We start from the raw sequence: 55,735 nt of genomic DNA, 5'->3' as shown, positions 1-55,735 counted from the left end.
GAATGTCATCCGTCGACCGTTACAGGTGCTCGGCCCTTGAAACGGATCGGCGCTGGAACGCACTTGTGAGCGAATTTGCCCATTGTTAGATTGCCGCCTCCCCGTGTGGGGCGAGCCGAACGACAACAAGGATGCGGTGTATGAAGCCAGTGGTGCGCGTGTCGATTCTGCGGTGTGCTCCGGAGCACTTCGCCGAGCTCCGGCAAATGGCGGCGGAGGCCGATTCCGTCCTGCGTCCCGGCATAGAGGCCATGGACGGATTGCTGTCCTTCTATTTCGGGGCGGATGAGGCGACATCTTCGTTGACGAATGTCAGCCTTTGGACCAGCCTCGAAGCCGCCAAGCAGCTGGACACGTTCCAGCCGATGCTTGATCTGGGGAAACCCTTCATCGCAAAGGGGGCGACGTTCGAGCGCCCCATCATGAACTATGCGACGTTGTGGCAGCTGAAGGGCTCCGCCTCGTCCGGCGAAGCGGCGGCGTAACGATTCGTCACCATCGGGTTTACCGGGAGTCTCAGCGCTCAACCCGAACGGTCGAATCAGACGTCGCCGATCAGAATCCAGGCGGCCGCTCCCCGGCCACAGCCACCTTCGCCTCCAGCGCACGGCCGACTCGGCCCAGTGTGCCTTCCTCGAACAGCCGGCCGATCAGGGTGATGCCGTAGAGCACGCGGTGCGGCTTGGCCAGCTTGGGATGTGGGTGTTGCGGGTCGGGCGCCCAGTCGCTGCGCACCTGGCCCACTTCCACGAAGCCGGTGCGCAGGTGAGCGAGGGCTGGCCGGTCAAGTTGGGGAAAGGAGTCTGCGGAAATGGCTGGTGTTGTCGCCGCCCAGGCTATGACGATTTGCGTCATATGACGGATGGCGTTATGGTTTGCCCGTGATCAGGAACTTTGCCGACAAGGAAGCGGAAAAGATCTGGGACGGAACGCCCTCTCGGCGCCTGCCTGCCGATATTCAGTCCGTGGCGCGCCGCAAGCTGCGCATGTTGTCAAACGCTTCGGTGCTGGATGATCTGCGCATTCCTCCGGCCAATCGACTGGAAGCCTTGAAGGGCCAACGCAAAGGCCAGCACAGCATCCGCATCAACGATCAATGGCGCATCTGTTTCCGATGGATCGACGGCGATGCCCACGACGTGGAAATCGTCGACTATCACTGACGCTAACGAGTCGATCATGAATAGCCTGCCCAACATCCATCCCGGCGAAGTACTGCTCGAGGAGTTCCTGACGCCCATGGGCATCAGCCAGAACGCCTTGGCACGCGCTGCCGGCGTGCCGCCGCGCCGCATCAACGAGATCGTGCTTGGCAAGCGCGGTGTCACGGCAGATACCGCCGTGCGTCTGGCTGCTGCCCTGGGGACCAGCGAGCGTTTCTGGCTGGGACTTCAGGCGGACTACGATCTGGAAGAGGCTCACCGAACACTCGGCAAGGCTGTCGACCAGATTGAGCGGATTGCTGCGTAAGGACTCAGTCCCCGGACGTTTCGAACCGAACCCGCGGGACGGAGTGAGCTTTTGCTAAACCGGTGTCTCAAAGCTATGTGCGGCTGACGCTCTCGGTGCAACTGCAATCACAGAAACAGTTGGCGTCTACGACTCGGCGTGCTCAAGGGAAATTAGGCGTACTTCCGGATGGAAAGTGGGTCACTGTGTCCGTGTCCGCCGCAATAGCGCAGTGGGGCTTCATCTAAAAAAGTGCGCCGGGGCGATCCGGCGCGCTTTTGCTCCCATCGACCGCATCAGGCGTCGCCGATCAGAATCCAGGTGGCCGCTCCCCGGCCACAGCCACTTTCGCCTCCAGCGCACGGCCGACGCGGCCCAGCGTGCCTTCCTCGAACAGCCGGCCGATCAGGGTGATGCCGTAGGGCACGCGGTGCGGCTTTGCCAGCTTCGGCAGCGGATGGCTCGGGTCGGGCGCCCAGTCGCTGCGCACCTGGTCCACTTCGACGAAGCCGGTGCGCAGGGTGAGCGAGGGCTGGCCGGTCATGTTGGAGATCACCATCATCTCGTCGCGCAGCGAAGGCACCAGCAGCAGGTCCACTTCGCCCATCACGCGTTCCATCTCCTTCGCCACCTTGCGGCGCAGGCGGTCGGCTTGCACGAAGTCTACGGCGGAGAGGAAGCGCGATTCGCGGAACAGGTTGGGCCAGCCGTCCGGGGTCTGCACGCGCATCTGGTCGGCGGCGCCGGAGAGCGTGAGTTCTTCGAAGGCGGCGGCGGCCTCGGCGAACAGCAGCACGTTGAGGTCGTCGTAGGGCCAGTCGGGCAGGGACACTTCGGTGGGCACCAGGCCAAGCGCGCGCAGTTGATCGAGTGCGGCGCGGTCCAGGTCGGTGGCCGGCGCTTCCTTCATCCAGCCAGGGAAGTAACCGACCTTGAGGCCCTTGATCGGGGTGGCCGCGTCGTAGTCCAGGTGTGCTGGCACGCTGGCGCTGTCGCCTGGGTCGGTGCCGCGGATGGCGTTGAGCACCAGCAGGGTGTCTTCCACCGAGCGGGCGATGGGGCCAAGCTTGTCCATCGTCCAGCACAGCGTCATGGCGCCGGTGCGCGGCACGCGGCCGTAGGTGGGGCGCAGGCCGGTGGTGCCGCAGCGCATGCACGGGCTGATGATGCTGCCCTGGGTTTCGCTGCCGATGGCGAACGCCACCAGTCCGGCCGCTGTGGCCGAGGCAGGGCCGGCGCTGGAGCCGGAGGCGCCTTCCTTGAGCAGCCACGGGTTCATGGTCTGGCCGCCGAACCAGATGTCGTTGAGCGCCAGCGCGCCCAGGCTGAGTTTGGCCACCAGCACTGCGCCTGCCTCGTTGAGCTTGCGGGTGACCGCGCCGTCGTCTTTCGGCACGCGGTGGCGGAACGGCTCCGCGCCGTAGGTGGTGGCGATGCCGGCGGTGTCGAGCAGGTCCTTTGCACCCCACGGGATGCCGTGCAGCGGGCCGCGGTAGTGGCCGGCGGCGATCTCCTTGTCCGCCTGCGCGGCCTGCGCCAGCGCGTGGTCCTCGCACAGGGTGATGACGCAGCGCAGTTGCGGGGCGAAATGCTTCAGGCGTGCGAGATAGATCTTGGTCAGCCGGGTGGAAGTGAGCTTGCGCGTGTGGATCCACGCGCCGAGCTGGGCGACGGAGGCGAAGGCGATGTCCTCGTCCTTCGCCGGCAGCGCCGAGGTCGCCACGGTGGACGGCGCGAAGCGGTCGTGCGCAGGTCCGACATGCGCACGGCCCATCGCAGGGAACCAGGTAGTGGCGGGGGCCAGCCCTTCTTCCAGCGCCACCTTGCGCGGGCCGGTGCGGCGCTCCAGCAGCGCGGCCATGGAAGTGGGCCAGTTGGCCACGGCCATTGCACGCTGCGCTTCGGTCATGCTCACCTGCGCCAGCTTTTCCGCCTCGACGAAGGTAGCCGTGGTGAGCTTCGGCCCCGCCGGCGGCGCGGTGTTGAAGGCGCCGGGCGAGCCGGGCGGCGGCGTGGTTGGTGCGGGGTTCTCGCCGGTCTGCGCCAACGCGCCGCCAGCCACCATGGCACCCAGCAGGCCCAGCGGTGCCTGGGTGAGGAAATCGCGACGAGTTTTCATGGTTCTCCCCGATGCGCCACCAGCGGAAGCGCGTTGCAGTCGAATCCGGCGAGGATGCAGCTTGGAAAAGGTGTCGGAGCCTCTTACTTCGCCGCCGGAAGAGGCTCTGGACCGTCTTGATCCTTTATGTCGCGGCCGGAGGCGTCGATGCCGACGTCGTCGCGGCCGGCGACGACGTGGTGGTCGCACCTGCGGGTTGCGTGGGCTGTGCGGCCCCAGCTTCGAATTGCCCGACCTGCAGGGCGAACGGCGCCCGTTGTCCAGCCGGCATCGCCGCCGGATCGGCATACACCTCAATCATGTAGGTCGTCGCCGTCGTCTTCGCCACCGAGTCGGACCAGGTATTCGTCGCGGTCGTGCTGGTGTCGGCCAGCTTTTGGTGGGTCTGGTCCTCCACCTTGAAATGCACCTGGGGATTGCTCGAGACGAGGTTGACGGCGACTGTCATGCCTGCCGCGATGGAAACGGTGAAGTCGTGTGCGGTAGCGCCAGAAGCCAGGCTGCCGTCTTCTTCCGCCCAGGGCTTGTTGGGCTGGAACGTCACGGCGGTCGTCGGGGGGCGCAGGTCTTCGGCACCGTATTGCCCGATCTGCAAGGCGTATTTCGCGGTTTCGTCGCGGTCTACCGCGGCAGGGTCCATGTAGACCTGGATCGTGTACGTGGTGGCCGTCGCGTTTGGAGTCGACCAGGTGGAGACGCCCGTTTTATGGGAGTCGAGCACTTGTTGGTCGCGGCCCTGGTCGTTCACCTTGAAATACACGTTCGCATTGCTGCTGATGAGGTTGACCTGCAAGGTCTTGCCTGCCGCGACCGCTACCGTGTAGTCCTGCGAGCCGTCGGCATGGTCGAGATGGCCGATTTCCTGCGCCCATACACTGTTTGCCTCGAAGGTCACCGTGACCGGCGTGGCGGCAAAGGCGGGCAGCGCCATGCAGGCAGCGGCCACGCCGAGGCTCACTCCCATGGCGGTGCTGCGGAGAAAATGGAAACGTGGCATGTATGGAATCCTCGCGTTGTTTGGAATTCGGTTGTCAAAGAGGGGAGAAGGTATCAGGGACACTCCGACGATGGTTGCAGATTTGGGGCGAGGCTGCCTTGAGTCCTTGCCGATGGCCGGAAAGGGACGCTGCCACGCATGGTCCGACTTCAGCGTTTCGAATGTTCCGACATTTAGGGTTCCCCGGCATTTTTTGCTCTGCTCTGGTGCTTGGAGTTTCACCGGGCCTTCTAGGGGCGAATGTAGAGCACTTCCGGGGAATGCCAGGGAGGGTGGCTACGACGAACGACACTCACGCTCTCTGCGATTACGCCGATGCCGATGCCGATGCCGATGCCGATGCCGATGGAGCCGACGCTGGCCGTCCAGGCGGCATTACCCAGAAGTCGCTTGATGCTGAGCACTCTTCCATGTGCATAGCCATGTCTTCCCCCATGTCGATGCTGGATCGGCCAGCGCGACGAAATCAGTTATTCCAGACAGGCCGTCCCTTGGCGAGCCACGGCATGCCGTGATAGGTGTCGGCGACCAGCCAGACGCCGGCGGTGATCAGGAAGGAAATGATGAGGGCGCTGGTTGCCGTGCGACCGGTGTAAAGATCGGGCCCCCAATAGGTGACGGTAATGATGCCCAGCATGGCGGCTTCCGCCGTTGCCGCGAGCCGCGGCCAGACACCGAACAGCAAAGCCAGGCAGGTCGCGATGCTGCCGACACCGGTCAGGCAGGCCCAGGCCATGGGCCAGGGCAACCATTGCAGCCAGGGTTGCATGACGTGGTCGCCGAATTTCACCGCATCCACGATGACCTCCACGCCGATCATGGGGAGTGCGACGACCAGCAGCCAGCGCGCCGCGCGAAGGCCACGGGGCCCGACAGCGAATCCAAAACGCCGCGCGTTGCCGACGCCGGCCTGCTCGACGAACAGGCACCACGCACCTGCCGTGATGATGGCGATCTCGCCGAAACTGCCCCAATTGCCGACTTCCTGCGGCGCCTGCACCACGCCGGGAATTTCCAGCAGCGCCAGCCACAGCATCATGTATGGAAACAGCGCTCTGCAGGTTGGCAGCAGCGTGCGTTTCAGCAAGAGACCGATGCCTAGCGCCAGTTCGACAAAGGCGCAGGCATAGGCGACGGCGGTGCGCGTCGGCGGGTGATGGATGGGAACCTGTTGCCACGCAAGGGCGAAGTCACCGTTGACGAGGCCCGTCACACCCAAGGCGATCATGGCGGCGGCGAACAATAGACGACTGTGTTGCAGCGTCGTGTTCATGTGGTCATCTTCCAGTCGATGGCTCGCGGCTGCGTGGCTAGCAGCCGCGATTCGGTACGGTATTGGCGTTCCCCCGGCAACTCCGGAATAGACGGAGCCACAACAGCATACGCTTCGGATCGGGGCCGGCGGGAATCAAATCTTTCCCGGCTGAATGTCGGATTGCGTCATGGCCCATCGCGCCAGCGCCATTGGCAGCGCCACAAAAAGCGACCCCGTTGTCCGACACACTTTCGATTGCGCCGATCGGATCAAACCGCACGAATCAGGACACCGCCGGACGCTCATCGGCTGCCGCTTCTTAGCCTTCCATGCTTGGCCGGCACGGCTCGACGTGCCTTCCTGGAACGGCCGGCCGAGCGGTCGCTGCGTACCGGGGTACTCCCACGAATCCGTTGCGCACGACCGGCGGTGATGCAGCACGAACCACGTTCGCAGCGTTCGCGTCGCGACGTGCAGCTTCACGCATCATCAGCTTCCGATTCACCGGGAGAGTTCCGCTAGCCAGATAGGTGGGGCCGAAGACGGCGCGGCCAACTTGGGAACGATCTCGATTCAAATCGTCCTGGCGCCTGTTGCACGCTACGGCGCCGGTATGGCGTGTTGTTGCCGGCTGTCGAACACGACGGATGTTTCCACGCGCAGCACGACGTCGTGACGATTGAAATGCTCGGAGATGATCGCTTTCAAATGCTGCATGTCGCGTACGGCAACGGCGACAATCAGATCGGAGCGACCCGACACCAGGAATACGCTGCGCACCTCTGGAAGGGTGGCGGTGGTACTGACGAAGTCGTCGACCACGCCGATTTCCAGTTTGCCGAGCTGCACGAACAGCACGGCCTCCAATGCGAGCCCGATCGCCTCGAGATTTACCTCGGCGTGAGCGCCCAGCAAGACTCCGCGCGCCCTGAGGGATTTGATCCGCTCATGGCAGCTTGACGCTGCCAGGCCTACCGATGCCGCGATCTGCTTGTTGGATAGCCAGGCGTCCTTCGCCAAAAGGTGCAGGATGGCGAAATCTGTTCGGTCGAGGTCAGTCGCGGCGGCCATGGTTACGAAATCAATTCGATTGACGGTTTATTGATCCTAATGACATTCTGAATTTATGACAAATATCCGAATATCTTTTGCCTTTGTGGCCATCATCTGCCTGCCATGGGCCGTCCACGCCACTCCGCTGGCCGTGTGCAGTGCTGCCTCCAACCCTCTTCCTGCCGCCGCAGCGACGAACGACGCCGTTGCCCAGCGCTTGATTGCGGAAGAACGGGCCAGCTGGAACTTGGCGATCCAGCGCAACGCCAGTGCTTACCAGGCCTTTCATGCCCCGGACTTCATCACGCTTACCGAGAGTGGCGTGGTGGGAAGGGGCGCCAGCGAGGAATCTGCCATGGATGCGCAGGTGCGCTTCGATCAATGTGCGCTCTCGGGATTCGAGGTTCGCTTCGTCGCGCAGAATGCTGCGCTCGTCACCTATCGCGTGGTGGCGGCGGGCCTCGATCACGGGAAAGCCTTCCGGCTCGACAGCTACGCCTCGTCTTTGTGGATGAAGCGGAAGGGTGCCTGGTCGAATGTGTTTTATCAGGCGACACCCGCGTCAAAGCCGTAAGCGCGCAATGCAATACGTACCATCCTGCGGTTCTGCAAGCCGACCTCACCACGTGCTTCTCGATGCTCGGGGTGCCCGTAGCGACACTCAGAATGGATGCTGCCGGTAAAACTGCTCGAGTTGCCGATAGACGTCCGGCAGCTGCTGACGCAAGACTGCCGGGCTCTCGAAAAACTGCTCGCTAGCTACCGCAAAGAATTCGGCCGGGCTCTCCAGGGCATACGGGTCGAGCGGCAACTCGGTGCCGTTGCGTTGCTGCTCCTGCAGGTGATCCCACGCGCTGGAGAAAACCCGTGTCCACACGCGGCGGTCCATGCGACGGTGCAGGGGCGGGAAGCCGTTGGCGTCCCCGTTGAGCAGATCGAGCTTGTGCGCCATTTCGTGGATCACCACGTTGTGCCCCGGCTTCTTCCCGGCATTCAGCACATCTGCCCACGACAGGATCACCGGCCCGCGCCCCCAGGCCTCGCCGGCCAGCGCGGTGGCGGTCTGGTGAACCACGCCTGCGGCATCGGTTTTTGTACGGTGTGGTACGAAGGCATCCGGGTAGACGATGACGCTGTGCCAACCGTCGTACCAGTCCAGGCCCAGTTTCAGTATGGGTACGCAGGCGTGCGCCGCGAGCAGGACACGGTCGGCGTCGTCGAGCTGCAAGCCCTTGGTCGGTTCCAGCGACTTGCTGTCCAGGAACAGCGTTGCCAGCACACGCAGCGCGGCCTGGTCGGAAGCCCCCAGCGCACGCGCCACGGCGCATCGTCGGAGCGCGTCCTGCCATAGCGGTTCGGCGATCGGGTGCCGGGCGACGAGGCGGCGTACGCGCCAGTTTCTGATTTTGTCGAGCATGGCCACGTGGACAGGGCAGATGGCCAAGAGCATCAGGGCGGAGTGCGTTTTCTCAAGGAAGAGGCAGGGCGGGACGCGCTTCCTTCGGCACAGATCCGGGTTCGCAAGATTTTGCATGCCGATCATTCCTGGTCGGTCCGTTGGTACGACGGGCCAGCTGCATCGGGCCGGCATAGCCAGGGCGATCGAAGAAAATGCGGCTCGGAGGGGCACGTTTGGCCGGCACGCGACTGGGAATGGGCCTGGCCTCGTTGGCCCGCTTCCGGGCCTGCATGATGCCGCGGCATGGTGCGGCATGAACCCGGGCGACCACGCTCCGCCACTCGGCGGCAGTTCTGGTATGTTGCCGCGATAGCCAGGCTTGCATGGCTACTGTTGCGGTGCGGCTTCGTCGCGTATCGCTGCCGGACTGTCCACGATCGCGCACGCGCGCGTTCGCGCCCGGTCCAACGAGGGGGAGCCATGGGCCACGAGAAGTCACGCTCTAGCGTTTCAATCGGCGCGGTCGACTGGAGCGATCCGCTTCTGAGTTCGCTGCTGGAGAAAGCCGACAGCTGGCGGCTGGAGAATCGCAGCAACCTGCCGCCGCAGGAAGTGCGGATCCACATCAACACGGACTGGGTGAAGGCCAGCACGATCAGCAAGCCAGCGCTGATGGTCGCTCGGAACGAGACCACCATGGTGCTGGTGACGCGCTTCCCCGTCCCGCTGGGAGAGCGCCTGAGGGTCGACAGCCAGCAGGACGATGGCGCCGCCCATATGGGTTGGGGACAGGTGGTCGAAGTGCGCGAGGGGTATCGGGCTGAAGACCATGAGCATGGCCTGTTCCTGAACTGGTTGCGCATCGATTGAAGTGTTGATGCGCGGCGTGGCCGTCATGGTGCGGCGTGCTCGCGGCGCCATCGCCCGCTGAGAGTTTGCCGCTACTTTGTCTGACTTGGAAAAGCGGACTGGGATCCACTTGCCGTAAGGACTCCGTCGGCATGACCGGTGCGACACGGCGGTCAGAGCGCGCTTTTGGCGGCAGACGAGTCGGAACCCATCAATCTGAAAGGAAGGTGCCGGATGTGCAGGAGGCTCTTTGTCGCCGCGTTCCTTATGTTCAGCGGTGTGCTTTACGCCGCCGATTCCAGCAGTGGCAGCAACGCAAACGAACTCATGCCGCCGCATTGGCTGAGCATCGAGTATGGCGGCGATTACTACGCAAGCAAGCTGGGCGATTTTCCGTTTTCCGTGCAGGCTCCTTATCTGGACGAACCGGCAGCAGGTGTGCAACCCGATGATCTGCCGGACCACGGTGCGAAGTTGCGCAGCATCCGCCAGGCGTTCGCCGACGGTTTTCGCGAAGGTCTGGCGAAGGAGCAGGGAAGCACCGCATGCGGGAGGAACGGTCACTCGCGCCTGTTCTACTGGGTGTTGTTCAAAGACGGCACGTACATACAGGGAATAGCGAAAGACGTAGTCACCCTGAAACACGTTCCCGCCGCGTGGCACTGGGCGCCGACTTTCCCTGAAACGGGCACCACGGCCTACAACGTGGCAAACATGCGGATCGCCGGGCTGGTTCTCGGTTCGATGTATCGCCAACCTTGCGCCGACGATGGACAATTTCTCGCCATGGGGCATGGCCAGTTGTATCTGGCGCATCACTCGCTCACAGGCGAGCCGCCGGCTCCACCCGCGCCGCCGCCACCGCCGCCATCGATGGTTCGTTAAGGGAAAAGGTGTCGGGACAATGCCTGGCGGGTGTCGGCCGGCGCGTACGACGTGCGGGTGCGGCGTGCTGTGACATCGAACAGTTGGAGGGCGATGCCATGGGGCATCGCCCTCGTTGTCCTTGTCGCTTTTTGTCGGATTGGCGTGGGCGATACGTGCGCGCTTCGATCTACGATTTTCGCCCTGTGACCCTGGCCTGCTTCTCGTAGGCCTGCAGCACTTCCGCTGCCAGCATCGGGGGCATGCACCCCTGGAGATTGGTCAGCACGATGGCCGTGAGATGGCTCCCGGGGATCGTGGTGATCCACACGGCTGCGCCACCGCCCGAGGACACGCTGGACTCTCCCGTCGCAGGCAGCGGATAGGGCATCAACTCCAAGCCGAAATCGCCCGCAGACCCGTCGTGGAGTTTGTAGGGCGTGCCCATCATGGCCAGGGTTTCCGGCTTGATGACCTTTCCGCTCCAGAGCGCGGATTCCCATTTCGCTATCGCGCCGATGTTCGCGTTGAGCCCCGCTGCGGGCGACAGGAACTCGGGAATGCCTTTCGATCCGAAGGCGTGGATGCCGGACGTGGACTCCACGGGCCGGCCCTTGGCATCCAGTTGCAGCTTCGAGCGATCGGGCGTCGGCTCCAGCGTGGTGTAGAGCGACGCGCGTCCCGGGATCACCTCCCAGGAATCGCCCCAGTGCATATCGGTGATGCCGAGAGGCTTGAGGAGACGATCATCGATGTAAGTCCTGAAGGGCTTGCCAGTGACGCGCTCGATCACTTCCGCCAACAGCATGTATTCGGTCTGGTTGTAGACCGTTTTTGCACCGGGTTCGCCCACCGGGCGGGTGACCAGCAGCTTCATCAACTCGGCCTGCGTGCCCGCCAGCGGCGTGACGTTGACGTCGTCGGCGGCAACCGCATCGGGCAGGCCTGATGTGTGCGAGAGGCAATGCCGCAGGGTCACCGCACCCCAGCTGGCCGGAAGCTCCGGCAAGTAGCTGCGGACGGGTTTGTCCAGCGACAGTTTGCCCTCTTGCACCAGGGTCATGATCGCGACCGCGGTGAACTCCTTGGTGGTGGAAGCGAGTGTGTACTGCGTGTCGTTGGTTACCGGCACGCCAAGCTCGACGCTGGCCAGGCCGTAGTTGGACTCCTTCACCACCTTGCCGTCTTCGATGATGGCAACGGAGGCGCCGGGGATCTTGTGAGCCTGCATGTACTGCTTGACGGCCTGATCGACTTCATCGCCGGACGTCATCGGAGTGGCGACAGCCGCATTTGCGTGGAGCGCCGCGATGGAGAGAACAATCGCCACAGCCAATGTGACTTTAGACATGGACTCAATTCCTTTGGGTTGGCCGAGCGCAGAGTCGCCGGCGGTGCCCATGGAAGTTCATCGGGGCGCGGGCGCACATGTGCCAGAAGGAGCCGTGCCAAAAGTCGTGTGCACTTGACTAGAGGGTCGTTCTTTTTCGTTCGAATCGTTTGGACGTCCATTTCAAGCGAAGAAGCTTGCGCAGCGGAAAGGCGCTGGAAGATCGTGTTTCTGCGTCCAGGGGCGAGGGCGAGTGTCGGGATTCGACCGGGTGTGCATGGGGCGAAGTGGGGGCGAGTGGGTTCGCCGCGGCGCCCGCATGGTCCTCGCGATCTTTTGCCCGACGCCGCGGAAATCGGGAAGGTTTGCAGCCGGTGCCGCAGATACATGGTTGCTGCCCGCACACCCGATCTGTGGCTGCCCGGCTGCAAGCCTTCCCGATCTCACGCCACGGTCTATGACTGTCGTCGCGTGCGGTGGTTCCCGGAAGGAAAGCGCCGGGATTCGCGCATCAGTGCAAGCCTGTGCTCGCGGAAGCCGCCGGCGTGGACGACTCGGCGGCAGCGCGCCTGGCCGTATCGGCCGGGCACCAGGTCTTGAGGCGCTTGCCTGCACGGAACAGATCGATGCACTCCCGCATCTCGGCCTTGAAGGCCAGGTCGGGCGTGTTTATCGGACAGCCGTCCGACAGCGGCTTGGTGTCGTTGTACTCGGCGATGCAGGTGGACAACGGCGGAAGCTTGGCTGGATGCGGATCGGCGGCCAGCGGTGGCGGCGGCAGATTGAGGCGCTCGTCGCCATCCTTGGGCGAGGGTGGCGGGGGCGACACGCCGCAAAGCAGGTTGGAAGCGGTGCTGCGCTTGCTGGGGTCGCACACGCTTTTGGCGATCGCCTGGATGGCATCGCCGATATGGCGACCTACCGCACCGCCGGCCGTCTCGTTAGGCGGCGGGAAGTATTTTTCGAAACGGGTTGCCTTGTAGTGCATGTGGTTGCTGTCGTGCTGCATGATCCGGCGATCGTCCGCCGGTTTGGCCGGCTTGGTCTCGGCGCTTGCTGCGGTCGAGGTGTCCGTCAGCGAGGACGGCAGCCGTATCGATCCGTCCTTGGCGAACAGGCTGCTGGTGTCCGGCGTAGCTGCGGAGGCCGCCGGCACAGGGGCCGCTGAATGATCCTGCACGACCATCGCGTCACGACGCGATTTCTCGTGCGACACGGGGTGAGCGGGTGGGGCTGCAATCTGTTGTTGGGGCACTGGCTTTGGCAGCGCGAGTGGCGCAGGCGGCGACACGGCGCGTGGCGTGCTGGAACGGTCCAGCACGCGCACGATCAGCACTTGATCGCCATCGGCAGACACTGCCGCCGGATGTTGCGGCGCGAGCTGCATCGCGTACCACATCATCCATGCGAACACTGCGTGCAGTGCCAATACCGAGGCCAGCACGAGCACCCGCGTCTGACGCGTCAGCCCTGGTTGTCGCCAGCGCCGCTGACTCAAGTTCGCACGCGTTTCGCCGTCGAGCCAGGCCAGGCCGCGCGTACGATCCCCCTCGCGTTGATGTAGGCCCTGCCCGGAACGTTCGATGACAAAGCCTCATTCAAGCCGATTGCCCGCGCAAACTTACGCATGTCGTCAGCGCGTGTCGCGACCGACACCGGTAGACAGATTTTTTCACCAAGGGTTCCGTGCGGATTGGCGTGGTGCCTCGTTGGCGCTTTGTACATCTACGTGCCGGTCACCATGCTAGCCTTCTGGCCACCTCACCCACTGTACCGGTGACGCGCCATGCTGACCGTCCACCACCTCAACAACTCGCGCTCCCAGCGCGTGCTCTGGCTGTTGGAGGAACTGGACGTCCCCTACGAGATCCGCAAGTACCAGCGCGATCCGAAGACGATGCTGGCGCCGTCGGAGCTGCGGGCGGTCCATCCGCTGGGCAAGTCACCGTTGATCGAGGATGGCGGCCAAGTGATCGCGGAGTCGGGAGCGATCGTCGACTACCTCGTCGACCGCTACGACACGGGCCGCCTGGCACCGCCGCGCGGCACGCCGGAAAGGCTGCGCTTCAACTATTGGCTGCATTACGCCGAGGGTTCGGCCATGCCGCCGCTGCTGCTCAAGCTGGTGGCGATGCGCATCGCCACGGCGCCCATGTCGTTCTTCGCCAGGCCGATCGCGCAGCGGATCGCCGGCAAGTTGCAGTCGGCCTTCGTCGATCCGCAACTGGCGTTGCACCTGGATTACGTCAACAACGAGCTGGCGCAGACTGGCTGGTTCGTGGGTGACGAATTCAGTGCGGCCGACATCCAGATGAGCTTTCCGATGGAAGTGGCCATGGCGCGCAGCGGATTGGGCGGCAGGCTGCCGCATGTCGCCGCTTTCGTGAGCCGCGTGCAGCAACGGCCGGCCTATCGCCGCGCGCTGGAGCGCGGCGGCCCTTACGCGCTGAGCTGACTGCGTCGACCCGGATGTAATCGGACAGAGCCCTCTTGGGTTGCCGGGCGTACGTGTGCCGCGATCGAGCAGGGCTCGGTGCCCGGTATGTCGATTTCCTGCTTCCTCGTTCGTCATAGGCGAGGATCGCCCGCTGGTGCCAGCAGCCGTGGATGCCAGCGGGAAGCGATCCGGATCGAGCCAGTTCCGAATCCACCACACCTACGCGATCAGACGGGAGAACTGCAATGAAGCAAGTTACCGGCCGCTGGAAGATCGGCAAGACACTTGGCGTGTTCCTGGCCATGGTCGTGGCCGCTGCACAAGGTTCGCCAGCCCAGAATCCGCCGCATGCCTATCCGGTCATGGCACCGCTGTCGCAATACCTGATGGCAGATCGCGATGCGGAAATCGCCCTGGCACGCAGCGCGGCGCCCAAGTCCATTACCGGGGACGCAACGGTCCTGGTGCTCGGGCCCCACGGTTACGTCACGGCGGTCAAGGGCAAGAACGGCTTTGTGTGCCTGGTCGACCGAGCCTGGACGGCGCAGTTCGATTTTCCGGAATTCTGGAATCCCAGATTGCGCGGACCGATGTGCCTGAATCCGCCGGCGGCGCGATCGATCCTGCCGATGACCTTCAAGCGGACGGAGCTGGCGCTCGCTGGACGATCCAAGGACCAGATCATGGGCGACATCAAGGCTGCGCTGGCGAGCAAGGCGTTCCCGCCGCTGGAACCCGGCGCGATGTGCTACATGATGTCGAAGCAGGGCTATCTGAACGACGAGGCGGGACACTGGGTCCCGCACCTGATGTTCTATACCCCGCTTGGCACGAATTGGGGCGCCGACTTGCCGGGTTCGCCGGTGATGCTGAACCCGCAGTTTCACGGTCTCCCCGAACCGATCGACGAGTTCATGATACCGACCGACAAATGGTCGGACGGAACGCCTGCGCCGTCGATGTAGGAGCGGTGAGGGCACGGCGTTGCCTGGCGATGATGCGCAGCGCTTTCCGGCTGCGCTTGCCGGTCGATGCGCGGTGACCGATGCTTCGTCTCGACGTCGGCGCCACGCACCGACGTCTTTCCATTCACTGACGGAGTTCTCCCGCATGATCCACCGCATCGACGCCGGCCCGCGCATGTCCGAGGCCACGGTCCACAACGGCATCGCCTATCTCGCCGGCCAGGTCGCCGAGGACGACAGCGCGGATGTCGCGGGGCAGACGCGTCAGGTCTTGGCGGCCATCGATGCGCTGCTGGCGCAGGCGAGCAGCGACAAGACACGCATCCTCCGCGCACAGATCTTCCTTGCCGACATCGCCGACTTCGCCGACATGAACCGGGTGTGGGACGAATGGGTGGTGCCTGGCCAAGGGCCGGCGCGTGCCACGGTGGAGGCGAGGCTGGCCAGGCCGGAGTGGAAGGTGGAAATCGTGGTAACCGCGGCGATCTGAAGTCCAGGGGCGTGATCCGTCACTGCACGCCCCTTTCCGCCGCCGCCCTGGCTTGCGCGCGAAGGGCGCGGATCAGGCGATCAGCGGCGGAGGCATGGCGATCGCCGTGTCGCCACCGCACACGTCGCGCCACAAGTGGTACATGACCCCGAACATTGCGCTGAACATAAACAACAGCAGCCCGACATACAGCGGGATCAGCACCACGAACGTCAGCCAGGGGCTGATCAGCCTCGCGACCAAGGCAAGCACCATCGCCACGATGACAAAGACGACGACCGCGGCGAGCCAGAGAAGAACGGAAACCAAGGCAAACACGAAGAGCGGCAATGCGTTCTTGAATGCGCCGATGGCGCCGTCGCCGATGGCGCCGAACACGCTGCGCTTGTTCAGGGCCACCTGGCCGAGGCTGATTGCGTAGTAGCCCATCATCCAGAGGCCAAACACCATGAACAAGGCGATGGCGCTCCAGAAGCCATCGGGGAGCGCCGGCGGCAACTGGTGGGCGGCCTGTCCCGCCAACACCTGCATGTACCAGCGGGCGATGCCGCCTCCGGTGGCCAGAACGATGATCGCGACCCCGGCGATGTAGACCACGAAATTCGCCACGCCGAGCCCGATCAACCGCCACGCCTCGCCTTGCCGGTAGGGATTGAAAATGCCGGATACGCGTGCTTCCCGCTCCCGTTCGGCTGCATCCACCAGCTGCAGGTAGCCCGCGTAGAGCGGAATGATCAGTAGCCCGAACAGCGCGGAGAGCGCCATGAGCATGAACGAAAGGGTTGCGCTCGGCGGCCGGCCGGCGCTCATTTCGTGGAATTGCACCGGCAGCGTGATCAGCGATGGCAGCAGGCACACCCCCACCAGTACCGCGGCGCCTCCGAACAATGGCTTCGGGTGACTGAAACCCACACGGATGCCGTCGGACAGCCAGCGAAAGCCGACCCCCGCTCCCATCGATCGCGTCGCCATGGCGCCCCTCTCCCCTGATGATCGGCGCCCCAGCGCCGTATCGGTGGAGCATAGCGTTTGGTGGTCGAAGTCATCCAGGATGCGCGGATTCCGCGGGTGGGCCCTCAACGGGCCGGGGAACCTGTTCAGGAACTCCAGGAACGTGGCTCCAGGCACGAAAATCTTGATCGGGCTCCTACGACGGGAGCGGGGAATACCGGCACAATGGCGCCGTGATTTTCCCTTGCGGCTGCAGCCGTAAGGAGTGGTGAAGCGACGCTTTCGCGATGAGGGGGGGCTGCTGTGAGCATTTCGATTTCTGAAACAGGCGTCGCCCCCGATTCGATCGACAAGATCGCCGAATCGCTGGCGCATGCCGGCACGCTGGAAGAACTGGTGCGACCCTTGCTGGAATTGCTGGAGAAGGTGACCGGGCTGGAGTCCACCTACCTCACCAGCATCGACATCGAAGCGGGTCTGCAGCATGTGCTGTATGCACGCAATACGCGACGCCTGCAGATTGCCGAAGGCCTCGTCGTGCCGTGGGGCGACACGCTGTGCCGCCGTGCGCTGGACGAGCGGCAACCGTATGCCGACGACGTGGGCACGCGCTGGGGCGATTCCGGAGCGGCGCGCGAACTGGGCATCGCCACCTATGTGAGCACGCCGGTGCACACCGACGACGGCAAGTTGTACGGCACGTTGTGTGCGGCCAGCGACGAGCGCAAGCCGCAGGTCGCGGGCGCGTCACAGGTGCTGGAAATGTTTTCCCGGTTGATTGCGCAGCAGATCGATCGCGAGCGCACGATTCGTTCGCTGCGCCAGGCCAACGATGCGTTGGCGGTGACCGCACACACCGATGCCACCACGCGGCTGCCCAATCGTCGAGCACTGCTGGACGAGATGCGCCGTCGACTCCTGGTCGTGCCGGACAACGAGGTGCTGCTGGTGGCTTTCATCGATCTCGACGGCTTCAAGGCGATCAACGACAACCATGGACACGATGCCGGCGACCGTTTCCTGATCGCCATCGGCAAGCGCTTGCACGCTGCCCTGCGCGATGGCGATTTCGTCGCGCGGGTAGGCGGCGACGAGTTCGTCGTGCTGTCCGCGGCGCGTCGCGACGTGGCTGCGGAGGTGTCCGACGCGGTCGGCGTGCGGCTGCGGGAAGCGACCAGCGGCCACTATGTGCTGGACGACGGCCTGGAGTTCGACTACGGCGGTCCCAGCATCGGCGTGGTGACGGCGGAGCGGCACGAATCCGACATCGACGCCGTGCTGGCTCGCGCCGACGTGGCGATGTACGCCGTGAAGCGCCAGCGCAAGGGCAGGCCCGGGCGCTGATCCATGCGTCCCTTCTGAGCACGAAGCGCTTAAGCCTTGGCGGGCGCTCCGATCGATGATGCCCCGGTTCCTTTCCGACGGCGGAGCACCTCGGAGCCTGGCCCACAGGAACGTCCTTTTTCTTCCGCCTTAGCCATCGGTAATGCCAAGAGTCTGTTCCCGATCCGCGCAGCCCTCGTCGAGGCGAATTGGAAACCCGTCGGTTCCCGGATGCGGCGCGATGCGGGCTCGCCGCCCATCACCTAGGCGAGCAATGCCTCGAACGCGGCCAGCGGCAGTGGCCGCGAGATCAGGAAGCCCTGGAACGCATCGCAACCCTGGGCCAGCAGGAACTGTCGCTGCGCATCCGTTTCCACGCCCTCGGCGATCACTTCCATGCCCAGTCCGTGGCCCATTGCGATGATGGTCTGCGCCACCATTGCATCGTTGGGGTCGGCCGGCAGGCGCGCCACGAAGGACTGGTCGATCTTGAGCTGGTCCAGCGGCAGGCGCGACAGATAGGCCAGCGAGGAATAGCCGGTGCCGAAGTCGTCCAGCGCGGCATGGATTCCCAGCGCGCGCAACTGCGCAAGCTTGGCGGCGGAGTCGTCGAGGTCGTCCAGGATCGCCGTCTCGGTGACTTCCAGCTTGAGCCGCGTGGGGTCGGCGCCGGTGATGGCCAGCGCGGTGCGCACGTCGTCCACGAAATCGGCCTGGGCGAACTGGCGTGCGCTCACGTTGACGGCGAGCGACAGCCCGCCGCGGCGCGTATCGCCCGCCCAGGCGACCAGTTGCGCGCAGGCTTGCCGCAGCACCCAGCTTCCCAGGGGCAGGATCAGCCCGTTTTCCTCGGCGATGGGAATGAACACGGCGGGCGCGATGCGGGTGCCGTCGGGGCGCGTCCATCTCAGCAGCGCCTCGGCGCCCATGATGTCGCCGAGCCGGTTCACCTGCGGCTGGTAATGCAGCTCCAGCGCGCCGACGGCGACGGCCTGGCGCAGGTCCACGACCAGCGCCTCGTATTGCGCCAGTTCATCCTGCATTGCCGGTTCGTAGCAGCACACCTGGTCGCGGCCGGCTGCCTTGGCGTGGTACATCGCCAGCTCGGCCTCTTTCAGTACCGATTCGGAGGTGCCTTGATGCGGCACCAGCACGGTCCAGCCGATGCTGAGGGTGACCACTACCGGCGTGCCGTCGAGCAGGAACGGCTCATGCAGGGCCTGGCGCAGGTTCTCGGCGCATTCGGCGGCCCGCGCCGGCGACATCGCCTCGCCGTCCGCGCAGGTTTCCAGCAGCGCGAAGGTGCCGCCACTGAAACGGCTGAGTGCGCGGTGTTCGTCCAGTCCATGGCGCAGGCGCTGCGCAATCATGATTAGCAGGCGGTCGCCGGCGGCATGGCCGCGCAGATCGTTGATCCGCTTGAAATGGTCGAGGTCGGCCAGCAAAAGCACACCGCCGTTGCCGGCGGACTCCAGCAGGTGCTGCAGGCGGGCATGCAGGAAGTAGCGGTTGGGCAGGTCGGTCAGCGGATCGAAGTACGTCATGTGGTCGACGCTGGCGTACGCCTCGCGCTCGCGCGTCAGGTCGACGATGGAGCAGACGTAATGGCTGACGTTGCCGTCGGTATCGATCACATGCGACACCGTCATGCGCGCGGCCTTGGGCTCGCCCTGCGCGGCTTGCAGCCACAGCTCGCCGTGCCAGGCGCCGCTATGCCCCACCTGCGCCCACAACTGGTCGTAGAACGCGGCGTCGTGATAGCGCGAGCGCAGCAGGTTCACCGGTCGGCCGATCAGCGCTTCGGGGGCATGGCCGGTGAGCGCGGTAAATGCGCGGTTGATGCGCTGGATGATGTGGTCGACGTCCATCACCAGCAACGCGTCCTGGGACTCGAAGGCCACCGCGGCGAGCCGCAACTCGGCCTCCGCGCGTTTGCGTTCGGTGACGTCGCGTGCCACGCCAAGCGTGGCGTAGGCGGTGCCGTCGGCGTCGCACAACGGGACGTTGATGACCTCGAGCTGCAGCCGCTCGCCATCGCCGCCCTCGGTGGACAGCACGTAGGTGTCCTGAGTGCCGCGACGTATCGCGCGGGCGTCCATCTCGCGCACTTCGGCGGCCTTGGCCGGCGGGAACAGCCCGACATCGGTGTGGCCGACCAGTTCCTTGCGTTCCATGTGCAGCAGCTCGAACACGCGGTCGTTGCACACGCGGTAGACGCCTTGCAGGTCCTTCATCCACATCGCGTCGGGATTGGCGTCGAACAGCGCGCGCAGCTTGGCTTCGCCCGCCTGCAGTTCGCGCGTGCGCGTGGCCACGCTGCGCCGCAATGCCCAGATCCACGCCAGCATCAACATGCCGAGAGTAAGCGCCACAGCCAACGCAACGGCCGCAATGCGCCCGTAGGGCGACAGCGGCGGCGACTTCTGCAGCCAGCGCTCGTCCAGTGCGCTGTTCTCTGCAGGCGTGATGCTGGCCATGCCGCGTTCGATCACTTGCAGCATCGCGGTATTGCCCTTGCGCACCGCCACGTGGAAATGGCCGGTATCGAGCACGAATGCACGATTGAAGAGCCTTTGCGCTCCAACCTTGCTGAGGTAGTAGTAGGCGCGGTATTCGTCCATGCAGAAGATGTGCGGTTCCGTGCGGATGGCCGCCGTCACCGCGTCCTGGTATTCATCGAACTGCCGCAGGTCGGCGAAGCCGAGTCCGGCCAGCGTCTTTGCGCAGGCGCTGCCGCGGCCCACGTTCACCGTGAGGCCGCGCAGCGAAGCCGTGTCATGCAGAGTGGTATCGGACGAGCCTACGTAGATGCCCAGCGGCAGGGTGACGTAGGGTGCGGAAAAGTCGAACTGGGCCTCGCGCGCGTCGGTGTGGTAGATCATGTCGATCGCGTCGGCGCTTCCGGTCAGCACGTCCTGCTTGGCGGCGTTCCAGTCGATCAGGTCGAGTTCGACGTGGATGCCGGTGTGCTTCTCGAACAGCCGCCAGCGATCCGCCACGTAGCCGCTCACCTGGCCGTCGGTGTTGCGGAACAGGTAGGGCGAGTAGCTTCCCGGGGCGACCACGCGGATGCGCGTGGGTGAGACGGGCATGGGCGCAGCCGCGAGCGGCGCCACGAGCGCAACGCAGCACAGCCACGCGAAGCACACGAATCGACCTTTCACGGTTACCCCGGTATCCAGGCGGTCTCGGTCTGCCGACAATGTCGGCCCCATGCCGGTGAGCGCGCAAGCCACGTCCGTGGCGGTCGGTTCCACCGTCCGCCGCGGATATGGCCATGCACTCATCTGCGTATCGACCATGGTGGCCGCTTCTGAAGCTGGTGCTGCAGCCGCCCGGAGCCTGTCCGTCACTGTCACGGCGTGGCTTGTGTGACAGTCAGTGCTTTTTGTGCGCGTGCCGAAATCCGGATCAGCGGTCGGCCGATCCGTCAGCCACCACCGGCAACAGCACGGCGCTGCGCCCGTCTGCGCCGTGCTCGATGGTCACCGTCGCTTTCCTGTAGTCATCCGGCTTGGCGAACAGGATGTTGGGTACGAACGTCTGCGGGTTGCGGTCGTACAGCGGGAACAGGCTGGACTGGATCTGCACCATGATGCGGTGGCCTGGCTTGAACTCGTAGTTCACGGTAGGCAGGCGGAACTTGTATTCCTGCACCGTGTTCGCCGGGATGGCCTCCGGGTTCGCGAAGCTCTTGCGGTAGCGGCCGCGGAAGATATCCAGCGACACCGGCAGCTCGTAGCCGCTCATGTCGGGGTCGGTGGCGTCGGTGCCCGGGTAGACGTCGATCAGCTTGACCACGAAGTCGCCGTCGGTGCCAGTGGTGCTGGCGAACAGGTCGGCGATCGGCGCACCCTGCACGGTCACGGTCTGGGTCAGCACGGGCGTGGTGTAGGAGAGCACGTCGGCGCGGTCCACCGCGAAGCGCTGGTCGTGCACCAGCCAGGTGCGCCAGCGGTCCTCGTTGTTGGCCTTGATCGGGCGGGGCAGGTAGGGCACGGGCTTGGCCGGGTCGGAAACGTAGCTGTCGCTGCCGCTTTCCGGCTGTCCGAAGCCCAGCCCCATGTTCGCCTGCAGGTAGATCGGGGTGAGTTGCTGGGCGCTGGCGGGCTTCCAGTGGGCGAAGCTGTCCCAGCGCTTCTCGACCGGGTTGTAGATCATCGCCTCGGGCAGTGGCGTGGCCAGCGGCGTGCCGCGCAGGTAGTGGTCGAACCACGGGATCATGACCTGCTGGCGGAACTGGGCGGTGGTGTCGCCGGGCCACTTGAGCGGCCCCAGGTTCCAGCCCGCGCGGTTGATCTGGCTGTGCCACCACGGGCCCATCACCAGGTGGTTGTTGCCGCTGTGGCCGGCCTTGTCCAGCGCTTCCCAGGCATGCACGGCGCCATAGATGTCCTCCTGGTCCCACAGGCCCTGCAGCCACATCGTGGGTACGTCGGAGGGATGCGCGGGCAGCAGCTTGTCCAGCGCCTGCAGCTGCCAGAAGGCGTCGTAGGCGGGGTGGGCCGAGAAACGGTTCCACCACGGCAGCTGCTTGAAGCCGCTGGCGACGGCGTAGTCGCCGGCCGAACCGGCGGCGAGGAAGTTGGTGTAGTCGTCGCTGTTCTCGCGCGGCACCGGTTCTCCCGAACCCTTGGCGCTCATCTGTTCGGTGAAGTAGTCGAGGTTGATCTGGCGCAAGGCGCCGTAGTGGTACCAGTCGTCGCCCATCCAGCCGTCGACCATCGGGCTTTCCGGCGCGGCGACCTTGAGTGCGGGATGCGGGTGGAGCAGGGCCATGGCGACGGTCCAACCGTCGTAGGACGAACCGATCATGCCGACCTTGCCGTCCGACTCCTTGATGTTCTTCACCAGCCAGTCGACAGTGTCCCACGCGTCGGTGGTGTCGTCGGTGGTAGTCGGGTTGAGCGGCCCGATCGGCGGCCGCGTCATGATGTATTTGCCTTCCGAGCCGTATTTGCCGCGCACGTCCTGCCACACCAGGATGTAGCCGGCGTTGGCCCAGTCCTTGTCGCCCGACCACACGGCGTCGGCCATGTGCAGGCTGTTGCCATCCAGGAAGCCGCTGGCGTTGTACGGCGTGCGCTCCAGCAGCATCGGCCGGTCGTGCGCGTTCTTCGGGATCACGATCACCGTGTGCAGCTTCACGCCGTCGCGCATCGGGATCATCACGTCGCGCTTGACGTAGTCGAAGCCGCCCTGCGGCGTCTGCCAGCTGGCCGGGATGTCCGACGCGGTCTGGATCATGTCGGGCGTCACTTTCGACGAGTCCTGGCCTGTCGCGGGTGTCGTGAACGCGGCGGCTGACAGCAGGCAGGCGAGCGGAAGGAGCGCCGGGCGCAGGGCGGCAGTCTTCATGGGGGTGGTGTCCTCTTGGTCATGATCGCGTGGGGGAAGCTACCACGGTCGTGCATTGTGGTCTTGGGGCGTCCAGTCGTTGGAACTGGCTCACGATGTCCTGTCTCGCGACCTTGCGTCTTGTGGGAGACGTTGATTTCACTGTCGCAAGTTTCAACGCGGTTGCGGTCACCTGCCGGCGCCCGAGTTCCTTCTCTTTGCTGGCCCATGCCACCGCAGCTGCGGTGGCGAACGGCGAAGCCGGCCCGAAAGGCGACGGGTTGAATGCTCGGAGTCAGAAATGGAACCAAGAGAAATGAGCTAGTTGGATTCGCCGGGACTACGGGCAGGCTGTGTCGAAGGGATTGGATCAACGCCCGGCGACACGACCTGCCATGAGGCCGCATCGCGCCGTATCTGGAAACTGAGGGCCTACACGAAACGGAGGGTCCTCACGCCCGTCATCCCAGCGAAGGCTGGGGTCCAGTGACTGCATGCCCGGGATGGGCGGTCATCGCTACAGAGTGACTTGCTGCGCTCACCCTTTGGGTGCGCCCTACGGGCGTTCTCTGCGCTGCGCAGTTTCCGGCGCAGGGTAATGTTGAGACCGCAAGCAGGCGCTTAGTTCAGGCTGGTGAGCTGGTATCCCACGTACAGCACCAGAAACAGCGCCAGTGCGACCAGCAGCGCCGTCAGCCCACGTTCGACCGTGGTGCCGTGGTACGGGGTTTCGGCTTCGGCCTGGATCAACCGGCAGTTGCGGTAGAAGGTGCGGGTGGCCAGCAGGATCAGCACGGCGCCCAGCAGGATCATGCCCAGGCCCAGCCATTCGGAGGCGCGCATGTGCAGGCCATTGTTCAACACCGCGCCGCGGGTCGTGTAGACGAGGAACACGTCGAAGCGTTCGATCAGGAAACCGAAGCCCATCAGCGACACTGCAGTGCGGATCCAGGCCAGGTAGGTGCGTTCGTTGGCGGAGAGGTCGCTGAAGTAGGGGATCATGGACACTGCCCTTGCAGGAGGTGGAGCCAGTCTAGCCCGCGGGGCCTGGGCGAAGTGCGCTTGCCGGATTGGTGCTTCAATGGCGTTTGCCAAGGCGTGTTCAGTCGCCGGACGCGCTTCGCGCGTGCGATGGAAAACCGTTAGGTCGTAAGGAGACCAGTCATGCGGAATTCGTTGAAGTGTTGCGCCTTGATCGCTGCGGCGTTTGCCGGCTCAGCGCATGCCCAAGAGCTGTCCAAGACTGCCGCCTTCGAAGCGTTCGGCAAGGGCGTGCAGATCTATGCATGCAAGGTTTCCGGCAACACCTATGCATGGGCGTTGAAGGCGCCTGACGCCACATTGTCGGATGCCAAGGGGAAGGTGATCGGCAGGCACTTCGCCGGGCCGAGCTGGCAGGCCAACGACGGCAGCACGGCGGTGGGCGCATCCTTGAACGCCTCGCCTTCGCCCGATGCCGGCGCCATACCGTGGCTGGTGCTGCGGGCCAAATCGCACAAGGGCAGCGGGCTGATGGCATCAGTGCAATACATCGTGCGCGCGCACACCGAAGGTGGCGCAGCGCCTGCTTCGGGTTGCGACGCGGGTCACGCGGGCGCCGAGGCGCGCGTGCCCTACAACGCGGTGTATCTGTTCTTCCGGGGGTGATTCCTTGACGCCCGCAATGCCGACCGTCGTCGTGATGGGTGTTTCCGGCAGCGGCAAGAGTCACGTCGGTGCTGCCCTGGCGCGCGCCTGCGGCGTGGACTTCGTGGAAGGCGACGACCTGCACCCGCCCGCGAACATCGCCAAGATGAGCGCCGGTATTCCGCTGGACGACGCGGATCGCCGACCCTGGCTCGAGGCGATTGCCGCGGCGATCGCGGTGCATCGCGGGCAGGGCGTGGTGGTGGCCTGTTCGGCCCTGCGTCGTATCTATCGAGACCATTTGCGCCAGGCCGATCCGGCGCTGCGCCTGCTCTACCTGCGCGTGCCGCGCGACGAGCTCGCACGCCGCATGGGACGGCGCCGGCATTTCATGCCGCCTGCGTTGCTCGACAGCCAGCTGGCGACATTGGAAGAACCTGCGGCGGACGAGCGTGCCATCGTGCTGGAGGCTGGCGCCGACCTGGCGGTTACGGTTGCATCGGCCACGCAGGCGCTGCGGTCGTCGCTGCGGCCGGCCTGAGAGCCTGCTCACGATCATCCCGATGACTCGCGCGCTTCATCGTGGCTGTCAGTGGTGGCGCGTGGCGCAGTGCCTGCCTGGCTGACAGGTCAAGCCGCGCGTTGCCGCATGGTGACCATGACACCGCAGCCCAAAGGGCCAGATCAGTTTGTCTGCATGCCTGCGTCATCACTCAATCGTGTATGGACGTCCACTCCCTCGTTCTTCCTTCGCCTGCGCGCAAGCGTTCCAGGGGCGGGTCACGGGAGATCGCGCGCAGGCTCCGAGGACATTTCCCTGCCCGAAGCCGCGATCCGGATCGGGACGATTGCATGTGGACGCTCGCCACGGTCAGGCGTTCCAAGGTTTTCCGGTCATGTCGATTTCGGATCCCGTCGTTCGTCGGGATGATGAAGGCCGGCGAATTGGCTTGCCCGCCGATTGATCTGGCCCGTTCCGGATTCCCTGATGCTAGGAGCAAGCGATGAGAAAGTTGATCCTGACCATGGCCACGTCGCTCGACGGTTTTGTCAGCGGCCCCGAGGGCGAAGTCCAATGGATGCTCAACGGCGACCAGGAGGCCATAGCCTGGAAGGTGGAGAACCTGTGGAAGGCCGGACTGATCATCATGGGTAGCCATTCCTTCCGGGATATGGCTCCGTTCTGGCCGACTTCCACCCTGGTGTTCGCGCCGGCGATGAACCGGATCCCCAAGGCGGTCTTTTCGAAACAGGGCCCGGCGGTGTTGGAGCCGGCGATCAAGGCAATCAGGGATGCCCGGGCCCAGGTCGACGATGCCAGGCAACTTCAGCCCGGCGCTGAAAGCTGGACCGAGGCCTACGTGGCCAGCGGCGATCTTGCCCAGGAAGTCGCCAGGCTGAAGGCCCAGGATGGCAAACCGATCGTCGCCCTCGGAGGAGCCGCCTTCGCGCGCAGCCTTATCGCCCACAAGTTGGTCGACGAATTGGCCCTGATGGTTCATCCGATCGCGTTGGGCAAAGGCAGGCCGATCTTCTCCGACTTGCCTGCGCCGCTGCCGCTTGGGCTGGTCAGCTCGAAGGCCTTTCCGCTCGGTGCGGTGCTGCAGGTCTATCGGCCGGTCTGAATACGTCCCAGACATCAATCAGCCTGCATACGCCTTGGTGTCCGCACGGGGGTCTCTCATGGCGAAGTTTGTAACCGAAATGAACCAGTCGCTGGATGGCTATATCGACCACCAGGCGTTCGGGCCGCCCGATGCGGCGCTCTTTCGCCACTTCACGGAACGAGTGCGCAACCTGACGGGCATGCTGTACGGCAGCCGCATGTACGAAGTCATGCGCTATTGGGACGAAGACTCGCCCGATTGGGACGCGGACGAACGCGACTATGCGGCGGCATGGCAGCGCAAGCCGAAATGGGTCGTGTCGCGCTCGTTGGAGTCGGTCGGATCCAATGCCTCCCTCATTTCCGCTGACGTCGAGACGGCGGTGCGGCGACTGAAGGCCGAGCTTGCCGGCGAAGTCGAGGTCGCCGGCTCGGAACTGGCGCGGAGCCTGGCCGAGCTTGGTCTCATCGATGAATATCGAATCTATCTGCACCCCATCGTGGTTGGCCATGGCAAGCCGTTCTTCGCCGGTCGGCGCTCGCGTTTGCGTCTGGTGGCCAGCGATTTGATCGTCGGTGACGTGATCCGGTTGACGTACGCTCCTGCCTGATCGCGCGCGGGCGAGGCCGGTGCAGCTGATCAGGATCGGGGCGAAGGCGAGGGTCGCCAGCGCCTTGGGTCATCTCGTAGCGCAGATTTAATAGTTGACTAAAAACAATTGTTGAAAAACAATAGTTGAATGAATACAACTATTGCTGCCGGCCATCGGGCCGAAACCCACCCGAACTTCATCCTCGGCATCTGCTGCCTGAGCCTTTTGATGGTGGCCATGGACGCCACCATCGTGAACGTCGCGCTGCCTTCGATCCGGCACGATCTGGCTGCCTCGATCTCCGGGCTGCAATGGGTGATCGATGCCTACACCCTGGTGGTAGCGAGCCTGCTCATGCTGGCCGGGTCGATGGCCGATCGCTTCGGGCGGCGCCGCGTGTTCCTCTCGGGCATGGCGCTGTTCATGCTCGGCTCGCTGTTGTGCAGCGTCGCACCGAACATCCACGGACTGGTCGCGTTCCGCATCGTCCAGGCACTGGGCGCCACGATGCTCAACCCGGTGGCCATGTCGATCATCGCCAACACGTTCCACGAGCCCAAGGCCAGGGCGCGCGCCATCGGCATCTGGGGCGCGGTGGCCGGCGTGTCGATGGCAATCGGTCCCGTGATCGGTGGCGCACTGACCGAGAGCGTCGGCTGGCGTTCGATTTTCTGGGTGAACCTGCCTGTGGGCGCCGCGGCGATGGTGCTGGCGATGCGCTACATCCCGGAATCGAAGGCGCCGCGTCCGCGCCGCGTCGATCCGGTCGGGCAACTGCTCGTGTTCGCTTTGCTGGCGAGCGTGACCTATGCGGTCATCGAAGGTCACCAGGCGGGGTGGGGCTCGACGACGATCATCGGCTTCTTCACCGCGGCCGCGCTTTCGCTGGTCGCCTTGCTCGTCTACGAGCCGCGCCGTCGCGAACCGCTGATCGATGTGCGCTTTTTCAGGAGCGCACCATTCAGCGGCGCGACCCTGATCGCGGTGTGCAGCTTCTCCGCGTTCTCCGGCTTCCTCTTCCTCAACGCGCTTTATCTGCAGGAAGTGCGGGGGCTATCGGCCTTCCACACCGGCCTGTGCACGCTGCCGCTCGCCCTGGCAACCATTCTCTGCTCGCCATTTTCCGGGAGACTCATTGGCACGTACGGGACGCGACCGTCCTTGCTCGTTTCCGGCATGGCCACCATTGCCAGCGCGCTGCTGATGACACAGCTGACGGCAACGACGCCGTTGCCGCTGCTCTTGCTGACCTACGCTATCTTCGGCGTCGGCTTCGGCATGGTGAATGCACCCATCACCAATACGGCGGTATCCGGCATGCCTAAGGCGCAGGCCGGTCTCGCCGCGGCCGTGGCATCCACCAGCCGGCAGATCGGCGCGTCGCTCGGCGTGGCACTCGCCGGCACCATCCTTGGCGCGCATATCCATGAAGGTTTCGCGGAGGCATCGCATCCCTTCTGGTGGCTCATCACCGGCGGCGGGATCATCGTGTTGCTGCTTGGTTGGCTGTCCAGCACGCGCTGGGCGCACGAGACGACGCGCCACGCGGCACACTTGCTGGAAGAAACGCCGGCTGGAGCGACCGCATGATCCGACACACCAGCGGTGGCAGCGAGGCCGATGCCCTCTGGCAGTTGATGGTCGGTCTGGTGTGGGAAACGCGCCGCGAATGGCGGCGCAAAGTGGGCGAGGCCACCGGATTGCCCTTCAGCCGCGTGCGCATCCTGTGGCGGCTGGAAGAGGCGCCCATGACCCTGAAGCAGATCGCCGATGACACCGGCAGCGATGCGCCGGCCACCACGGTGGCGGTGAACGACCTGGAGGGCCGCGGCCTCGTCGAGCGGCAGCCGCACCCGGAAAGCCGGCGCGCGAAACTGGTGTCACTCACACGTACGGGACGACAGATCGTCGACCGGATCCACAGCACCGTGCGCGACGACGCTCCGGCGGCCTTCCAGGCGCTCTCCAAGACCGACCTCGCACATCTTCGCCGCATCCTGGAGCGGATTGATCGCAGCGAACGCTGAAGCCGGCAACATCGATTTCGAGAGATGACGCGCGGTGAGTTGTTCCGCCACTCAAGCGTGGGCGCTGCATGCCCGGACGCAAACCGTCTTTAGGGACTCGATGCGCTTATCTGACGGGCAAGAGACCTAGTCCCAGCGATTGGCGTTTTTGGGAAATCCCGGGCGCTGCACACGCACCACGCAGAATCGTTGCCCGGTGGGAGCCTGCATCACCACCCAACGTTCAAGGCGGCTGACGACCGTGGCGCCCAGCTTTTCCAGACGAAGCACCTCTGCAGGAATGTCATCCGTCTCAATGTCGATGTGCACCCTGCTCTCGTGGGTGACGCGTTGAATTTGCACGATGGGCTCGTCGGGTGGCGTCTCCAGCATGCGGTAGTTGCCGCGCGTACCCGGATGATCGGGATCTATGGGGCGTCCCAATGCTTCGGCCCAGAAGCCCGCGGCCTCATCTACATCGGGAACATTGCAATCGATGAGCACGGCACAGAGTCTGGAATGGTGCATATGCTTGGTTGCCTCTTGGTGAGAAACGCAATGCCTGCCATGTCGATCATGCCCACTTCCGTGCGGTTGGCTATGCAATCTTGCACACCATGCCTCCCAATCAGCATCCTCTTTGGATCGGCAGGGACCTTGACAGGCTTGCTGACATTCTTGCTGTGCATGCCGATGAAATTGATCACTTGAACCTGTCGGTCATGATCGGCTCGCCGGCACTCTGATCCGCATGGCACGCGGGCTCGAATTGGCCAAGGGCGGACGGTCAACGCCGGGGTTCAGGTGACGCCGAAGGCGTTCACCTTGAATGCATTGTCAGGCCACTGGCGCTACGGGTGAATTTTTTTGCCATTGGCCAGCATTTCGATGAACCCAGCAATTTTTTTGGCGCGGGTTTCTGCCTTTTTGACATTCTGAATCCTGAACAAAATGGCATATCGGTTCTGACTGTCTAGTGTTGCAAAAAATGCCTTAGCCTTTTTATTGGCCTCAAGGGCTTGTTGCAAGTCGTCAGGGACGATAGATGTACTCGCTGATGAATATGCCGCATCCCAGCGTCCATCTTGCTTGGCTCGCTCGATCTCGCGCAGTCCAGTAGGATGCATTCTTCCCGCGGTGATTAGGATTTCAGCTTTTGCCTTGTTGATCTTGGACCAGATGCTTTTTGCTGTTCTAGGCGTGAATCGTTGCAGCCAATGGTGTTCATTTTCCGCTTTCTTCTGACCGTCAATCCAGCCGTGACAAAGAGCGCTCTCGACTGCCTCGGCATAGGAGATCGTTGGTCGCTCGGCAGTTTTTTTTGCCAGGCGAAGCCAGGCGCCCGCTGCGGAGCTTCCGTTGAGCTCAAGCCAGGACTCCCACTCTGCTTGACTTGAAAAGGTAAGTGTCGGATCGCTCATGGAGTTCTTGTGAGGAGCCTAACGCTTGAGTTAAGCGGCACCGGAGGCGTCCGCCTCGGACGAGTTGTTAGACAGCAGCATGGCTAGTAACCATCCGCAATGATTGTGAGGACCATGCCACCCATCTTTTGGTCAGATTCGAAGCGAATGGTCATGTTGCTGCCACGCTGCGGTGTGCCGAAGTAAAAAGAAACGTCTAAAGCTTCCAAGGCTAGATCATGTTGGCCAAAGCGTGTGCCTGGCAACAGGCAGGCCAAAGCCTGTCTTGCGTTGTCGCCAGCAAATTCCACAGCGCCATTTTTTGAAAGGTAGCTACAAACGGCGTGGCCCGGTGCATAGCCTCGATCGAAACACCGCGTGAAGGCACCTATGGCTTTGGGATTGCCATCCTTGAAGTCCGCGAGCCAAGACGTGTGGAATTCGATGCTCTCGGTTTGACCTTTCTGTACCGACGCGGCGAATGCACGGAAAGATGCGCATGGTGATGCCGGTTCCGGTGTCGCCCGCATTGCAGGCGGCACAAAGAACAGAAATGGAACTATCAAGATTACGGAGTTCCGCATCTGCTGCCTAACGCAGGAGTTAAGCGGCGGCAAAGCCGCCCGCCTTGAACGAATTGTTAGCCACTGTCACTTGATGCGTGTAGCTGCTGCGATCTCGTTATCGTCTGTGTCGATGAGTTTGTCGTCACACGCGACTATGTTAGTGGTGGGGAGCCAGAGCGCAGTATCGACTTGATCAGCTGGGTCGATCTCCCATACGGAGCCGTCTTCAAGTACGACGATAGCGCCGTCAGAGGATACAGACTGAACCCAGTGTCCATCCTCGCAATTGGCATGCGCCGATCCGGTTGCGAGCACAAGCGTGGCTGCTGTCGCAAACAATAAGCCGAGTCGCTTCATGGCTTTCCCCCTTGCGGCTAACGCCTCAGTAAAGCCTCGATTCGCCAATATGCATGGGATGTTCAGCGCCCGTCGTCCCCTTCCTTCGCCTAAATCCTACACGAGATCAAGTCTTTACCCCATGCGCCGGTATCGGCATCGTGCGTTACGCAGCACGCAATCTTTTTTCCCTGGTGCCATGTCTTATCCGTCCCAATCTGCAGGGATGTCCGGACGGACTTTTCCAAAGTTGACCCTGTCAGCTTGGCGCGAGATGGTCTCTTGCGCAGGTTACGCCAGGGCAAAAAGAGTATTTGGCGTTTTTTAGGTCACTCTGAATCCTGACTACGGCAAGCTTGATGCCCTCGCATCGCGCCCCCCGCTCGTGCTCAATGCGTTCTTGGCGGCGGCGGTGGCGCCGGTACGGGCGGCAGTGGCCCCTTGATACGTGGAATGATCCGCTCGAGGGTGGCCGCCTGCACGCTGTCTAGATCGAAGAAACGCAACGTGGCGCCACTCGGGCGGAGTGCCGCGAAGACGCGATCCTTGTCGGCGGCGGATCCCATGAACATGAGCGTGGCGCCTTTGGCCCAGTTTGGCGGTGCGTGCTTGAAGCTATTGATCATTGTGTCCGCGGTGACGCGTGAGCTTGGTCCGCCCAAGGCCAGGATGGCGCCAGGCTGCAGCCGTCGGCCGGCAATCCAGTCTTTGAAGACGTTGTTTGCGCGCTCGCGCAAACCCACACTCATTTCGCTGCGGCCGACCAGCACGGGCCACGCGCCCGGCCATACCGTCGGCGATACGTAGCGCTGGAAAACCGCCCGGACGAAGTCGAACCATTGGTCGTCGGCGTCGTCGTTCGTCGGCCGCGACACTGTGATCAATAGCTTGTACGGAGCCTCATTCGTGTAAGTGACGTTAGGCCCTGGGTAATAGGTGTTCGCTACGCCATCTGTGCCTTGCGACGCGGCAGTCGACGCCAACAGGGCGCTCGCGACCACGACGCCCATCCATGCCCATTGCCGTCGCCGCGAATGCGTCAGCGTACCCATGTCCGTTCTTTTCATGAGGCGTTTCCCTTCGATCGCACATCGATGATGCGCCCAACGCTCATCAGCGACAGGCGCATCTCTGTTCCGAATTTTACTTTAACGCCCGACAGACAAAGTCTGCCTTGAACCGTAGGCAGACCTAAGGAGCTCGCTAGCAACTCGAAAGTTGCCAGAAGCGTTGAAGATACGCGTCAGGGCGCGCCGCTTGCCACGCAAGGCTGCGCCGTCCCGACCGGCGATGCATCCGCAGCCCAGCTCGCCGCTGGCAACGCCACCTTGCCATCGCCCTGGAACGACGTCGCCGAATGCCCCAGCTGCAGCTGGTAATCGCCTGCGGGCTGTTGCCAGTGCTGGCTCTTGCGGTCGAAGTCCACCAGCAGGCGCGGATCGGCGGTCACCGTCAGGTGTGCGGACTGGCCGGGTTTGAGGTCGACGCGGCACCAGCCGGCCAATCGACGCACTTCGTTCGGGCCGGGCAGGGTGACGTAGAGCTGCGGCACGTCCACGCCCGCGCGCGTGCCACGGTTGGTCACGGTGAACGAAGCGGTGACCTTGCCGTTCGCCACACGCGGTGCAAAGCCGCTGTAATCGAAGTGCGTGTAGGCGAGGCCGTAGCCGAACGGGAACAGTGGCTCAAGATGCTTGCGCTGGTACCAGCGGTAGCCCACGTCGGCGCCTTCGACGTTGTAGTCCACGTCCTGTGCCGGTTGGCCTTGCGGCGGCTGGCCCATGGAGGTGAGCACGGCGCCGGGGATTTTCGGGCGCGGCAGTTGCGATTCGTCGCGCGGCCAGGTCAGCGGCAGGCGACCGGACGGATCGACTTCGCCGTAGAGCAGGCGCGCGATGGCCTCGCCGCCGGCTGCGCCTGGGTACCACGCTTCCAGCACCGCGCCGACCTTGGCCAGCCAGGGCATGGCCACCGGGCCGTTGTTCTCCAGCACCACGATGGTGTGCGGGTTGGCCTTGGCCACGGCTTCGACCAGCGCGTCCTGGTTGCCGGGCAGGGTCAGGTGCGGCGTGTCGACACTTTCCGCCGCCCACTGCTCCACGAATACCACCGCGACCTTGGCTTGCGCAGCCAGCTTTGCGGCGGCGGCGATGTCGTCGCCGCTGGCGTAGCTCACCGTGCCGCGTGCACGCTGCTGGATCGCCGCCAACGGCGCGGAGGGCTGGTAGATGCGTGGGCCGGGCCAGTCGGTGGGTGCAAGGCCAGGCACCGCGTTGCCTTGCGGCGACTGCACTGCGGAGGAACCGCCACCGGTCAGCACGCCCTTGTCGGCGTGGGCGCCGATCACCGCCACGGATTGCGCAGCGGACAGCGGCAGCAGTGCGTCCTGGTTGCGCAGCAGTACCGCGCCGGCTTCCTCGGCGCGTTGCGCCACCTTGCGGTCGGCGCCGAAATCGATGGCTGCCTGCTTGGCCGGATGGTCGATGGCGCCAGTCGCGAACAGGCTGCGCAGGATGCGCCGCGCCATGTCGTCGATGCGCGACTGCGGCACCTCGCCGGAAGTCACTGCGGCGCGCAGCGGTTTGTCGAAATACACCTCCTTGTCGAAGGTCTCGCCGGCCGATTCCTGGTCCAGGCCGGCCAGCGCGGATTTAGCGGCGCTGTGTACGGCGCCCCAGTCCGACATCACGAAGCCGGGGTAGTGCCAATCGCGCTTCAGCACGTCGTTGAGCAGCCAGTCGTTCTCGCAGGCGTAGACCGCATTGACGCGGTTGTAGGAGCACATCACCGAGCCCGGATGGCCGGCCGCAATGGCGATCTCGAAGGCGAGCAGGTCGGACTCGCGGGCGGAGGCCTTGTCGATGTTCGCGCTTACCGCGTTGCGGTTGGTCTCGAGGTCGTTGAACGCGTAATGCTTGATGGTGGAAACGAGGTGCTGGCTCTGGATGCCGGCGATGGCATTGCCGGCGATCTGGCCAGCCAGCAGCGGATCCTCGCCCGCGTATTCGAAATTGCGGCCGTTGCGCGGATCGCGCACCAGGTCCACACCGCCTGCCAGCATGACGTTGAAGCCGCGGCGATGTGCCTCGCTGCCGATCATCGCGCCGCCGGCATAGGCCACGGTCGGGTCGAAGCTGGCGGCCGTCGCCAGGCCGGAAGGCAGCGCGGTGGCACCGAGCTTCAACGGCTTGGCCACGCCGAGTCCGGCATCGCTTTCCTGGATGCCGGGGAGGCCCAGACGCGCGATCGCCGGGCCGTAGCCGGCGGACCCCAATGCGCCCGGAGCCATGACGTGGCCGTTCTCGGTGTCGCCGAAATCGACGCGGATCAGGCGGAACTTCTCGTCCTGAGTCATCGCCTTCAGCACCAGCTCGGCCCGCTGGTCGGGCGACAGTCGGGGATTCATCCACGGGCGCGCGTCGCTGCCTGCGGTCGCCGCCGCGCAGGTGCCGCCGAATGCCAGCAGCGCCATGCCGATGAAGGAGGCTATGCGAGTCTTGTGAAGTGCCATGACGTTCCCTTCGGGTTGCAAAAAAATCAGGTTGGAAGCACGCGCATCGCAGGTGCGGGACGACAGGCATGGTGCACGATTTCCGGTGCGCCCGCCCATGGACGGCAAGCTCATGGTTTTGGCAGATACGGATTGCGATTGGACGCGGCGATCACGGCCCATGCCGTCGCGGCGAGGCACGGCCGGTGGTAGTAGTAGGAATACAGCGCGGTGATGCGCGGCTTTGGCGTGGCGTACAGGAAGCCGCCCGATGAGGTTTGTTGCGCGACCGACGCAAGCAGCACGTCCGCCTTGGCTTCGTCGCCGGTCCAGCGGTAGGTGAGCGCGGCCTGCGCGGTGCCTTCCGTCCATATCCCGTCGCGGACGTCGGTGAAATCGAAGCCGCCTTCGACGGCATGCATGCGCTCGACCCAGGCCAGCGCGCGCTGCCACGTCTTCGGCGCTTCCGGCAGCAGTTGCGCCCAGAGTTGCACGTCGAGGGCGGAGGGTGAGCGCAGCGGCGTCGCGCCATCGCCCTCGGTGCCCGTCCAGAAGTGCCCGCTCGCGGCATCCCACTGCGCAACCACAAAAGCCCGGGCGTTGCGCGCCTGTGTGTTCCAGTCGTTTCCCGGTGCGGAGATCCGCTGCAGCCATTCGAACATCGCGGCAAGATCGATGTTGTGCTCGGTCGATTTCCATGCCGCCTGCCGCGGCACCAGCAGGAAGGACTCGACGCCGCCATAGAATCCAGCCGCGTCGTGCGGGTCCGCAGCGTGGACGACGACCCAGTCGGCAAGATGTACGGCGGCATCGCGCCAGCGCACTTCGCCGGTGGCGTCGTGCAGTGCCAGAAGTGCCAGCGCAGTCCATGCGATGTTTCCGCACGATGTGCCGTCCTGATACGCGCCGGCGTATTGGTGCGCAGCGTCGACCCAATGCTTCTGCCGGGCGTCCCACCATCCATTCGGCAAGGGCTTGTCGCCTTCGACGGGACCGGCGCGATACGCATCGCGCAGTCGCGTGTCGTTCACTGCGGCGAGGCGCAATGCCTCGCCGATGCGTTCCGCCTCAGGCTGCCTGTGGCATGCGAGCAGGGCGATGACGGCAAGCGCGTTGTCATAGGTGAACGCCGCCGTGCGGATGGGCGAAAGGGCAGGGGCGCCTTGCCCGCGCCGGTTGTCGTAACTGCGCAGCAGTACCGGGGTGTTGCCCGGCAGCGCATCCACGCGCGCAGCGATGGCATCGCAACCGGCGCGTGCGCGAGACTCGATCCGTGCGGTCGGAGAACCTGCGCCCGCGGCTGGCGTCGACGCCGCAGCTTCCGCGCGGACGGGCGATATCGAAGACATGGCAAGCGCCAGGCAGGCGGCGCTCCCGGCCAGCCAGCGTCGCCGTGCCTGGTCGGATCCGGTTGCAACGAATTCGATGATCGCCATGTTGACCCAAGCGGAGGGGCGCAGCCGCGCTGCTGTTTCATCCCGTCGTCATGGCGCATGCCTGGGCATGCGCCATGACGGGGCTTGCCGGGCGCACTTCGTCAGAAGCTTGCGCGCAAGCTGAGGTTGTAGCGGGTGTCGTCGCGGAAGAAGCCCTTGGGTACTTCCAGGCCGTCCGTGTTTACGATTTCGCTGGTCTTGAACGTGGAGTTCAGGATGTTGGCCGCCTGCAGCGAGATCTTGACGTGGTCGTTGAGCGCATAGATCAGCGAAGCGTCCAACTGGCCCTGCGAATCGGCCATCACCGGCAGGAACGGATAGTCCGCCTCCTGGCCCGTGATCAGGAAGGCCGAGCGCCAGTTGTAGGCGAGACGTGCGGACAGCGGGCCCTTCTCGTAATACACGGTGAAGTTGTAGGTGTCGCGGGACAGTTCGGACGGCGGCAGCTTGAGCTGATTGACGCACTGCGTGGGTGCCACGTAACCGGAGGGGCAGTAGTCGACCACGCCGAAACCCAGCCCGTGCGGCTTGATGTAGGTGTAGTTCATCTGCGTGCCGAAACCGGACAACCAGCCGGGCAGGAAATCGTATTTCTGCTGGTAGGCCAGTTCCAGGCCGCCCACGCTGCCCTTCTGGTCGAGGTTGGCGAGGCCCGCCGTATACTGCTCCGGGAAGCTCACGCCATTGTTCGTCACCGTGGTGTCGACCACGTTGGTGATGTACTGGATGGTGTTGTTCAACTGCTTCCAGAACAGCGTGCCGGACAGGGAGCCGACGTTGCCGAAATACCACTCCTGGGTCAGGTCGAAGTTGTGCGCCGTGATGGGCGTGAGGTAGGGGTTCGCGCCGGTATAGCCATTCGACAGGGTCGGTGCCGTGCTGCCGTTGGTGCCGTAGGGCAACAGCCCGCTGATCGTCTGCCCGGCCTGCAACTGGTTGAGCGTCGGCCGGTAGATCGACTCGGAGAACGCGAAGCGGGTGACGAGGTCACTGGTCCAGCCGATGGCCAGGTTGAAGCTGGGCAGCCAGTTGCCGTAGGAATGGCTGGCTGTGATCGGCGTGTACGCGCCGTTGGCGAAGCTCACGTACTGCTGTTGCTGCGCAGGTGTCAGCGCGCAGAACGTGCCCGGCTGCGGCGCCGGGCCGCTCGCGCTCTGCTGGCAATACTCCGCGATGGTCTTGCCATTGAGCGTCTGGTTCATGTTCGGCAGCAGCAGGAAGCCCGAGGCCTCGTCCTGCGTATGCACGTAGCGCAGGCCGATGTTGCCGCTGATCTGGATGCCGCTGAGGAAATCGGTGTTGTCGTTGCCGAAGTTCAGGCGCAGGTAGGCGGCGTTGGTCTTTTCCTCGTTGGAGGCGATTTCCTGCGGCAGGTAATACGTGCCCGGCACGAAGACGTCGCCTGCCACGTACTGCTCGCGCTGGAAGTTGGTGTAGTACGGGCCGCCGGCCATGCCGGGATTCATCGCGAACCATTGCTGGTTGATCTGCTGCATCACGCTGGCCGCTTGCTGGAACTGCGTGAGCGGATTCAGGTTGAAGTAGGGCGCGACGATGCCGAAGTTGCCGCCGCTGAAGGCCGGCAGGTTGACGTTGTATGGGGCGACGTCGCCGGGCGTGTTGGCCGCGGTCACCACGCTGATCCCCGGGCTCGGCGAGCTGACGGCCTCGTAGTTGTAATCCGAGTTCTGCACCACCTCGCTCTGGTCGGAGTGGCGGACGCCGAACTGGAGGTTGTCCAGGAAACCCTTGTCGATGTCGAAGGTGCCGTCCAGGCGGAAGGTGCGCTGGTTGCCCCAGGAATGCTCCTCGTGGTCCTGCGCCGCCGCCCAGTAGGTGTTGTTGGGATTGCCGAAGTACTGCGCCGTCGTTTCGTTGGGGTCCGGCGAGAGAATGCTGATGCTGGGCACGTTGTTGCCGTGCAGGGCAATGTCCCAGTTCGCCATGGTCAACTGGCGGATGTAGTAATAGAAGTTGTCGTAGGTGGAATTGGTGTCCTGCGCATCGGCGCTCAGGTGCAACCGGTCGGTGACGTTCCACTTCAGGTTGAAGCTGTAGTCGTTGGTGACGTAGCGGTTGCGGTATGCCGTGCTGTCGAGCTGCGTCGGCAGGCCGCCATACGTGGACGGGTAGTTGTACGCACTGGGCAACGCCGTGACGATGCCCGACTGGAACACGCCCTGCGAATTGAACGTGGGGTAGGTGCCTGCCAGCGGGATGTCGCACTGGTTGGGATCCGACCAGGCGCAACCGTCCGTGGAAGCCTGCAGGGTGTGCTCGTAGGCGGTTTCCGTGTCCGAAGCGCGATCCCATTCCAGCGTGGCCTGCAAGGCCTTGTCCGGGCTTTCCCACTGCGCCGCGAACACGCTGCCGAAGCGCGTGCTGGTTTCGTCCTGGGTACGCAGGTCGCCGCCGATCGGCACGTAGGCGTATTGACCGGGCGCCAGGCCGGGGAAGTCATCGTTGCGCGAGCCCGGCAGCGTGCAGCCGTTGCAGCGTCGCTGGAAATCGACCAGCGAGATCGCGTTGTCGGCCTGGTCGATGCGGTCGTAGGCGATGTTGCCCAGCACGCCGAAACGGCCGATGTCGGTATCCCAGTTGTGGCTGAGCAGGCCGGAGATCTGCGGCGTGCCCTTCTTGTCGAGGCTGCCCCAGTAATTGCCGACCGTGATGGAGGCCTGCGTGTCCTTGCTGCTGTCGAAGGGTTTACGCGTATTGAGATCGATCGAGCCGGCGATGCCGCCTTCGAGCATGTCCGCCGTCTGGTTCTTGCTCACCACCACCGAACCGATAAGCTCCGGCGACACCGTGGAGAAGTTCAGCCCCTGGCCGCCGCCGGCGGAAAACACCGAGCGGCCGTTGAACAGCGTGCTGGTGTAGGGCAGGCCTTGCAGGCTGATGTCGGAACCCTGGATGGAGAAGTGATCCGGATCGGCCGCGACGCCGAAGGCGCTCACGGCCACGCCCGGCACGCGCTGCAACGCCTCGGTGACCGAGGTGTCGGGCAGGGAGCCGGCGTCCTGCGCCGAGATCGCATCGACCACCGTGTCGGCATAACGCTTGATTTCCTGCGCGCGGTTCAAGCTGCCCGAGTAACCGTTGACGGTCATGCCGGTGAGTTGCTTCGCTTCCTTTTCGCTGGCCGTCGTGGTGGCGTCCTTTTTCTTGTCCGCAGTCTTGGCGTCCTTCGCCGCAGCAGGGGCGGTGGGCGCGGTCTGGTCGGTGGTCTGCGGCGCGGGCTGTGTGGCTTGCGCGTGCGATGGGCCAGCCGCAAACAAGGTCGCCGCGATCGCGAAAGGCAGCAGGCGCAGTTGGTTGACGTTGCCTGCATGCGAATGCATGGACTGCTTCTTCACTTCGATATCTCCCCAATGTTCAGTGAATGTCCGGCCGGCGCGTGTTCGTCCCCTCGCTGCCCGGCGTGTTCCGTCTGCGGCCCGGAATTCAGGCCGCTTCGCCTTCGGCCGCTGGTCGGCAAACCGGATCAAGCCTGCATGCCACGGCGGCCGTTGCGGCCAAGCGGGGAGCGATCGCATTCGCGAATGCGTGCGGCAGCGCAATTGCTGCGGCACGTCGCGGCGATCGCCGGCTGAACACCTTCCCCTTTCCCTCTTGCACTTACGTTCCGTGGCGCACGGGCTCTAGCGCGTTTCGCAAGCTAGTCAAAAGTACCAGCGCTGTCAATAGAAAATACCAGCGCTGGTACTTTTGGACGAAATGGGCGGAATCCGGATGACTGCGGGCCGTCGGCTTGGGGTAGCATGGAGCGCTGCAAGCCACACAGGGGCGGTATCTGCACATGCCTGCGAGAATCGAAGACGTCGCTGCGCATGCGGGCGTATCCACCAAGACGGTATCCCGCGTGCTCAACGGCCAACCGAGCGTGCGTGCCACGCTGCGCACGCGGATCGAGGCTTCGATCCGCGCGCTCAACTACGTGCCCAACGCGTCCGCGCGCAGCCTTGCGGGGAATCGTTCGCATCTGGTCGCACTGCTGTACGACAACCCGATGGCCGGTTCCAGCTACACCATGGAATTGATCGTGGGCGTGCTGCAGGCGTGCAAGGGAACGCCGTACAACGCCGTGCTGCATCCCTTCGACGCGGGCGACGATCTGGCCGCACGGATCGACGGCTTCGTGGCGCAGCACCGGCCGGACGCGCTGGTGCTGGTGCCGCCGCATGCAAACAACGCCAAACTGCTGCAGCGCCTCGACGAGTTGGACATTCCCTATTCGACGATTTCCTCCAAATTGCGCCAGTCGCGCATTGATGTCGGTTTCGACGAGCGCAGGGCGGCCGCCGAGATCGTCGAACACCTGATCTCGCTGGGGCACCGGCGGATAGGGCATATCGCCGGGCTGCCGGGGCACGGTGCGCGTACCTGGCGGCTTAGCGGCTATCGCGACGCGCTGCGCAAGGCCGGCATTGCGTACGACGAGTCGCTGGTGGCGGAAGGGGATTTCGCTTTCGCTTCGGGCGTGGCCGGCGCCAAATGGCTGCTCGACCGCCGGCGTCCGCCCACGGCGATCTTTGCGGCGAACGACGACATGGCCTGCGGCGTGATGCGCGAAGCCTACGATCGCGGACTGGCCATTCCCGCCGACCTGTCGGTCTGCGGATTCGACGGCACGCCGGTATCGCAGCTGATCTCGCCCAGCCTGACGACGGTGCACCAGCCGTGTCGCGAGCTTGGCTGCCTCGCTGTCGAGAGCGTATTGCAATCGATCCGCGACCCCGCTGCTCGCCAGCAGGCGCGCGTGCCCTACCAGATGGAATTGCGCGGATCCACCGCGTCGCCCGGGAAACCGTAGTATTCGTTCGTTGCCGGCGTCGGGTTCGACTACGCCTGGCACGCGTATCCATGGGGCGACGAAGGTGACCGACGACAAGGCTGAAGCCGCAATGCGTTGGCTTCCCCCGCAAGCGCGCGCGCATGCGGTTGCGGCGCCGTACGCACGCCGTGCCGGCTGGCCGTTCATCCTGATCTATGGCCTGGCGTACATGGGGCTGTGGATGGCCCTGCTTCCGCCCATCCTGGTGGGTCTGGCGATGCGCGTGCGCGAGATCGCGCCAGCGCACGCGACCGGCAGCCTGTCGCTGGTGGTGGGCGTGGGCGCCTTGATGGCGCTGTTCGGCAATCCGTTTTTCGGCCGCCTGTCGGATCGCACGACCTCGCGCTTCGGCATGCGCCGGCCGTGGCTGGTTGCCGGCGCGCTGGGGGGAATGGCGGGATTGGCGATCATCGCGACGGCCGCGTCGGTCCCGCAGCTGCTGCTGGGCTGGTGCGTCGCGCAGCTCGCTTACAACGCGCAGCTGGCCGCGCTGGCGGCGATCCTTTCGGACCAGATCCCGGCGTCGCAGCGGGGCATGGTGTCGGGCATCGTGAACATCAGCTTGCCGCTGGGCATGGCGGGCGGCACCTTCCTGGTCGAGGCGCTCGCCGATTCCACGCTCGCGACTTTCCTGGTGCCGGCTGCGGTCGCCCTGGCCGGCGCGCTCATCCTGGCTTGGGCATTGCCTGACCACCGCTTGGCCGAGGCGCAACGGCCACGCTACGGATGGCGCGAATTCCTCGGCAGCTTCTGGATCAATCCGCTGCGCTTCCCCGATTTCGCCTGGACCTGGAACAGCCGCTTCCTGCTCTACGCCGGGGTCGCACTGTTGATGACCTACCAGGAGTTCTACCTGATCCGTCAACTGGGTTGCGCGCCGGCCGATGTGCCGCGCTGGATCTTCCTGTCCACCCTGGTGCAGTCCTGCACGGTTGCTGTCTTCAGCATTCTGGGAGGCGGCCTGTCCGACGCCCTCGGGCGGCGCAAGGTTTTCGTGTGCGGCGGGGCGCTCGCCTATGCGCTGGCCCTGTTGGTGATCGCCTTCGCCGCGTCGTATCCCTGGTTCCTTGCGGGCATGGCCGTGGCCGGCATCGCGCAGGGCGTATATCTGGCCGCCGATCTCGCGCTGGTGAACGATGTGTTGCCGGAGCGCGAAACCCATGCGGCCAGGAATCTGGGCATTTTCAACATCGCCAGTGTCCTGCCGCAGTCGCTGATGCCGGCAATTGCCCCGGGCATCTTGTCCCTGAGCGGCGGGAGCTATGCGACCCTGTTCGTCGCGGCGGCGGTCTTCGTGGCGCTGGGTGCGTGGGCCATCCTGCCGGTACGCGGAGTACGTTAAGCGAGAGCCAGATCCAGGTCCCTCGCTTGTCCATGACCGGGTTGGCGTTGAAAAGCCGGGTCGATCGCCTCAATGGCGATACGTGGTTTCCACGGCCGCATCGCGGGTGCGATGGGCGTCGGGACGGGCGACAACAAACTGGCGTGGACTTTGGAGTTCCCGCATCCGGATATCAGAAGAACGTCGGCATTGCTTCCAGCACGCGCAGTTCGTCGTCGACACGCAGGATCTGCCGCCACTTGTCGAACGTCAGACAGGGATGCGAGGCGCCGAACGAGACGACGTCGCCGATACGCAGGTCGGACTGGGCCGGGATCGCCAGCATGGTGTGCTGGTCCATCACCTTGCGGGTCGCGCAATCCTGCAGCGGGCGCGCTGGTTCGCCAGGGCGGTGCCGTTGCAGCGGAATCGGCAGATCGGGGTCGCAGGAGATGTCGCGCTTGCCCATGGCGATCACTGCCAAGCCGGGTTCGGGCAGCGACTGCACGTGGGCGAACACGGCCAGGGCCGGCTGCAGTCCGCCTTCGAGTTCAGGATGGCGTTCCTTCACTTCGGCCAGTGCGTCGCGGTACGAGCGATGGTCGTGGACGACATAACAGCCCGGCCGCAGGATGCTCATGCAGTGCTCGCGCAGATCCGCCTGGTCGAACGCTTCGGCGATCAGGTCGAACCACTGCGAACCGGCCGCGGTGACGATCGGCTTGCGGCCGCCAAACGCACCCGCATCCATGAGTCCGCGCAAGGTGGCGACGAGCTGACCGGCGTAGGTGCGGACGCGTTCCACGGCATGCTCGCCGCCGATCAGTCCCTCGTAGCCTTCGATGCCGCAGAGCGTGATTGCCGGCGCGGCCGCAATGGCATCGACCAGCGCCGTCAGTGCGGATGCGTCGCGTACCCCGCAACGGCCGCCGGGTACGCCGAGTTCGACCAGCACCTGCAGGGTCAGGCCGCGTTCCGCGAAAAAGCGGTTCAAGGCTTCGACATTCGCCGCGCTGTCGACCAGGCAGCAGTAGTCCGCGCCGCGTTCGACAAGGCTGGCGATGATTGCCATGTTGGGCGAGCCAACCAGCTGGTTGGCCATCAGCAGGCGCGTGATGCCATATTCAAAGGCCGCTGCGCACTGCACGGCGTTGGCCAGCGTGATACCCCAGGCGCCGGCATCGAGCTGGCGTCGGAACAGCGCCGGCGTCATCGTGGTCTTGCCGTGCGGCGCGAGTTGCGCGCCATGGTCGTCGGCGAAGCGCTGCATCCACGCGATGTTGTTGGCCAGCGCCGATTCGAGGATGGCCGCAGCCGGCAGGCTTGTGTCTTCAAGCAACGACTGGCCGGTGATGGGGCTGCCTTTCTCGAGTTGCGACATATAGGGAGCCATGGAGTCGTTCTGGTCATCTCTGGGAGTGCGCCAGTTTTGCCGCATGCGGAATGGCGCGCAATGGCTGTGCCTGGCCCTGCCCAAGGGTTTTTGTCCGGAGATCTTTCTTCGGTCGCCGCCGATGGCAAGCAGTGCTGCCCGTGGGCGTCGCTGCTTTCGCGGGCTTTCAGACAACGGTGTCACGAAAGTCCTTTTATGGACCGCATGGACGTCCATACGTCTAAATCGATCTAGTTGCATCGCACCATCGATGCCGCATGCGAATAGCTATATCGGCGTCATCTTTGGCGCTGCATTGCGGTAATTCACTGGCTATTTTCGAAAGTGGCAATGTTCATTGCCTGCATTGCGTTTCCACGATTGCCGTCACGGTTTGCGTCACCTGATTTAGACAACGTTGTCATTACAAGACATCCAGGCGCCACCGTTTCGGTCTTGGCAGGCCGTGGTGGGCCGGATGTCCAAACAGGGGAACACCGCCAAGGATCGCAAGCCGTTCGCCACGGAGAAGACCTTCCGCCTCTAGATAACGCAACTCAACCAGGGAGACGCTTTCATGCATATGAAGAAGTCGGTTGTTTGGCTACACACGGCATTCAACGCAGTCGGCACCACCGCAGGTGGCGCGATGGCGATGAGCTTGATGACGGTGGCACCGGTGCAGGTGGTACACGCGCAAACCGCAACGGCCTGCGCGGCGGCGTGGAATTCGGGCACGGCCTACAGCGGGGGGGCCGTCGCCAGCGAGAACGGCACCAACTACGTCGCCAACTGGTGGACGCAAGGCAACGATCCGGCCACCAGCAGCGGCGCAAGCGGTTCGGGCGAGCCCTGGACTTCGCAAGGGGCGTGCGGCGGTTCGGGTTCCGGTTCGAGTGGAAGTGGCGGTTCCAGCGGCAGTGGCGGCTCCACTGGCTCCAGCGGCAGCAGCGGCTCGGGGAATGCCTGCGCGGCGGCGTGGAGCGCGACCACGGCTTATAACGGCGGCGCCGTTGCTAGCGAGAACAGCATCAATTACGTCGCCAACTGGTGGACGCAGGGCAACGACCCGGCCACGAACAGCGGCGCGACCGGTTCGGGCGAACCCTGGACCTCGCAAGGCGCGTGCAGCGGCAGCGGTTCCTCCGGTGGCGGAACGAGTGGCGGGGGCAGCAGCGGCGGTGGCTCCAGTGGCGGCGGTAGCGGTCCGGCGAATCCGCCGGGCACCGGTGCCAAACTGCTGTTCAGTCCGTACAAGGACGTGACGATCAACATGAACTGGAACACCGACACCATGCAGACCGCCGCGGCGACGGGTTCGGCGATTCCGGTGGTCGGCACGGGCAGCCTCTATTCGAACTACGTATCCGATCTCAGTGCGATCACGCTGGCGTTCGCCACCGGCGAATGCGGCAGCGAGAACTGGGGCGGCGTGCCGGGCGCAAGCTTCGCCACGGCCAATATCCCGGCGCTGTCCAGCGCGGGCCTGCCCTATGTGGTTTCCACCGGTGGCCAGGCGGGCACCTTCACCTGCGGCAGCACGGCGAACTTCGCCGCTTTCCTGTCACGCTACATGTCGCCGCAGATGGTGGGCGTGGACTTCGACATCGAAGGCGGCCAGTCTCAGGCCGACATCAACAATCTGGTGGCTGCCGCGGTGTACGGCCAGTCGCTGTATCCCAACCTGCGCTTCTCGTTCACGGTGGCCACGCTGGGCGCGTCGGATGGGAGCTACGGTGGCGTCAACAGCCTGGGCGACATGGTGGTACGGGCCGTGCAGGCCTCCACGCTCAGCAACTACACCATCAACCTGATGACGATGGATTACGGCGCCGCCAGCTCCAGCGTCTGCGTGGTGTCGAATGGTTCGTGCGACATGGCGCAGACGGCGATCCAGGCCGCGGTGAACCTAGAACACACCTATGGCATCTCGCCTAACAAGATCGAGCTGACTCCGATGATCGGCGTCAACGACGTGTCCAGCGAGAACTTCACCATCGCCAACGCCAGCACGTTGACGAGCTATGCCGTTTCCAATGGCCTGGCGGGCATCCACTTCTGGTCGCTCGATCGCGACACCCCGTGCAGCCAGAGCACCGCTTCGCCCACCTGCAACTCGGTGTCCACCAGCACGCCGCTGCAGTACACCAAGAGTTTCCTGGGCGATCTGGGAAGGTAGGCGGTTTCGCTTCCGGTCAACGCCGGAGCGAGCGCTTCACGGCAAGCGCCGCAGCGACGCGGCGCTTGCTTTCATGGTCAGATTTGCGCGGACGGCAAGGGATGGCCTGATTAACTGCCATCGGTGATGGCAGCATGTATCCGTCGGTTTGCCATGCGCCCATTGCATGATGCCTGCCGCCTGCATCACGACGGATCGGCACGCAATTTTTCGGTCGGCCTTGAACAACGTGGGGTGAGGGCAACGAGCCGCCCATCGCGTGGCCTCGTGGCCGCGAGGATGATTGTGGCCAGGGATATCGGATCGTGCTGTCCGGATCAGCGCGGTGGCACTAACTTGACCTGACCCGTTCCCGCTCGGCCCGTTGAAGGTGCCGTTTATCCCGTGATGCATCGCTCTTGTCCCAGTCCTCTGGGTTCGGGCCAATGGTTTGATTCAATGTGCCCGGCTCCGGATCATGGGTGAAGCATGAATACTGTGACTCGCACTTTGTTCGCATGCTGTCTATTCGCATGCTGCCTGGTGATTACATGCGTTGCCAGGGAAGCGCGGCCGCAGGCTCCCGGATCCCTGGAGCTGCGTGTGCTAGATGTGCCGCAGGCGGTGAGCACGAGTGCTGGCATGCAGGTATTCCAGGAGCTGCACCTGACCAATTTCTCGGCGACGCCACTGCGTCTGTCCCGTGTCATGGCGGTGGACGCGCAGGATGGACACCTGCTGGCGGCTTGGATCGGCGACGCGTTGCGGCAGCGGTTTGCGCTGATCGGCGCAGCCGCCACGACGCCAGATCTTCTCGTTCCGCCGGGACGGCGCGGCGTGGTCTACATCGAATGGTCCACACACGGTCAAGCGCCGCGGGCGGTCGAGCATGTGGTGGAGTACACGGCGCAGCCGGATGCGTCAACGGTTGTCGTGCGTGGTGCACGCGCCACGGTGTCGTATCCCACAGGAGCGGTGCTTGGGCCGCCGTTGCGCGGCGGGCCTTGGGTTGCGATCCACGGCGCCGGATGGGCAAATGGCCATCGCCGTGTCTTCAATGTGGTCGACGGGACGGCCCGCATTCCGGGGCGCTTTGCTATCGATTGGGTGCGCGTCGATGCGGCCGGACACCTGGCGCGGGGAGACCGGGATGTGCCGAGCAACTGGCTGGGGTACGGTGTCGACGTGCTGGCTGTCGCGGATGCCACCGTGGTGGCCGTGCGCGACAGCATGGCCGAGTCCGCCAGCGTATCCGGCAATCCGAAGCATGTGCTGGCCGAGGACGCAGGCAATTTCGTGACGATCCGCCTCGGTGATGGCCGGTACGCGTTCTACGAGCACCTGCGTCCAGGCAGCATCGTGGTCAGTCCCGGCCAACGCGTGCATCGTGGCGATGTGTTGGGCGGGCTCGGTTTTACCGGTGCATCCACTGGGCCGCACCTGCATTTCCACGTGGCCGACGGGCCGTCCCCGATCGGCGCTGAAGGGCGGCCTTTCGCGCTGGACGCGTTCGACCTGCTGGGCAGTTACGACGATCTGGGCCAACTTGGCAAAGCGGCCTGGAAGCCGCGTCGCGAGGACGAAGCCGAACAGCGGCGTGGCGAGTGGCCGGCAGAGAATGCGGTCGTGCGTTTTCCGGATTGAGGTCGCGCGTGCGCTAGGCGGCGATCGACCAGGCCACGGACTGCCCCGCGCGGAACGGCACGCACTGGCTTTCGCCGAAAGGTATCGCGTCGGGCACCGTCCAGGGCTTGCGCTCGAGCACGATGGTGTCGGCGTTGCGCGGTAGGCCATAGAAGTCCGGGCCATGGAAGCTGGCGAAGGCTTCGAGCCTGTCCAGCTTGCCGGCCTGCTCGAAGGCTTCGGCATACAGCTCGATGGCTGCGTGTGCGGTGTAGATGCCCGCGCAGCCGCAGGCCGCTTCCTTGGCTTCCTGCGCGTGCGGCGCGCTGTCGGTGCCGAGGAAGAAGTGCGCGTCGCCGCTGGTGGCGGCCTCTACCAGAGCGGTGCGATGCGTTTCGCGCTTCAGCACCGGCAGGCAGTAATGGTGCGGGCGGATGCCGCCTTCGAAGATCGCGTTGCGGTTGAGCAACAGGTGGTGCGCGGTGATGGTGGCGCCCACGTGCGTGGGCGCTTCACGCACAAATTCCACGGCGGCGCGCGTGGTGATGTGTTCCAGCACCATGCGCAGCTCGGGAAAGCGTTCGCGCAGCGGAATCAGGTGGCGTTCGATGAACACCTGCTCGCGGTCGAAGATGTCCACGCTCGAGTCGGTGACTTCGCCGTGCATCAGCAGCGGCAGGCCGTGCTGCTCCATGGCCTCGAGCGCGGCCTGCACGTTCGCCAGGTCGCGCACGCCGGCCTGCGAGTTGGTGGTGGCGCCGGCCGGGTAGTACTTCACGGCATGCACGATGCCGCTGGCCTTGGCGCGCGCGATTTCGTCCGGCGTGGTGGCCTCGGTGAGGTACAGCGTCATCAGCGGCTGGAAGCGCGTGTCCGCCGGCAGGCATGCGAGGATGCGGCGACGGTAGTCCTCGGCCTGGGCCACCGTGGTCACCGGCGGCTTGAGGTTGGGCATCACGATGGCGCGCCCGAACTGCCGCGCAGTGTCGGCCACCACCGAGCCGAGAGCGGCGCCGTCGCGCAAGTGCAGATGCCAGTCGTCGGGACGGGTGATTTCGAGGCGCGCGGACGACATGGCGATAAAGCTCCGGGGACGGGAGAGGGCAGGCGGCAGCCTCGGGACGTGTTGGTGGGCGCGCACCGCCGGGCGGTTGCATATGGTATCGGAACGACACTATGGCGTCGCCGCCGGCCGTGTTGCGTCACGGCGCGTGCCTATGCGAAAGCAGCCCACGGACGATCTCTTTTCCGCATCGCCGGGACCGGACTCCGATGGTTTCGATGCCCTTCCTCACCTGGTGCCGGTGTTCTTCGCGATCTGTCCCGCTGCGGAAGACTTGCAACGAGTCGCCGCCTGGCGCCAGCGCATCTGCGGACGGATCGATGTCGTGCCCCGGCCGCAGTGGGTTGCTGCATGCCAGCGTCGCGCTCTGCGGTACCCCGCGCCGACGGTGGCAACCTCTCCGTGAGGTTTTGCGCGTCGCCGCCGAACAGTTCACCTAATCAGCCTTCGAGCTCACGCTGGATGCGACGACGGGCGGTTTCGGTGCGGATGGGCGCACCTTCGTCGCGCTGGCGGATGCGGTCGACACGCGCGCCGTGCAAGGCTTGCGCGTGGCCTTGGCCGAAGTGCAGCAGCACGTCGGGCTCGTGGCGACGCGCGGCATGAGCGAGGCGCTCCTCACGCTGGGCTATCGTGACGGTTTGCCGGTCGAGCGCCGGTCGGTCGAACCGCTGAGCTTCCGTGTCGAGGCGGTCGATCTGGTGGCCAGCCTCGTGGGCCATTCGGAACACAGACACCTCGAACGCTGGCCGTTGAAGTGAGGCGCGTCCGCCACCCCGCATCTGTGGCGCGCTCCTTGTCGCTTGAGGGTCGTCGACCGAAGTGGGACGATTCCAGCGATGAGCGACAAGCCTGCTCCGTCCCAACATCTGCGTGACCTTGCCCGATTGCGCCGCGTGCGCGACCGCATCGATCGCGAATACGCCCAGCCGCTGGACGTCGAGTCCCTGGCGAACACCATCGGCATGTCGGCCGGGCATCTCAGCCGCCAGTTCAAGCTCGCCTTCGGCGAATCGCCCTACAGCTATCTGATGACGCGGCGCATCGAGCGCGCGATGGCCTTGCTGCGGCGCGGCGACCTCAGCGTCACCGAGGTCTGCTTCACCGTGGGCTGCGCCTCGCTGGGCACCTTCAGCACCCGCTTCAACGAACTGGTCGGGATGTCGCCCGGCGTGTACCGGCGCGAAGCGGCGCTCGCGACGGCAGGGCTGCCGTCCTGCATCGCGCGACAGGTGACGCGACCGATCAGGAATCGAGAAGCGCCGGCCACCGAGTCGGACCTAGCATGACGGCTCCTTCCACACCCGACAGGACATTCATGGACATCAGCATCCACGCCAGCTTCCTCCCGCACAGCGACCCGGATGCCTCGCTGGCGTTCTATCGCGACACCCTCGGCTTCGAGGTACGCAACGACGTCGGCTACAACGGCATGCGTTGGATCACGGTCGGTCCGGCCGGCCAGCCGGGCACCGCCATCGTGCTGTATCCGCCGGTCGCCAGCTCTGGCGTCACCGACGACGAGAAGCGCACCATCGCCGAGATGATGGCCAAGGGCACCTTCGCAACCATGCTGCTGGCCACCAAGGATCTCGACGCGGCGTTCGAGAAAATCCAGGCCAGCGGTACCGAGATCGTCGAAGAGCCGACCATGCAGCCCTACGGCGTACGCGACTGCGCCATCCGCGACCCCGCCGGCAACCTGCTGCGCGTGCAGGAACGGTGCTGAGCCTCTCGATATCGACCATTGCAAGGAGTTTCCGATGAGTCCCGCTGCAAAGAAAGTTGCGCAGAAAGCGCCATCCAAGACCGGCGCGGCGCCTGGCAAGAAGGCCGCCTTCAGCGTCGAGGAGAAGGCCGCGATGAAGGCCTATGCCCAAGAACAGAAAGCGCAGGCACGCGCCGACAGGAGTCGGGAGGACGGCGAACGCGAGGTGCTGGCGGCGATCGCCAAGATGGCGGAAGCCGACCGCGCCCTGGCCTCGCGGGTCCATGCCCTCGTCAAGGCGCATGCCTCGACGCTGGTGCCGAAGACCTGGTACGGCATGCCGGCGTATGCCCTAGACGACAAGGTTGTCTGTTTCTTCAAGGACGCGCAGAAGTTCAAGGACAGATACGCCACCCTCGGTTTCAACGACAAGGCCAAGCTCGACGACGGCGCCATGTGGCCGACCACCTTCGCACTCAAGGCCATGAACGCCGAGGTGGAGAAGCGCATCGCTACGCTGTTGAAGAAGGCGCTGGGCTGAGCGGTTCGTTCCCGGCCGACGTGCGGGCGGCGGGATGTTTTCCCGTTCGCCCGCCGATCTAAGATGGAACTTTGCCCACCGATCAAGGCAGCTCACCATGCGCAAGGCTCTTCCGTGTTCGTGCCGCGTCCTGCTGGGGCTGGTGCTCGCATCGCCCGCCCCTTGGGCCATGGCCGCCGATGCGGCGCCCATGGCGCATGTCGACTCCGGCAGCCTGTCGGGCCTTCACGATGCCGGGAAAGGGCTGGACGAGTTCAAGGGCATTCCCTATGCCGCGCCGCCGATTGGGGCGCTGCGCTGGAAGCCGCCGCAAGCGGTGGTTGCGTGGAGCGGCGTGCGCGCTGCCGATCGCTTCGGGCCGCGCTGCATGCAACGGCCGCTTTACGGCGACATGGTGTTCCGCTCCAACGGCATGAGCGAGGACTGTCTCTACCTCAATGTATGGACGCCCGCGCAGCGGGAGAAAGGCAAGCTGCCGGTGCTGGTGTATTTCTACGGCGGCAGCCTGCTCGCGGGCGATGGTTCGGAGCTGCGCTACGACGGCGCGAGCCTCGCGCAGCGCGGCATCGTGACCGTCACGGTGAACTACCGGCTGGACGTGTTCGGACTGCTCGCCTTGCCTGCGCTGACCGCCGAGTCGCCGCAGCATGCCGCCGGCAACTACAGCCTGATGGACATGACGGCGGCATTGCATTGGGTGCATGACAACATCGCCGCGTTCGGCGGCGACCCGGCACAGATCACCATCGGCGGCGAGTCGTCGGGTTCGATGGCGGTGTCGGCGCTGATGGCCTCGCCGCTGTCGAAAGAGCTGATGCGGCGCGCGATCGGCGAGAGCGGCGCGGTGCTCGGCAACCTCAAGCCGATGCCCTTGGCCGAAGCCGAGCAGAAAGGCACGGACTTCATGCACAAGGTCGGCGCCCGTTCGCTGGCGGAATTGCGCGCGATGCCGGCGGACACGCTGATGAAGGCGCTCGGCACCTCGGACAGCGGCGGCTTCGACATGACCATCGATGGAGCCGTGCTGCCGCGTTCGCCCGAGGCTATCTATGCCGCCGGCGAGCAGGCGCACATTCCGCTGCTGGTCGGTTCGAACTCGCAAGAAGGCTATTACGCGGGCTTGCTCGACCAGAGGGCGCCCACGCCGGGCAATTACCGCGACGCGGTGCAAAAGCTGCTGGGCGAGGCGCATGTGGACGAAGCGCTCAGGCTTTACCCAGGCAACAACGAGGCCCAGGTGAAAGCCTCCGGCACGGCGCTTTCGGCGGACCAGTTCATCGCGTTCTCCACCTGGCGCTGGATGGACGCGCAGTACCGTACCGGCAACGCGCCGGTCTATTACTACTACTTCGAGCAGCCACGACCGGCGAAACGGGACGGCAGCGCCGGTGCGGGCACCGGCGCGGTGCACAGCGGCGAGATCGAATACGCACTGGGCAACCTGGACGGCAATGCCGTCTACGCATGGACACCGACCGACCGCCGCGTCTCGGCCACGATGGAAGGCTACTGGGCCAACTTCATCAAGACCGGCAACCCCAACGGCGCAGGGGTGCCGCATTGGCCTGCGGTGGCCGAAAAGGATGGGGGCCTGCTGCGCCAGGCGATAGGCGCGGATACGCACGGCTTCGTCGATCGGAACGCATCGCGCTACGAATTCCTGCAGCGTGTGGAACCCGACGCGCATCTCTGAGGAGAGTGTGCGGTCGACATCGGCTTCGTTCCGCCATGCGGCCGCGCCGGAGCAAGCGATCCGGTGTGCTCGCCCGGCCGGTTCCGTCGCGAAGTCGGATCTGTCGCGTCACGATCGCGTGGGTTCGTTCGAATCGATCGTCCCGCCGTCGTCAGTACGGCCGCGAGCGCTTGTTGCCAGTATTGGCGGCCTGCATCTCGACGCTCAGGGCAAAGGTGCGTTCTTCGTCCGGCTGCATCGCGCCGACGCCCACCAACTTGCGCGCGATCTCTTCGCCGCGCTCGTTGCGGATAGTCAGCACCATCGCATACTCCCACGCGCCGCTGTCGGGGTTGCGGAAGCTGCCTTCCACGCGCAGCGGCACGGACACTGGCGCAGACGCTGCTGTGCCCGGCTCGCTGAAACGCAGCTTGTGGCGGCAGGCGGGGCACACGCTCGCGCTTTCGAGGATGGTCTCCCGGCAGTGAGGGCAGATGCGTGTTGCCCCGGGCGTGCCCGAGGGTGCGGCGGTCACGAAGTCGCGCCGCCGCGCCCGCCGTCCGTACGTGTGCCGTTGTCGTCCCAGCCGAACTCGACCTGGCCACGCATGCGCGAGCCGGCCGCCACGCTGAGCGATCCGGCCTTCAGGTCGCCGCTGAGCGCGCCGCTCTGCAGCAGGTCCACGTGCATGGCGGATTCGATATTGCCCACCAGTTCGCCTGCGATGGTGACCTTCTCGGCACGCACGCTGCCGGTCACCTTGGCACCGGTTTCGATGGTGAGATCCCCGCGCACGTTGACGTCGCCCTTGAAGCTGCCGGCGATGCGCACGTGACCCGCGCCTTCGATCTTGCCCTCGATGGTGATGTCGGGCGCGATCAACGATTCGGCCTTGGGCTTGCCTGGCGCAGCCGCGGCCACGGGGGTTGAGCGCGGTGCCAGTTGCACCGGCGGTGCCGCTTCAGGCCTGGTTTCCGGGATGTCGAGACGTGCCTGGTCCGTGGCTTCGGGTGCCGCGTTGGAGGGGGACTTCACGGGCTCTTTCCACAAGGCCATGACGGGACTCCGGTTCACTTGGGGAAATCGAGCGTACCCCCGAAACGGCGGTGATGGAAACCTCGGCAGGCTGCCTGGTTGACGAGATGAGAGCCGATGAGCCGCCTATGGGCGCGATGGCACAGTTCGTTGAGGCTGGTCTCAGCGCCGTGTCGCCAGCACGCCATCCAGCATCAGTTGGGCCTGGAAACCGGCCTCCTGCAGCCGCTGCGCCACTTCGCGCGGCACGTCGCGGCCGCTGGTGAGTTTGTTCGGGCTGCCGGTGTAGTGGAACAGGCGGCCGCCCTTGCGCAGCACGCGGGCGAGTTGCCGGTAGAACGCAAGCGAGTACAGCTCGCCTGCGATGCCGAAACGCGGCGGGTCGTGCAACAAGGCATCCACCGAGGCATCGGCGAGACCTGCGATGGCCTGCGACACGTCGGCGTGGACAAGCTGCAGGCGGCCGCCGGCTGCAGGCGCATCCGGATCGGGCGACCAGGGGTTCAGCGTGCGCAGCCACAGCACGTCGGGGTTTTTCTCGAACGAGTGGATGCGCGACGCACCTGCCGCCAGGCAGCAGGCGGCGAAATAACCCATGCCGCCACAGGTATCCAGCACGATCTTGCCGTGCGGCTCGACCAGCGCCACCTTGCGGCGGGCGTCTTCCAGCGGCGATTCCTTCGAGGTGGGCAGCATCTTGATGCCGTCGATCTCGAAGGTGGGTACGTTCCACTCGGTGGGCACCAGCTTGATGAGCGAGCCGGAGAAACGCGCTGCCGCATCGAATGCTTCGCCGTCCCAGTAATGGATGGTGCGATCCTTCAGCGCGGAAGGCCAAGGGTAGCTTTCGCCGCGCCATTGCCAACGGTCCGCCTGCAGCGATGCGACGCCGGTGCTGCGCCCCAGGTCCAGCGAGCCGTGCCACTCGACCTCGCCGGCATCCCGTGCGGCAAGCAGCAGGTCGGCAGCGGCGCGGGTCAGCAAGGGGCCGGTATAATGCGGCACGACGGGCAATCCAGGGTGGATGGTCGCGCATCGTAACGCAGGCAGGGTGCCTATCGGCGCCTGGCTTTTTCCGCTTTCCTCACAATGGCCGCACCATAGTGGTCGGACTGCGGCCGCCTGCCGCCACGTTCAGGAGTCGTGCCATGACGAAATGTTTCAAGCATGCGTTGCCAGTCCTGCTGCTGGCGCTGGCCCTGCCGATCGCTGTGCAGGCGGCCGATGCGAACGGTGCGGAGTCGAAACAGGTTGCGACGGCCACCGCCCATGCCGGCATGGCGATGGGGGCGGCGGATCTGGCGACGGCGCATGCGCATCTGCATCACGTGGTGAATTGCCTGGTTGGTACGTCGGGCAAGGGGTTCGATGCCAAGGCGGAAGATCCCTGCAAAGGCATGGGCAACGGAGCCATTCCGGATGCCAAGGGCGACGTCGCGGCCGTGGACCGTCTGAATGCGGCGCTGGGCCAGGCCGAGCATGGCCTCAAGGCGGGCACGCTGGATGCCGCGCATGCCGACGCGAAGCAGGTCATGGAGACCTTGCAGGCGAAGTAACCGGCCCGGCGGAGGTCGCGCGTGCATTGATCCGCGCATCGTGCAGACTTGATCGCGCCATGCGCCATGGCCCCGATGCGCCGCGCACCAACGTACTTTCCCGATGGAGCAATCGAGCATGAGCACGATCAAGGTGGCGGTGCTGGTGGGAAGCCTGCGCAAGGCGTCGATCAACCTGCGGCTGGCGAAGGCGGTGGGGCGGTTGGCGCCGAAGGAATTCGTCTTCGAGCACATCCGCATCGACAACCTGCCGTTGTACAACCAGGATTTCGATGCCGACTACCCGGCCGAGGCCAGACGCCTGAAGCAGGAGATCGAGGGTGCCGACGCCCTGTTGTTCGTCACGCCTGAATACAACCGCGGCATCCCCGGCGTGCTGAAGAACGCACTCGATATCGCCTCGCGCCCCTGGGGTACGAACTCCTTCGCCGGCAAGCCGGGGGCGGTGATCGGTGCCTCGATCGGCTCCACCGGAAGTGCGCTGGCGCAGCAGCACCTGCGCAACGTGCTCGCCTATCTCGACGTGGCGATGCTGGCGCAGCCGGAGGTGTACGTGCAATTCAAGGACGACGGCCTGATCGACGCCGAAGGCCATGTCGCGAACGAGGGCACGCAGAAATTCCTGCAGACGTTCATGGATCGCTACGTGGCATGGGTGAAGCGGCACACCTGAGCGAGTTTCTTCGGGGCGCTTCCGGCGCAGGCGACCGTGAGCCGGAAGCGACCGAATGGACCGCGTGTGTCGTCAGGCCTTGCCGTGGAACAGCTCGCGGCCGATCAGCATGCGGCGGATCTCGTTGGTGCCGGCGCCGATCTCGTACAGCTTGGCATCGCGCAGCAGGCGGCCGGCGGGGAATTCATTGATGTAGCCGTTGCCGCCCAGCGACTGGATCGCCTCCAGCGCCACCTTCACCGCATTGGTCGAGGCATTGAGCAGGCAGGCGGCGGGGTCGACGCGCGACTTCACGCCGGTGT

At 64.8% G+C, this 55,735-nt stretch carries 54 protein-coding genes and 1 pseudogene (1 of these 55 running past the window's edge); 27 read left to right on the top strand and 28 right to left on the bottom strand.

The genetic code is table 11. From position 1 onward, the window contains the following. Positions 1-140 precede the first annotated feature (140 nt). A complete protein-coding gene (locus IHE49_RS07080) occupies positions 141-485 on the top strand; it encodes a hypothetical protein (RefSeq protein WP_192156301.1) in 345 nt (114 codons plus the stop codon). A gap of 70 nt (positions 486-555) precedes the next feature. Here IHE49_RS07080 and IHE49_RS07075 read toward each other — a convergent pair whose 3' ends face one another. Beyond that, positions 556-855: a hypothetical protein gene (locus IHE49_RS07075; protein WP_192156299.1), complete on the bottom strand. Its 300-nt coding sequence runs from the start codon at positions 853-855 to the stop codon at positions 556-558. A 26-nt stretch (positions 856-881) separates the two neighbouring features. On the opposite strand from IHE49_RS07075, the gene IHE49_RS07070 reads away from it, so the two are divergent. Together IHE49_RS07070 and IHE49_RS07065 are read left to right on the top strand one after the other, a co-directional pair. Then, a complete protein-coding gene (locus IHE49_RS07070; RefSeq protein ID WP_192156297.1) occupies positions 882-1,163 on the top strand; it encodes a type II toxin-antitoxin system RelE/ParE family toxin in 282 nt (93 codons plus the stop codon). Positions 1,164-1,179: 16 nt separating this feature from the next. Then, positions 1,180-1,470, top strand: a complete 291-nt coding sequence (locus IHE49_RS07065) for a HigA family addiction module antitoxin (RefSeq protein WP_192156295.1) — start codon at positions 1,180-1,182, stop codon at positions 1,468-1,470. A gap of 289 nt (positions 1,471-1,759) precedes the next feature. Here the strand turns inward: IHE49_RS07065 and IHE49_RS07060 are convergent, their stop codons facing one another. From IHE49_RS07060 to IHE49_RS07040, 5 genes are all read right to left on the bottom strand, one after another. Then, positions 1,760-3,568, bottom strand: coding sequence for an amidase (locus tag IHE49_RS07060; protein WP_192156293.1), 1,809 nt, complete (start codon positions 3,566-3,568; stop codon positions 1,760-1,762). A gap of 124 nt (positions 3,569-3,692) precedes the next feature. Beyond that, positions 3,693-4,787 (bottom strand): hypothetical protein, encoded by a 1,095-nt coding sequence (locus IHE49_RS07055; RefSeq protein WP_192156291.1) that lies wholly within the window; start codon positions 4,785-4,787, stop codon positions 3,693-3,695. A gap of 8 nt (positions 4,788-4,795) precedes the next feature. Further along, positions 4,796-4,969, bottom strand: a complete 174-nt coding sequence (locus IHE49_RS07050) for a hypothetical protein (protein WP_192156289.1) — start codon at positions 4,967-4,969, stop codon at positions 4,796-4,798. 62 nt (positions 4,970-5,031) lie between these two features. Then, positions 5,032-5,838, bottom strand: coding sequence for a DoxX family protein (locus tag IHE49_RS07045; protein ID WP_192156288.1), 807 nt, complete (start codon positions 5,836-5,838; stop codon positions 5,032-5,034). Positions 5,839-6,420: 582 nt separating this feature from the next. After that, positions 6,421-6,891 carry an Lrp/AsnC family transcriptional regulator gene (locus tag IHE49_RS07040; RefSeq protein WP_192156286.1) on the bottom strand — a complete coding sequence of 157 codons (471 nt, stop codon included), beginning with the start codon at positions 6,889-6,891 and terminating at the stop codon, positions 6,421-6,423. 55 nt (positions 6,892-6,946) lie between these two features. On the opposite strand from IHE49_RS07040, the gene IHE49_RS07035 reads away from it, so the two are divergent. Next, positions 6,947-7,447 (top strand): nuclear transport factor 2 family protein, encoded by a 501-nt coding sequence (locus IHE49_RS07035; RefSeq protein ID WP_192156283.1) that lies wholly within the window; start codon positions 6,947-6,949, stop codon positions 7,445-7,447. Positions 7,448-7,534: 87 nt separating this feature from the next. Here IHE49_RS07035 and IHE49_RS07030 read toward each other — a convergent pair whose 3' ends face one another. Further along, the gene (locus IHE49_RS07030) at positions 7,535-8,290 is read right to left on the bottom strand and encodes a M90 family metallopeptidase (protein ID WP_192156281.1); all 756 of its coding nucleotides are present in this window, start codon (positions 8,288-8,290) and stop codon (positions 7,535-7,537) included. A 462-nt stretch (positions 8,291-8,752) separates the two neighbouring features. Here IHE49_RS07030 and IHE49_RS07025 point away from each other — a divergent pair, with 462 nt between their 5' ends. Beyond that, on the top strand, positions 8,753-9,142 hold the full coding sequence (locus IHE49_RS07025; RefSeq protein ID WP_192156279.1) for a hypothetical protein: 390 nt from the start codon (positions 8,753-8,755) through the stop codon (positions 9,140-9,142). A gap of 165 nt (positions 9,143-9,307) precedes the next feature. After that, on the top strand, positions 9,308-10,006 hold the full coding sequence (locus IHE49_RS07020) for a hypothetical protein (RefSeq protein WP_192156277.1): 699 nt from the start codon (positions 9,308-9,310) through the stop codon (positions 10,004-10,006). Positions 10,007-10,175: 169 nt separating this feature from the next. Here IHE49_RS07020 and IHE49_RS07015 read toward each other — a convergent pair whose 3' ends face one another. Beyond that, on the bottom strand, positions 10,176-11,387 hold the full coding sequence (locus IHE49_RS07015) for a serine hydrolase domain-containing protein (RefSeq protein ID WP_192156275.1): 1,212 nt from the start codon (positions 11,385-11,387) through the stop codon (positions 10,176-10,178). A 439-nt stretch (positions 11,388-11,826) separates the two neighbouring features. Further along, the gene (locus tag IHE49_RS07010; protein ID WP_225578259.1) at positions 11,827-12,813 is read right to left on the bottom strand and encodes a hypothetical protein; all 987 of its coding nucleotides are present in this window, start codon (positions 12,811-12,813) and stop codon (positions 11,827-11,829) included. Positions 12,814-13,101: 288 nt separating this feature from the next. Here IHE49_RS07010 and IHE49_RS07005 point away from each other — a divergent pair, with 288 nt between their 5' ends. The 3 genes from IHE49_RS07005 to IHE49_RS06995 all read left to right on the top strand — a co-directional run bounded on the left by IHE49_RS07005 (position 13,102) and on the right by IHE49_RS06995 (position 15,207). Then, complete coding sequence (locus tag IHE49_RS07005; RefSeq protein ID WP_192156273.1) at positions 13,102-13,770, top strand: glutathione S-transferase; 669 nt, start codon at positions 13,102-13,104, stop codon at positions 13,768-13,770. A 227-nt stretch (positions 13,771-13,997) separates the two neighbouring features. Further along, positions 13,998-14,717, top strand: coding sequence for a hypothetical protein (locus IHE49_RS07000; protein WP_225578258.1), 720 nt, complete (start codon positions 13,998-14,000; stop codon positions 14,715-14,717). Between the two features lie 145 nt (positions 14,718-14,862). Beyond that, positions 14,863-15,207, top strand: a complete 345-nt coding sequence (locus IHE49_RS06995; RefSeq protein WP_192156271.1) for a RidA family protein — start codon at positions 14,863-14,865, stop codon at positions 15,205-15,207. 72 nt (positions 15,208-15,279) lie between these two features. Here IHE49_RS06995 and IHE49_RS06990 read toward each other — a convergent pair whose 3' ends face one another. Then, on the bottom strand, positions 15,280-16,179 hold the full coding sequence (locus IHE49_RS06990) for a hypothetical protein (RefSeq protein ID WP_192156269.1): 900 nt from the start codon (positions 16,177-16,179) through the stop codon (positions 15,280-15,282). 282 nt (positions 16,180-16,461) lie between these two features. Here IHE49_RS06990 and IHE49_RS06985 point away from each other — a divergent pair, with 282 nt between their 5' ends. Then, on the top strand, positions 16,462-17,502 hold the full coding sequence (locus IHE49_RS06985) for a sensor domain-containing diguanylate cyclase (RefSeq protein ID WP_343227552.1): 1,041 nt from the start codon (positions 16,462-16,464) through the stop codon (positions 17,500-17,502). A gap of 242 nt (positions 17,503-17,744) precedes the next feature. Here IHE49_RS06985 and IHE49_RS06980 read toward each other — a convergent pair whose 3' ends face one another. The 3 genes from IHE49_RS06980 to IHE49_RS06970 all read right to left on the bottom strand — a co-directional run bounded on the left by IHE49_RS06980 (position 17,745) and on the right by IHE49_RS06970 (position 23,820). After that, positions 17,745-20,573 carry an EAL domain-containing protein gene (locus IHE49_RS06980; RefSeq protein ID WP_192156267.1) on the bottom strand — a complete coding sequence of 943 codons (2,829 nt, stop codon included), beginning with the start codon at positions 20,571-20,573 and terminating at the stop codon, positions 17,745-17,747. A 319-nt stretch (positions 20,574-20,892) separates the two neighbouring features. After that, positions 20,893-22,839, bottom strand: a complete 1,947-nt coding sequence (locus IHE49_RS06975) for a CocE/NonD family hydrolase (RefSeq protein WP_192156265.1) — start codon at positions 22,837-22,839, stop codon at positions 20,893-20,895. Between the two features lie 600 nt (positions 22,840-23,439). Continuing rightward, positions 23,440-23,820 (bottom strand): DUF202 domain-containing protein, encoded by a 381-nt coding sequence (locus tag IHE49_RS06970; RefSeq protein WP_192156263.1) that lies wholly within the window; start codon positions 23,818-23,820, stop codon positions 23,440-23,442. 162 nt (positions 23,821-23,982) lie between these two features. Here IHE49_RS06970 and IHE49_RS06965 point away from each other — a divergent pair, with 162 nt between their 5' ends. From IHE49_RS06965 to IHE49_RS06940, 6 genes are all read left to right on the top strand, one after another. Further along, entirely contained in the window at positions 23,983-24,465 is a 483-nt protein-coding gene (locus IHE49_RS06965; protein ID WP_192156261.1) for a DUF3455 domain-containing protein, read from the top strand. Positions 24,466-24,481: 16 nt separating this feature from the next. Beyond that, the gene (locus tag IHE49_RS06960) at positions 24,482-24,985 is read left to right on the top strand and encodes a gluconokinase (protein WP_225578257.1); all 504 of its coding nucleotides are present in this window, start codon (positions 24,482-24,484) and stop codon (positions 24,983-24,985) included. A 463-nt stretch (positions 24,986-25,448) separates the two neighbouring features. Then, positions 25,449-26,069 (top strand): dihydrofolate reductase family protein, encoded by a 621-nt coding sequence (locus IHE49_RS06955; RefSeq protein ID WP_192156259.1) that lies wholly within the window; start codon positions 25,449-25,451, stop codon positions 26,067-26,069. Positions 26,070-26,127: 58 nt separating this feature from the next. Then, positions 26,128-26,661, top strand: coding sequence for a dihydrofolate reductase family protein (locus tag IHE49_RS06950; RefSeq protein ID WP_192156257.1), 534 nt, complete (start codon positions 26,128-26,130; stop codon positions 26,659-26,661). Positions 26,662-26,790: 129 nt separating this feature from the next. Beyond that, on the top strand, positions 26,791-28,233 hold the full coding sequence (locus tag IHE49_RS06945) for an MFS transporter (protein ID WP_192156255.1): 1,443 nt from the start codon (positions 26,791-26,793) through the stop codon (positions 28,231-28,233). Then, positions 28,230-28,670 carry a MarR family transcriptional regulator gene (locus tag IHE49_RS06940; protein ID WP_192156253.1) on the top strand — a complete coding sequence of 147 codons (441 nt, stop codon included), beginning with the start codon at positions 28,230-28,232 and terminating at the stop codon, positions 28,668-28,670. The genes IHE49_RS06945 and IHE49_RS06940 overlap by 4 nt, the downstream gene beginning before the upstream one ends. A gap of 126 nt (positions 28,671-28,796) precedes the next feature. Here IHE49_RS06940 and IHE49_RS06935 read toward each other — a convergent pair whose 3' ends face one another. From IHE49_RS06935 to IHE49_RS06900, 8 genes are all read right to left on the bottom strand, one after another. Next, complete coding sequence (locus IHE49_RS06935) at positions 28,797-29,177, bottom strand: VOC family protein (RefSeq protein ID WP_192156251.1); 381 nt, start codon at positions 29,175-29,177, stop codon at positions 28,797-28,799. A 323-nt stretch (positions 29,178-29,500) separates the two neighbouring features. Beyond that, on the bottom strand, positions 29,501-30,070 hold the full coding sequence (locus IHE49_RS06930; RefSeq protein ID WP_192156249.1) for a YdeI/OmpD-associated family protein: 570 nt from the start codon (positions 30,068-30,070) through the stop codon (positions 29,501-29,503). Positions 30,071-30,153: 83 nt separating this feature from the next. Further along, positions 30,154-30,615, bottom strand: a complete 462-nt coding sequence (locus tag IHE49_RS06925) for a hypothetical protein (protein ID WP_192156247.1) — start codon at positions 30,613-30,615, stop codon at positions 30,154-30,156. A gap of 84 nt (positions 30,616-30,699) precedes the next feature. Further along, on the bottom strand, positions 30,700-30,972 hold the full coding sequence (locus IHE49_RS06920) for a hypothetical protein (RefSeq protein ID WP_192156245.1): 273 nt from the start codon (positions 30,970-30,972) through the stop codon (positions 30,700-30,702). A gap of 368 nt (positions 30,973-31,340) precedes the next feature. Next, on the bottom strand, positions 31,341-32,003 hold the full coding sequence (locus IHE49_RS06915; protein WP_192156243.1) for a hypothetical protein: 663 nt from the start codon (positions 32,001-32,003) through the stop codon (positions 31,341-31,343). 191 nt (positions 32,004-32,194) lie between these two features. Continuing rightward, on the bottom strand, positions 32,195-34,462 hold the full coding sequence (locus IHE49_RS06910) for a glycoside hydrolase family 3 C-terminal domain-containing protein (protein ID WP_192156242.1): 2,268 nt from the start codon (positions 34,460-34,462) through the stop codon (positions 32,195-32,197). 110 nt (positions 34,463-34,572) lie between these two features. Then, positions 34,573-35,790: a hypothetical protein gene (locus tag IHE49_RS06905; protein ID WP_225578256.1), complete on the bottom strand. Its 1,218-nt coding sequence runs from the start codon at positions 35,788-35,790 to the stop codon at positions 34,573-34,575. 188 nt (positions 35,791-35,978) lie between these two features. After that, complete coding sequence (locus tag IHE49_RS06900) at positions 35,979-39,218, bottom strand: TonB-dependent receptor (RefSeq protein WP_192156240.1); 3,240 nt, start codon at positions 39,216-39,218, stop codon at positions 35,979-35,981. Between the two features lie 458 nt (positions 39,219-39,676). On the opposite strand from IHE49_RS06900, the gene IHE49_RS06895 reads away from it, so the two are divergent. Both IHE49_RS06895 and IHE49_RS06890 read left to right on the top strand, forming a co-directional pair. Next, positions 39,677-40,690: a LacI family DNA-binding transcriptional regulator gene (locus IHE49_RS06895; RefSeq protein WP_192156238.1), complete on the top strand. Its 1,014-nt coding sequence runs from the start codon at positions 39,677-39,679 to the stop codon at positions 40,688-40,690. Positions 40,691-40,781: 91 nt separating this feature from the next. Further along, positions 40,782-42,053, top strand: coding sequence for an MFS transporter (locus tag IHE49_RS06890; RefSeq protein ID WP_225578295.1), 1,272 nt, complete (start codon positions 40,782-40,784; stop codon positions 42,051-42,053). Between the two features lie 172 nt (positions 42,054-42,225). On the opposite strand, the gene IHE49_RS06885 is transcribed toward IHE49_RS06890, so the two are convergent. Next, a complete protein-coding gene (locus tag IHE49_RS06885; RefSeq protein ID WP_192156237.1) occupies positions 42,226-43,425 on the bottom strand; it encodes an amino acid deaminase in 1,200 nt (399 codons plus the stop codon). A 556-nt stretch (positions 43,426-43,981) separates the two neighbouring features. On the opposite strand from IHE49_RS06885, the gene IHE49_RS06880 reads away from it, so the two are divergent. Together IHE49_RS06880 and IHE49_RS06875 are read left to right on the top strand one after the other, a co-directional pair. After that, a complete protein-coding gene (locus tag IHE49_RS06880; RefSeq protein WP_192156236.1) occupies positions 43,982-45,583 on the top strand; it encodes a carbohydrate-binding protein in 1,602 nt (533 codons plus the stop codon). A 621-nt stretch (positions 45,584-46,204) separates the two neighbouring features. After that, positions 46,205-47,206 carry a M23 family metallopeptidase gene (locus IHE49_RS06875; RefSeq protein WP_192156234.1) on the top strand — a complete coding sequence of 334 codons (1,002 nt, stop codon included), beginning with the start codon at positions 46,205-46,207 and terminating at the stop codon, positions 47,204-47,206. Positions 47,207-47,219: 13 nt separating this feature from the next. Here IHE49_RS06875 and pyrC read toward each other — a convergent pair whose 3' ends face one another. Both pyrC and IHE49_RS06865 read right to left on the bottom strand, forming a co-directional pair. Next, positions 47,220-48,260 carry a dihydroorotase gene (gene pyrC, locus IHE49_RS06870; RefSeq protein WP_192156232.1) on the bottom strand — a complete coding sequence of 347 codons (1,041 nt, stop codon included), beginning with the start codon at positions 48,258-48,260 and terminating at the stop codon, positions 47,220-47,222. Between the two features lie 428 nt (positions 48,261-48,688). Beyond that, positions 48,689-48,826 carry a hypothetical protein gene (locus IHE49_RS06865; protein ID WP_192156230.1) on the bottom strand — a complete coding sequence of 46 codons (138 nt, stop codon included), beginning with the start codon at positions 48,824-48,826 and terminating at the stop codon, positions 48,689-48,691. A 24-nt stretch (positions 48,827-48,850) separates the two neighbouring features. Here IHE49_RS06865 and IHE49_RS06860 point away from each other — a divergent pair, with 24 nt between their 5' ends. From IHE49_RS06860 to IHE49_RS06840, 5 genes are all read left to right on the top strand, one after another. After that, positions 48,851-49,009, top strand: a complete 159-nt coding sequence (locus tag IHE49_RS06860; protein WP_192156228.1) for a hypothetical protein — start codon at positions 48,851-48,853, stop codon at positions 49,007-49,009. Positions 49,010-49,087: 78 nt separating this feature from the next. After that, entirely contained in the window at positions 49,088-49,537 is a 450-nt protein-coding gene (locus tag IHE49_RS06855; RefSeq protein ID WP_192156226.1) for a helix-turn-helix transcriptional regulator, read from the top strand. After that, complete coding sequence (locus IHE49_RS06850; RefSeq protein ID WP_225578255.1) at positions 49,534-49,977, top strand: VOC family protein; 444 nt, start codon at positions 49,534-49,536, stop codon at positions 49,975-49,977. Before IHE49_RS06855 ends, IHE49_RS06850 begins: the two co-directional genes overlap by 4 nt. 34 nt (positions 49,978-50,011) lie before the next feature. Beyond that, positions 50,012-50,497 (top strand): DUF1801 domain-containing protein, encoded by a 486-nt coding sequence (locus tag IHE49_RS06845; RefSeq protein ID WP_225578254.1) that lies wholly within the window; start codon positions 50,012-50,014, stop codon positions 50,495-50,497. Positions 50,498-50,594: 97 nt separating this feature from the next. After that, positions 50,595-52,190: a carboxylesterase family protein gene (locus IHE49_RS06840; protein ID WP_192156224.1), complete on the top strand. Its 1,596-nt coding sequence runs from the start codon at positions 50,595-50,597 to the stop codon at positions 52,188-52,190. A gap of 151 nt (positions 52,191-52,341) precedes the next feature. On the opposite strand, the gene IHE49_RS06835 is transcribed toward IHE49_RS06840, so the two are convergent. From IHE49_RS06835 to IHE49_RS06825, 3 genes and pseudogenes are all read right to left on the bottom strand, one after another. Beyond that, on the bottom strand, positions 52,342-52,704 hold the full coding sequence (locus tag IHE49_RS06835) for a hypothetical protein (RefSeq protein ID WP_192156222.1): 363 nt from the start codon (positions 52,702-52,704) through the stop codon (positions 52,342-52,344). Continuing rightward, positions 52,701-53,063, bottom strand: a pseudogene (locus IHE49_RS06830) (polymer-forming cytoskeletal protein); the annotation flags it as partial. The gene IHE49_RS06835 and the pseudogene IHE49_RS06830, both read right to left, overlap by 4 nt. A 303-nt stretch (positions 53,064-53,366) precedes the next feature. Beyond that, on the bottom strand, positions 53,367-54,209 hold the full coding sequence (locus IHE49_RS06825; RefSeq protein ID WP_192156218.1) for an SAM-dependent methyltransferase: 843 nt from the start codon (positions 54,207-54,209) through the stop codon (positions 53,367-53,369). A gap of 143 nt (positions 54,210-54,352) precedes the next feature. On the opposite strand from IHE49_RS06825, the gene IHE49_RS06820 reads away from it, so the two are divergent. Both IHE49_RS06820 and IHE49_RS06815 read left to right on the top strand, forming a co-directional pair. Continuing rightward, complete coding sequence (locus tag IHE49_RS06820) at positions 54,353-54,760, top strand: hypothetical protein (protein WP_192156216.1); 408 nt, start codon at positions 54,353-54,355, stop codon at positions 54,758-54,760. 118 nt (positions 54,761-54,878) lie between these two features. Beyond that, a complete protein-coding gene (locus tag IHE49_RS06815; protein WP_192156214.1) occupies positions 54,879-55,433 on the top strand; it encodes an NADPH-dependent FMN reductase in 555 nt (184 codons plus the stop codon). A gap of 72 nt (positions 55,434-55,505) precedes the next feature. Here the strand turns inward: IHE49_RS06815 and IHE49_RS06810 are convergent, their stop codons facing one another. After that, positions 55,506-55,735, bottom strand: partial view of an isovaleryl-CoA dehydrogenase gene (locus IHE49_RS06810; protein WP_192156212.1) — the final stretch only. 928 nt of this gene lie beyond the right edge of the window; 230 of the gene's 1,158 nt are visible here — the last part of the coding sequence; its start codon lies beyond the right edge, outside the window; the stop codon is at positions 55,506-55,508.

This window comes from Rhodanobacter sp. 7MK24, assembly GCF_014842995.1.
Classification (GTDB): domain Bacteria; phylum Pseudomonadota; class Gammaproteobacteria; order Xanthomonadales; family Rhodanobacteraceae; genus Rhodanobacter_A.
The sequence above is the reverse complement of the archived record's forward strand: the minus strand, read 5'-3'. Positions and strand labels throughout refer to the sequence as shown.

Excerpts from the sequence above, each read along its gene's own strand:
- IHE49_RS07040 (WP_192156286.1), bottom strand. The coding sequence starts at position 6,891 with ATGGCCGCCGCGACTGACCTCGACCGAACAGATTTCGCCATCCTGCAC.
- IHE49_RS06960 (WP_225578257.1), top strand. The coding sequence starts at position 24,482 with ATGCCGACCGTCGTCGTGATGGGTGTTTCCGGCAGCGGCAAGAGTCAC.
- IHE49_RS07060 (WP_192156293.1), bottom strand. The coding sequence starts at position 3,568 with ATGAAAACTCGTCGCGATTTCCTCACCCAGGCACCGCTGGGCCTGCTG.
- IHE49_RS06995 (WP_192156271.1), top strand. The coding sequence starts at position 14,863 with ATGATCCACCGCATCGACGCCGGCCCGCGCATGTCCGAGGCCACGGTC.
- IHE49_RS06975 (WP_192156265.1), bottom strand. The coding sequence starts at position 22,839 with ATGAAGACTGCCGCCCTGCGCCCGGCGCTCCTTCCGCTCGCCTGCCTG.
- IHE49_RS07075 (WP_192156299.1), bottom strand. The coding sequence starts at position 855 with ATGACGCAAATCGTCATAGCCTGGGCGGCGACAACACCAGCCATTTCC.
- IHE49_RS06920 (WP_192156245.1), bottom strand. The coding sequence starts at position 30,972 with ATGAAGCGACTCGGCTTATTGTTTGCGACAGCAGCCACGCTTGTGCTC.
- IHE49_RS06815 (WP_192156214.1), top strand. The coding sequence starts at position 54,879 with ATGAGCACGATCAAGGTGGCGGTGCTGGTGGGAAGCCTGCGCAAGGCG.
- IHE49_RS06945 (WP_192156255.1), top strand. The coding sequence starts at position 26,791 with ATGAATACAACTATTGCTGCCGGCCATCGGGCCGAAACCCACCCGAAC.
- IHE49_RS07080 (WP_192156301.1), top strand. The coding sequence starts at position 141 with ATGAAGCCAGTGGTGCGCGTGTCGATTCTGCGGTGTGCTCCGGAGCAC.
- IHE49_RS06905 (WP_225578256.1), bottom strand. The coding sequence starts at position 35,790 with ATGTCTTCGATATCGCCCGTCCGCGCGGAAGCTGCGGCGTCGACGCCA.
- IHE49_RS06950 (WP_192156257.1), top strand. The coding sequence starts at position 26,128 with ATGGCGAAGTTTGTAACCGAAATGAACCAGTCGCTGGATGGCTATATC.
- IHE49_RS07015 (WP_192156275.1), bottom strand. The coding sequence starts at position 11,387 with ATGGGCACCGCCGGCGACTCTGCGCTCGGCCAACCCAAAGGAATTGAG.
- IHE49_RS06840 (WP_192156224.1), top strand. The coding sequence starts at position 50,595 with ATGCGCAAGGCTCTTCCGTGTTCGTGCCGCGTCCTGCTGGGGCTGGTG.
- IHE49_RS06980 (WP_192156267.1), bottom strand. The coding sequence starts at position 20,573 with ATGCCCGTCTCACCCACGCGCATCCGCGTGGTCGCCCCGGGAAGCTAC.
- IHE49_RS07000 (WP_225578258.1), top strand. The coding sequence starts at position 13,998 with ATGAAGCAAGTTACCGGCCGCTGGAAGATCGGCAAGACACTTGGCGTG.
- IHE49_RS07025 (WP_192156279.1), top strand. The coding sequence starts at position 8,753 with ATGGGCCACGAGAAGTCACGCTCTAGCGTTTCAATCGGCGCGGTCGAC.
- IHE49_RS07065 (WP_192156295.1), top strand. The coding sequence starts at position 1,180 with ATGAATAGCCTGCCCAACATCCATCCCGGCGAAGTACTGCTCGAGGAG.
- IHE49_RS07045 (WP_192156288.1), bottom strand. The coding sequence starts at position 5,838 with ATGAACACGACGCTGCAACACAGTCGTCTATTGTTCGCCGCCGCCATG.
- IHE49_RS06880 (WP_192156236.1), top strand. The coding sequence starts at position 43,982 with ATGCATATGAAGAAGTCGGTTGTTTGGCTACACACGGCATTCAACGCA.
- IHE49_RS06935 (WP_192156251.1), bottom strand. The coding sequence starts at position 29,177 with ATGCACCATTCCAGACTCTGTGCCGTGCTCATCGATTGCAATGTTCCC.
- pyrC (WP_192156232.1), bottom strand. The coding sequence starts at position 48,260 with ATGTCGTCCGCGCGCCTCGAAATCACCCGTCCCGACGACTGGCATCTG.
- IHE49_RS06875 (WP_192156234.1), top strand. The coding sequence starts at position 46,205 with ATGCAGGTATTCCAGGAGCTGCACCTGACCAATTTCTCGGCGACGCCA.
- IHE49_RS07035 (WP_192156283.1), top strand. The coding sequence starts at position 6,947 with ATGACAAATATCCGAATATCTTTTGCCTTTGTGGCCATCATCTGCCTG.
- IHE49_RS06900 (WP_192156240.1), bottom strand. The coding sequence starts at position 39,218 with ATGCATTCGCATGCAGGCAACGTCAACCAACTGCGCCTGCTGCCTTTC.
- IHE49_RS06895 (WP_192156238.1), top strand. The coding sequence starts at position 39,677 with ATGCCTGCGAGAATCGAAGACGTCGCTGCGCATGCGGGCGTATCCACC.
- IHE49_RS06885 (WP_192156237.1), bottom strand. The coding sequence starts at position 43,425 with ATGGCTCCCTATATGTCGCAACTCGAGAAAGGCAGCCCCATCACCGGC.
- IHE49_RS06965 (WP_192156261.1), top strand. The coding sequence starts at position 23,983 with ATGCGGAATTCGTTGAAGTGTTGCGCCTTGATCGCTGCGGCGTTTGCC.
- IHE49_RS06845 (WP_225578254.1), top strand. The coding sequence starts at position 50,012 with ATGAGTCCCGCTGCAAAGAAAGTTGCGCAGAAAGCGCCATCCAAGACC.
- IHE49_RS06940 (WP_192156253.1), top strand. The coding sequence starts at position 28,230 with ATGATCCGACACACCAGCGGTGGCAGCGAGGCCGATGCCCTCTGGCAG.
- IHE49_RS06855 (WP_192156226.1), top strand. The coding sequence starts at position 49,088 with ATGAGCGACAAGCCTGCTCCGTCCCAACATCTGCGTGACCTTGCCCGA.
- IHE49_RS06915 (WP_192156243.1), bottom strand. The coding sequence starts at position 32,003 with ATGGGTACGCTGACGCATTCGCGGCGACGGCAATGGGCATGGATGGGC.
- IHE49_RS07030 (WP_192156281.1), bottom strand. The coding sequence starts at position 8,290 with ATGCTCGACAAAATCAGAAACTGGCGCGTACGCCGCCTCGTCGCCCGG.
- IHE49_RS06955 (WP_192156259.1), top strand. The coding sequence starts at position 25,449 with ATGAGAAAGTTGATCCTGACCATGGCCACGTCGCTCGACGGTTTTGTC.
- IHE49_RS06860 (WP_192156228.1), top strand. The coding sequence starts at position 48,851 with ATGAGCGAGGCGCTCCTCACGCTGGGCTATCGTGACGGTTTGCCGGTC.
- IHE49_RS06930 (WP_192156249.1), bottom strand. The coding sequence starts at position 30,070 with ATGAGCGATCCGACACTTACCTTTTCAAGTCAAGCAGAGTGGGAGTCC.
- IHE49_RS07005 (WP_192156273.1), top strand. The coding sequence starts at position 13,102 with ATGCTGACCGTCCACCACCTCAACAACTCGCGCTCCCAGCGCGTGCTC.
- IHE49_RS06850 (WP_225578255.1), top strand. The coding sequence starts at position 49,534 with ATGACGGCTCCTTCCACACCCGACAGGACATTCATGGACATCAGCATC.
- IHE49_RS06890 (WP_225578295.1), top strand. The coding sequence starts at position 40,782 with ATGCGTTGGCTTCCCCCGCAAGCGCGCGCGCATGCGGTTGCGGCGCCG.
- IHE49_RS06990 (WP_192156269.1), bottom strand. The coding sequence starts at position 16,179 with ATGGCGACGCGATCGATGGGAGCGGGGGTCGGCTTTCGCTGGCTGTCC.
- IHE49_RS06820 (WP_192156216.1), top strand. The coding sequence starts at position 54,353 with ATGACGAAATGTTTCAAGCATGCGTTGCCAGTCCTGCTGCTGGCGCTG.
- IHE49_RS06970 (WP_192156263.1), bottom strand. The coding sequence starts at position 23,820 with ATGATCCCCTACTTCAGCGACCTCTCCGCCAACGAACGCACCTACCTG.
- IHE49_RS06910 (WP_192156242.1), bottom strand. The coding sequence starts at position 34,462 with ATGGCACTTCACAAGACTCGCATAGCCTCCTTCATCGGCATGGCGCTG.